The organism is Marinobacter salicampi, assembly GCF_011074795.1.
In the GTDB taxonomy this organism is placed as follows: domain Bacteria; phylum Pseudomonadota; class Gammaproteobacteria; order Pseudomonadales; family Oleiphilaceae; genus Marinobacter; species Marinobacter salicampi.
Map to the genome: position 1 here is coordinate 115,344 of NZ_JAAMPF010000008.1, position 57,671 is coordinate 173,014.

The window sequence follows — 57,671 nt, forward strand, 5'->3', positions numbered from 1 at the left end:
CAGGCGTTGCGAGAAGATCTGCGTGTGGTGGTGATGTCTGCAACGCTTGATACCGCGCCGCTGGCACAGGTTCTTAACGGCGCGCCTGTTCTGAGCAGCACCGGACGAGCCTACCCGGTAGCCGTGCATTACCGCCCGCCGTCGCCACGGGAACGGTTGTCGGACCAGGTCGCCCGTATCGTGATTGAAGCCCTGACGACCGAAACCGGCTCCCTGCTGGTGTTTCTTCCGGGGGTGAAGGAAATTCGCTGGGTGGTTCAGGCATTGGCAAACCGGCTCCCTGCGAACGTGCACCTGGCGCCGTTGTACGGCAACCTGGGGGCTGACGAGCAGGATCGGGCCATTGCCCCTACGCCTGCCGGTGAACGCAAGATCGTGCTGGCAACCGCCATCGCCGAGACCAGTCTTACCATCGAAGGCGTTCGGGTGGTTATCGACAGCGGCCTGCAAAGGCGGGCAGTGTTCGATGCCAACAGCGGCATGACCCGTCTGGTCACCGGCCGCCTGTCCAGGGCTGCAGCCGAACAGCGAAAGGGACGCGCTGGCCGCACCCAGTCCGGCGTCTGTTATCGACTTTGGGGTGAAAGTGAACATTTCGGGCTCGCAGAGCATGCTGCGCCGGAAATACTGGAAGCCGATCTTGCACCCCTGGCACTGGAGCTGGCCCAATGGGGGGCGCGGAGCCCGGATGATCTTGCCTGGCTGGATCCACCGCCCGGGGCCCACTGGCAGCAGGCAGTGGACCTGTTGCAATGGCTGGACATGCTGGATGATACCGGCGCCATTACCGGGCATGGCCAGGCTGCCCAGGCTTTGCCCTGCCACCCACGTCTGGCTCATATGGTGCTCCAGGGACGCAAACTGGGCTGGCCTGTACTGGCAGCCAATCTTGCGGCTTTACTGGAAGAGCGTGATCTCCTGGGAGCTCGGGCTGGCGCTGATATAAGCCTGCGCCTGCAGATCCTGAGGGGAGACATTAACGACGCCGCCGTCGACCCTGGACGCCTCAGGATGGTGCGGGAAAATGCCCGTCGGCTGGTGAGGCCCGGGTCCTGTGACCGACAGCCCGGGTTCAGCGCAACCGACGCCGGCAGGCTTCTCGCTCAAGCCTTCCCGGATCGTATTGCCCGCCGGCGCTCAGGTCAGGGTGCCCGCTTTGTGCTGAGCAACGGCCGCGGAGCCTACCTGCAGGAAGAAGATCCGCTGGCGCAACAGCAATGGCTGACCGCCGCTGACCTTGACGGACAGGCCCGGGAGGCAAGGATATACCTGGCTGCAGCTCTGGATCAGTCAACTTTAACGGAGGATCTCGCCCACCATATCCGCGACGTCACCGAGTCTGTTTGGGACGATCGAAGAGGCCGGGTGGTTGTTCGCCGGCAGCAGCGTCTGGGTGAACTGGTCCTGTCCCAGGCCGAGTTGCCTGACCCACCGCCGGAGCAGATGCAGCAGGGCCTGCTCAATGCGATCCGAACCCGTGGCATGGGCAGCCTGCCCTGGACAGAGGCGTCCCGCCAATGGTGTGCCCGGGTCACGCTGCTGCGTCAATATGAGCCAGAAGGTTGGCCTGATGTCAGCGACAAGGGACTGATGGCGGGCATCGACGACTGGTTCGGCCCTTTTCTGGCGGGTATGACCACCTGGTCCCAGGTCCAGCGCATGGATCTCATGACAGTGCTGCAGAGTATGCTCTCCCACGACCAGCAACAGGCCCTGGCCCGGCATGCTCCGACGGACATGGTGATTCCTACGGGCCAGTCGGTAAGATTGGATTACACCAGTGAATCCGGACCTGTGCTGGCAGCGAAGCTGCAGGCTTTATTCGGCTGGGTTGAAACGCCCCGGCTCGTCCATGGCCGACACCCGGTGGTGTTGCATCTGCTATCTCCGGCCGGTCGTCCCCTGGCAGTCACGTCTGACCTTCAGAACTTCTGGCGCAATGTCTATCCGCAGGTTCGCAAGGACACCCGCGGGCGCTACCCGAAACATCCCTGGCCTGAAGACCCGTTCAGCGCACAGGCCCGGGCAGGGACCAAGAAGCAGGGTTACTGAGTATGGTGCCGGCTCGGCTGCAATAATGCTTGCCAAACATCAAAAGCACTCTAAAATGCCGCTTCCTCTCCTTGCTCAGTTTTTAGCCGTTATGCGCCTGATTTCCTTTGATGTATTCCGTACGCTCGGCTTCCCCGATACCCAGGTGCTCAAGCCCGATCAGTTCCTGCGGCATAAAGAAGCGCTCCAGGGTGCGGATTGGGTTCTGTTTCCCGAATACTGGCAGCTCAATGCGCTGGTCCACGGGCTTAAATGCCGGGTGTTTCCCAGTGTCGCCAGCTACCGTATTGGTCACGACAAGATCGAGATGACTCGCGCTTTCCAGGCTGTCGCGCCCGGCAATACGCCCTGGACGCTTATCGAAGCCAACGGACCACGTCAGCAGCAGGACCTGTGGGATACCATGGTAGCGCCGTTCGTGGCCAAGAATCCCCGGTCCAGTATGGGGGAAGGGGTATGGTTGATCGAAAGCCGGGCCGATTGGGCCAGATATTGTGGCCAGGCGGAGGTTCTGTACGTTCAGGAGTACCTGCCCATCGACCGGGATATCCGCGTCGTCGTCATTGGTGAGCAGGTGGTGACAGCTTACTGGCGCCACCAGGCGGATCAGGGCTTCTACAACAACCTGGCCAAGGGCGGCCGGGTTGATCATGCCGGGGTTCCGCTGGCAGCAAAAAGCCTGGCCTTGCAGGTTGCCCGTGATCTCGGGGTAGACCACGCCGGCTTCGATATTGCCATGGTGGGCGGTAACCCTTACCTGCTTGAGTTCAATCGCCTGTTTGGCAATCAGGGTGTCAACCACTCGGGTGTGCTAAGGGAGACAATGCTGGCCTATCTGGCAAAAACACTGTCACCCGGGGACCCCGATACTCCGGTGGAACCCACGCCCACCTGGCCAGTCGCGGTTTAAGCGCTTTTCTTCTACAGACCGAAGGGTTAAGTTGTCCGCTGGGTTTTCAACAGGAGGAAGAATGACATGGCAGTTCAGAAGCTTTTAGGCGTAGTTCTACTGGTGGTGGGCATTGCGCTGATCTTTTTCGGCTGGCAGTCCACCGAATCGGTGACCGAACAGGTATCCGAAACCCTGACCGGGCGTTTTACCGATGAGACCATGTGGTACCTGATCGGTGGCGTGGCGTCGGCGGTTGCCGGTCTGGTGATGCTGTTCATGAAACGCTAGTTGTCACGGTGCCAGACCCAGCGGGAGGTGTACCACTCCTGGTTTTATGGGTAGATATGCTCATAGTGTGAGACGTGGAAAAACCCTAATGTCGCCGTCGCTTCCGCCCTGGGATTCTGACGCAGTGCGGGTTCCGTTGCCAGCTTATGCCCCGTTGGAGGAAATACCCAAACCCATGACTGATCAAACCGCTATCAAGCTGAGTGATTACTACGACGCCGAAACCTTTGGCCGCATCAAGGCGTTCGCCGACACCAAGGAAACGCCGTTTGTGGTTATCGATACCGCAACCATCAGCCGGCAGTACGACGAGCTGATTGATGGCTTTCCCTATGCCAGCGTTTACTATGCCGTAAAAGCCAACCCGGCGCCGGAAGTCATCACCCTGCTGCGGGACAAAGGGTCGAACTTCGATATTGCGTCAATCTATGAGCTTGAAAAGGTCATGCAGCACGGGGTTTCTCCGGACCGCATCAGTTACGGCAACACCATCAAGAAGAGTCGCGATATCCGTACCTTCTTCGAGAAGGGCGTGCGGATGTTTGCCACTGACTCCGAAGCGGACCTGCGTAACATCGCCAAGGCCGCCCCGGGCTCGAAAATCTATGTCCGCATCCTCACCGAAGGCACCCTGACAGCCGACTGGCCGCTGTCACGGAAATTCGGCTGCCAGACCGATATGGCCATGGACCTGCTGATCCTTGCCCGTGACCTGGGCCTGGTGCCCTACGGTGTGTCCTTTCACGTGGGTTCCCAGCAGCGTGAAATCGGCGCCTGGGACGCGGCCCTGGGCAAGGTCAAGATCATTTTCGAGCGCCTGAAGGAAGAAGACGGCATCGAGCTCAAGATGATCAACATGGGTGGCGGCTTTCCGGCCAACTACATTAATCGGACTAACGAGCTGAAGACCTACGCGGAAGAAATCGAGCGGTTTATCCGCGAGGACTTCGGTGATGATTTTCCCGAGATCATCATTGAGCCCGGCCGCTCGCTGATTTCCAATGCCGGCGTTCTGGTCAGTGAGGTGGTTCTGATTTCCCGCAAATCCCGTACCGCCCTGCACCGCTGGGTGTTTACTGACGTGGGCAAGTTTTCCGGACTGATCGAGACCCTGGACGAATCCATCAAGTTCCCGATTCACACCGAGAAGCAGGGTGAGCATGAAGACGTGGTGATTGCGGGGCCCACCTGTGACAGCGCCGATATCATGTACGAGCACTACAAATACGGCCTGCCCCTGAACCTCGCCATCGGCGACCGGCTTTACTGGCTGTCTACCGGCGCCTATACCACAACCTACAGTGCGGTGGAGTTCAACGGGTTTCCGCCCTTGAAAGACTACTACCTCTAATTCAGTCGCATGTGATTCCGGGGCCGGCGCAGGCCAGCTCCGGACGACTTTGGCCAATGCTTAAAGCTCCCCTTGCCCCTTCAGCTCATTGCTTCAGCCGGCGCTTTGCCCCGCCTGAGGTTCAGCGTCCAGGCTACCGGTAGCACCAGCAGCCCATAGGCCAGAATAACCCCCAGGGCGAAGCGCGTATCCCCGGTGGCATCGGCGACAAATCCGCCTGTCATGGGCACCACAAAAGAAAGGGTATAGCCTACCGTGAAGTTGCCGGCCGACAGACGCCCGGTATCACTGCTGTGGCTGAGCAACGGCGGCAGGGCCACCAGCAGGATCAGCTGAATGCCAGCGGTAAAACTCATCGCCACCGCAAAAAGGATACTGACCCAGCCTTCGGTCATGATAACGCCCGTCAGGAAGACCAGGCTAGCGGCAATCAGGATCACGAGCAGGGATTTGCGGCCGACCCACCGCCTGGCCATCAGCAGCATCAGCAGCGACGCCGCCACCTGCGCGAGATTAAACCAGAACAAGGCATTGTCCAGATTGGCCAGCTCGTCCCTTTGTGCCAGGAGACTGCCCAGATAGGCGTTGACGCCAAAAAATAGTGACCCGGAACAACCCAGGAGCAGACCCAGCCTCAGGGTCAGGGGGTTGCGCCAGTCGGGCAGCCAGGCGGGCCGCTTGACCGGGCGGTTGCGCTCGCGGACCGGCAGGTACAGAAGCCCGACCACCACAAGCGCAGGCAAGGACCAGGCGAGCAGGGTCAGGCGCCAATTGCCGTCGAACATGGGCATGATGACAGGCAAGGTGAGACCGGCACCGATGAATTCCCCCATCAGCATGCCGTTCATGTAGACCGCAGAGCCCAGGGCCAGGTGATGGGGCTGGAGCCAGCGCGGCAACAGGGCAGGCAGGGCGGGCTGCATCATCGCCACACCCAGGCCCATGACGGCACTGGTGGCCAACAGGGTCAGAATGTCAGGTGACAGGCCCCGGGCGGCAGAGCCGAGGGCGGCGATCAGAAGCGCCATGGCCAGGGTATTGCGAGGTCCGAATCGGGAGATGGCCAGGGAGCCGGGCATGGCGCCAATAGCCAGCATAAGCACCGGCACCGCCGTCAGAGCGCCGACAAGCGCCTGAGTGAGGGCCATTTCGTCAGCAATAAACGGCGCCAGGGCCGGCGCTGCCAAAATGGGAATACGCAGGTAAAGGCCACTCAGCCAGAGCAAGCCTGCAATCAGCAACAGGCTTGCTCTGGTAGGCGCGTGGCTTTGATCAGGGTGGTGCTGCAAAACAGGCTTTAATTCAAAGCCTGATTACTCGTCTTCAACAACCAGATTGTAGGCGCCGTCCGCATCGTGGGTTTCACGGCCGGTAACCGGGGGGTTGAAGGCACAGATAAGGCGCATGTCTTCGGTGCCGCCGTGAAGCTGGTGACGGTCGTTCTTGTCCAGTGCGTAGAGCGTACCGTCGGTTATCTGGTGGGTCTCGCCGGTTTCAAGGTCGGTGATCGAGCCGTTGCCTGCGACGCAATAGACGGCTTCCAGATGGTTCTTGTACCAGAACTGGTGTTCAGACCCGGCAGGAATGATGGTTTCATGAAATGAGAAGCCCATGCCGTCCTTCTTCAGCAGCAGGCGGCGGCTGGCCCATGGTGATTCTGTGCCTCTGACTTCCCGCTCGGTGCCGATAATGTCCTCAACTCTGACTATTTTCATGCTAATCCCTTCCTGAAATATCCAGTGACAAGATCCACAGTATACACACCGATGCTAGTGGGAATTCAACTGCCATTCGTCGTAAGCATCGAAAGCCGCTTCGATAGCATGGGCCAGACGCTGCCGCGAGGCGGTGTCGAGTCCGCGTTTTTTCCGGCACAGATCAAAGGCCCGCTGGATTTCCCGACGGCTGGCGCGGTCGAGCCGGGTGAGCCAGTGGGACTCGGTTGGCTCAAGGTCGAGCGGGTCGCGCCCGGCATGGTTACGCTGGCTGATACGCCACCAGTGATCCACTGCCCGGCCCAGTACCACATAACCGAATTGGCTGTCCTGGACCGGGCCAAAACTGGCGGTCTGCAAGCCCTGGTGCCAGTCACCCAGCTTGAGGGCTGACAGTGTCAGCCTGTCGCCATAGTAAAAACTGCCGGCAGCGCCAATCAGACCTCCGATCAGGGCACCGGCACCCAGGGAGTGGCCCAGGGTGAGGGCATCAATACTGACGCCGCCGACGGCCCCGGCTCCGAACCCTGCAGTAGTAAGGTACGATCTGCTCACGCCCCACGCCTGCCGGCTGTCTTCACTGAACAGGTCATGTTCGTTGTGCCAGGTCAACTCGGCTTCCTGGCGAGTGATGCGGGTGTGCTGATACAGGTGCTCGACCGCAAGCCGCAGGGTCTGTTCCCGTTGGCGCTGATACTGGTACCAGAGCTGGCGAAGTTCTTCGGCCAGTGTCTCGGTGGACAGGCTCGCGGCCTGATTGGCTGTCAGAGTTCGGGTTTCCCGCCGTGAGAGCATGTCTTCCAGGGCCTGGGCGGTCAGTCTGGCAGCGTCTTTGCGACGCTGTGCGCGTTGCTGGGACAGGTGAAGAGTCGCCCTTTCAAGAGGCTGCTCCCAACCGGGCTCAAGCTGGCCAAATGCCTTCAGCAGGCTGAGGTGCTGGTCAAAAGGCGCCCGCACCGCGTCGAACCGTCTTACGACCTGGAAGAACTGCCCCAAAGCAGCCACCCACGCCGCGCTGTGATCATCGCTGCCAATGCTGTTCACCAGGGCAAGGTTGGGTTTTCCGGTCCACCTGAGAATGGTCATCTCGGCTTCGTTTTCTGCACTGTAGGGGACTGAGCCGTCCACAACATAGATAATACCCGCGCCTTCGATAAGCGGGGTGAGAAGCTCGCACTCATCATGGAAGCGCGGGTCATCCCGGTGCTGTTGGACGAAGGCGGCCACTGTTTCGGCGCGGTCTGAGGCGGATATGCTGTGGGCTTCGAGCCAGGCCAGTACCCTGCGGGGACGCTGAAAGCCGGGTGTATCCACCAGGGTGTAAAGCACCTCACCGTCGACTGTGAGCGGGTAGGCCTGCCGGCTTCGGGTGGTGCCCGGCTCAAGCGCGATTGCAATGGCATCGTTTTGCGACAGGGTGGCCACGACACTGGACTTACCCTTGTTGGGGTGCCCAACAACCGCAAATACCGGCGTGCGGTTGACGCCAGTCATGAATAAATCTCCGGCCCGCCGGAAACCGCGAATCTAGCGCCATCGATACCAGAGGCGTTCAGACTGCGAAAGGGGTGACAGATGCGCAGGCGCAGGTCAGGACGTCGCTCAGCGAAGCGTAGCCACTGTCCCAGCTGGTGATCCGGGGGCGGCTCCGCCAGACTGTTATGCAGCGGTACAATGGCGATCAAGCTGTCGTTCGGCCAGCATTCGCGGGCTTCTTCCAGGAAATCCGATAATTCCCCGGTGGGCGGTTCCCAGGAACGCGTGGCCAGCAGAACATTACGACGGTCACCGTCAAGATAGCCCCGGACCTCTTCAAGGACCCGTTGGTCCTCCTGCAGTGAGTTGGCCCCGCCGGCGTTGACTGTCAGGCTATTTTTGCCATCCAGAAGGTCGGCTTCGTCAGGAACCGTTGCCCCCGCCCATCGCACCAGTACCCGGCTTGAAGGCACCTCGGCAACCGCCAGTCCGGTTGACAGATCAGGTTGATCAGCACTGTCGGCAGGCCCCGTTCCGGTCTCCAGTGCTGGCGTTTCCATCCGGTACTGCAGCGCTATGCGGCCAGGGTGGCTGGCAAGCAGACGTCGCACCCGCAGCCGCAGGTGGCTGACGGTAAGCAGCAGCAGCAGCACCCGCGGAAAAACGATGTACACCAGCCAGCTCATGGCTACAAACGGCCACCAGTCACCCCAGCGGGTGGGTGCCAAGGTTGCTGCAGATTCGTCGAGTCGGTAAAAACGGGACTCGCTGACCAGCTCGGGTGAGGGCACGGCCGCAGGCCAGAGTTGTTGCCAGGGTGAAGCCACAGCAGCTACCAGAGAGTGAAATGATCCCGGCGCGGTGTCCAGGGTAGTGCTCCAGCCGAACGCAAGGTCCTGGACCACAATCAGGAACAGCAGGGTGACGAGCCCGAAGAGCCCGAATACGAGTCCGCCCAGATGTGCCGCCCGGGCTGCAAGCTGTGGCTGCAACTGCTCCAGAATCGTGGAGCCGGACTCGTCTGCGGGTCCCTGGCCCAGGCGCCGCTGCAGTGTCTTTACGAGGCCAGACCAGGGACGCCAGCCGAGAAATGACTGTGCGGTCGTGAATATCGCAAGCAACAACTGAAGAAAAATAAACGCCAAAATGACCGTAACGTTGATCTGCTGGCTGCCGTCATAATAGAGCAGCCCCAGCATGGCAAGCATGCCCAGCATTGCTCCCAGTCCTGCAAAGACGAGGGCTATCCGGCGCCAGGGTTTGAGGCGGGGGTCCCGATCTGGTACTTCCCGACCGCGGCTGTGACTGAGCCGGGCCAGGTAATCCAGCCAGTGTTCCGCGTCTGGGTTCTGTTTATCCGCTTCACAGGCCAGCGCAAACCGGCGGTCACGCCTGTGTAGAAATGTCGCCGGCTGGGCCCGGTCGCGACGGACCTGGTCGTCAAAATCCAGCAACAGCGTCAAGGGTGCTTTGGCCATGAAAGGTCCTGAACATAAGTGATACCGCGAGTGTAACCTGATCCATCCCCGGGTCGCCAAACCCTGGCGGCAGAAGTGGTAACATGGCTGCACGAGCCCCAGCCAACAGCAGACAGTATTTATGCCCTATCACCTGATGAATCTGAGACACGTACCTGACGATGAAGCCGATGAGATCCGTGCTCTGTTTGAAGCCCATGAGGTTCGCTATTACGAGACACCGCCAAGCCGCTGGGGCATCAGCATGGGTGGTTTCTGGGTGCACGACAGGGCAGAGGCAGCCAGGGCCCGTGAGTTGTTGAAAGCTTATCAGGGTGAGCGCTTCGGCCGTCAGCGGGAGGAGTACGAAAAAGCCCGCGCCTCCGGCCAGGTGCCCGGGTTCTGGCTCAGGCTCCGGCGCAAGCCGCTGAGTGTCGTGTTTGTATTGCTGGCGGCGGTCTTCATTCTGGTGCTGAGTCTGGCCCCGTTTCTGGGTCTTTGACCTGGTCCCTGTCCGGCCCGGACGTACTGTGGCGCAGCAGAAACGAGGCGGCTTCGTCGAGCACTGTCCCTGCGGTCAGAAAACTGGTGATATGACCTCGCAAGCGCATGATATACAGTTGGTTTTCAATGTCATTTGCGGCGAGTTTGGCACGGAAAGCGGTGGCCTGCTCCAGCGGCACCAGCGAATCCATGGCGCCGTGAAACAGAAAGAACGGCGGCGTTTCAGGACCCACATGAGTAATCGGTGAGGCGTTCCGGTAGGCGTCAGGCTTTTCGGCCAGCGTACCGCCCAGCAACTGCTTCAACAGCTTGCCGGTACCGAAGGCGGGCAGGTCGGCCGGCAACCCCCCGGCTACCACGGCTTTCGGCCGCAGCCGGGCTCCGCCGTAGGGCTCATCCAGCTCATGTCCGCTGCCGGCAAGAGCCGCCATGAGACTGATCAGATGGGCACCGGAGGAGAATCCGAAGGCCGAAATAGCTTCCGGGTCCAGCGCCAGGTCTGCGGCATGGTCGTGAAGCCATGTCATGGCGACCTGCACATCATAAAGCTGAGCTGGAAAGGTGGCTTCCGGGGCAAAGCGGTGGTCAATGTTCATCACCATGAAACCCCGGCCCGCAAGCTCTTCGGCTATCCAGTCCATGTCCTCGCGGGAGCGGCGCTCCCATCCGCCGCCGTGGACCATGAGCACAGCGGGTGCGGGATCCTCGCGCCGGGGCCGGTACAGATCTGCCTGCAGGGCCTGAGGCCAGTCCGGGGGCGTGAAGACTAGGTTGTGCTCAACGTCGTAGTCTGTCGTGGGCGTAGACAGCGTACTGTCCGGTTGGTTTATATGGGTGGCGCAGCCGGAAACCAGCAGGCTGGTAAGGGCGCAGAACAGCGTAAGTCCGGGGTATTTCCGCAATGGACGCACCAACAGTCGTGCCAGCGTAGCGATGGCTTTGTTCACAGGCTGTTCTCTTATCTTGATTGGGCTTGGCTAACCAGTGGCTCTGGATACGTCTGGGCTGAACGGTTGGATTCTCCTGCGCCCGTCCTGATCTGTACTCAATCCGTTCGGTCCTGGCTGAGTTCGCAGAAGCTAGCGTTGGTCAGGTCCCGAAGCGCGCCCGGGCTGAGCTCTATTTCCAGGCCGCGGCGCCCGGCGCTGACGAAAATGGTCGAATGGCCCCGGGCCGAGCTATCAATCCAGGTTCTCAGGGGTTTTTTCTGGCCCAGAGGGCTGACACCGCCCAGCACATAGCCGGTGCTCCTGGCCACCAGCTGAGGCTGTGCCATAGAAGCCTTCTTGGCACCGGCGGCGCGGGCAATGAGTTTCATGCTCAACATCCGGGACACAGGCAGTACCACGACCACCAGTTCCCTGCTATCCAGCTCAAGCACCAGGGTCTTGAAAACCCGGTCTGGAGGCAGGCCAAGTTTTTCGGCCGCTTCCTGACCATAAGCTTCTGATTTCGGGTCATGTGTGTATTCGTGGACCTGAAACCGGATCCCGGCTTTTCTGGCGATATTGATTCCGGGCGTCATCTGGGTATTGCCTACCTCTCACAAGTTTAATAAGCCGGCAGTTAACTGCTAATCCCGGGTCAGGCACAGTACGGCCCGGTCTCTGAAGCCAGAGTATAAAGCACTCTAACCCAGTCTGAGCGGTATCGGTTCGTTTCGACCTGTGCGAAACTGCTGTGGTCATATTTTGTACGTATAAGGAGTATCCATGGAGCTGGAGTCTGTACTCGCCTATCTGGAGGCCCATCCCCTCTTGGGATTGGCGGCCGGCCTGGTATTGGCAGCGCTGGTCGCCATCGTCGCCATTACCGCAATCAAACGTAGCCTTGAAGCCGAACAGGACGTGCTGAAAAGACGCCTGGATACGCTTTGGCATGAAATGGACGATGTCCGGATGCAGCGCCCGACCGATGGGGGCGAGTCCGAAATTGACGCTCCACCGGCAAAACAGGCCTCGCGTAGTCGTGGTGCGCCCAGTTCGAATGCGGCCATTTCCGTTGAACGTTTTAATCACGAAAAAGCCGTGTACGAAGGGATCTGGGCCGTTACCTGGGCTCTTCATGACCGCGTCGGCGTGTTTTTGCGGGCGGTGGAGGCTGGTGAGAATGCCAGTGACAGTCGTCTTTCCGCCCGCAATGCCGCGCTGGAGGCCCGGGCCAAAACCAATGCCCTGAGGCCGTTCTATGATGAACAGCTAGATGATCTGCTGAGCCGCCTTATTGATGCCGAAATCAAGGCGCATCTGGCAGCCTGTCAGTACCTGGACTATCGACAGAGCGAGCCGGGAACCAGCATCGACTCCTATCGCGAGACCTTCCGTCTGCAGCACGACGGCGAAGCACGGGAGGTAGTGAGCCAGCTGGTAGCCACCATAAGGCGCCGGCTCCAGCCTCTTCAGTAGGTGGTGCTCGCGAGAGTCCAGATTAGCGCTAGAATAAAATAAGACCCATAACCAGGCGTACTCAGTCTATGGCTCAGCCCTTTGCCGATAATAACAAGACCGGCCTTACCCGCGACCTGATTGAAGCCATGTTCCCGATGTTCGAGCAGGCCAGTGCCGGCGCCATTGCAGTGGACAGTGAGTGCCGGATTACCTGGATCAATGCCAGCTATGCAGCACTGCTTGGCGTGGACAATCCGGAAGCCGTCATCGGACAGCCGGTCAGACCCGTTATCCCACACACACGCATGCCGGAAGTGGTGGCCAGCGGCCGTCCTCTCTTACTGGACATCATGGAATATGGCGATCAGCAACTGGTGGTCACCCGGCTGCCTTTTTTTGATGAAAGTGGCGCTGTTATCGGCGCTGTCGCCTTTGTTCTTTATGATGATCTTCAGCCTCTTACTCCCCTGGTCAGCAAATACCGCCGCCTTCACCAGGACCTGCTGGCTGCCCGCAAAGCGCTCGCCCGCCACGCCCGGGGGACCCGTTACAGCCTGGGTGATTTTGTCGGCGCCAGCACCGCCGCCCTGGAAGTGAAACGCAGGGCCAGGCTGGCGGCGGGCAGGGATATGCCGGTGCTGATACTGGGCGAGACAGGCACCGGTAAGGAGGTGCTGGCCCAGTCCATCCACGCGGTTTCAGGGCGGGCAGGCAAGCCCTTTGTAGGGGTGAATCTGGCAGCGGTGCCGGAAAACCTTCTGGAGGCGGAATTCTTCGGCGTGGTCCCCGGCGCCTTTACCGGCGCTGATAAGCGGGCCCGCGAGGGCAAGTTCAAACTCGCCAATGGCGGTACTCTATTTCTCGATGAGGTGGGGGATATGCCGCTGGCACTTCAGGCCAAACTGTTACGAGCATTGCAGGAGGGCGAAATAGAGGCCCTGGGCTCGAACCGGGTGGAGTCGGTCGATGTCAGGGTGATCGCGGCTACCAGCCGGAATCTAGAGGCCATGATGGCCGAGGGCAGCTTCCGCTCTGATCTTTACTATCGTCTGAACGTGCTGGAGATCCCGATACCGCCGCTCAGGGATCGCCTTGCCGACATGGGCATCCTTTGTGAGGCTCTGCTCGAGGACATCTGCCAAGGGCTTGGGGTCAGGGGCGAGATCACTGATGAAGGGCTCGAAGCCCTCAGTGCCCACGACTGGCCAGGCAATATTCGCGAGTTGCGCAATGTGTTGGAGCGCGCCCTTACCATGGATGAGGACAGTGGCACCCTGGACGCCGACGCGATTTTCAAGGTGCTGCCGAAACAGGCTGCCTCAAGGTCAGGCAAAGCGGGCCTCCACGGTGGTGCTGCCAAGCCGCTGTCGGAAGTGGTAGCTGAGGCTGAGGCAGAGGCAATCCGGAATGCTTTGCTGGTGAGTCGGGGCAATCGGTCGCAGGCTGCGCGTCTGCTGGGGATTTCCCGTTCGGCTCTGTACGAGAAACTGGCCAGGGTGTCCTGAAATCAGGACGCATGTCCGAAAAGCCGGACGTTTCAGGTCGAGATTTCCGCGAGACTGTAATCTTTTCCGGACACCTAGCTAGCAGTGTTTAGAAAGGAGCAAGCTAGGTCATTGATTTAAAACAGGTTCCTGTTTACGGCATGGAACCTGCTGTCGTAGAAGCTGAAAGTCGTACAAAAACAACAAGGATCAATCTATGTCTCTGAAATTTCCATTATCAAAACTGACCCATGGCCTGGCTGTAGCTGCTCTGATCGGGGGCACTGCCGTGTCCACCAACGTGGCAGCAGAAAAAGTCCGCTGGCAAGTGCCACTGGCCTTCCCTTCTCACCTGATCGGCCTGACCACACCGGTCAAGCATCTGACGGAAAACCTCAAGGCCATTTCCGGCGGTGATGTAGAGCTGCGCTATTACGAACCGGGCGAGCTGATTCCCGCTTTCGAAATAATGGACGCGGTGAGCACCGGCAAGTACCCGGCCGGCTACACCTGGGTCGGCTATGACCAGGGCACCATTCCAGCGCTTCCGCTTTACTCGGGTGCTCCTTTCAACATGGAGCCACCGGCTTACCTGGCCTGGTACTACGAGGGTGAGGGCAAGGAGCTGCTGGAAGAAATCTACGACAAGCGCAACATCCATCCCATGCTGTGCAGCATCATCGGTCCGGAAGGTGCTGGCTGGTTCGCTAAACCGATCGAAGGCCTGGATGATTTCGACGGCCTCCGGATTCGCTTCGCAGGCATCGGCGGCAAGGTTCTGGAAGAGCTGGGTGCGTCTGTAACCATGCTGCCTGCGGGCGAGCTCTATCAGGCCCTTGAGCGTGGCACCATTGATGCAACGGAGTTTTCACAGCCAGCCATCGACAAGATGCTGGGCCTCGACCAGATCATCAAGAACTACATCATGCCGGGCTGGCACCAGACCCTGACCACATCACACCTGCTGGTCAACAAGGACGTCTGGAACAAGCTTGAGCCCCAGAGTCGTGCGTTGATCGAGATGGGCTGTGAATCCGCGACCCTGAAAGGCTTCGCCCAGAGTGAGTACGCCCAGCCGACTGCCCTGCGGGAGTATGAAGAGGAAGGTGTAAACGCCCAGACCCTGCCAGAGCCGGTCCTGCGTGAACTCGAAGATGCCACCAACAAGGTGCTCGATGACATTGCATCCGAAGATGAAATGTTCAAGCGCGTGCTGACCAGTCAGCGCGACTTCATGAAGCACCACTCGATCTGGCACAGCAAGGGTTACCTGCCACGGGATTTCTACGAGTACGACTGATCAGCGACTGATCGTTGTATTGAATCCCGTTGGAAAAACCGTCGGGGCACCTGTTCAGGGTGCCCCGATGTCAGTCTAAACAGGTAAGCCCGAGGTTTGTGTGACCGGTCAAAACGATACACCCGAAGCTGCGGTGCCGCACGGTGCCCAAGCGAATGAAGATCTTCCCACCAATCGCCTGTCCCTGTGGCTTGACCGTATTATCGTTGCCATTGGTAAAGCGGCATCCTGGCTATGGCTGGCGGTGCTGGCAGTTGTGCTGGCCAATGTGTTCAGCCGTTTTGTGATGGAAGAAGGCTCCATTGCCCTGGAAGAGCTGTCCTGGCACCTGTTCGGCGCTGCCATGATGCTGACCCTGGCGTTTGCCGTGGTACGGGACGACCATGTGCGGGTTGACGTTATTCACGAAAAGTTCTCTGCGCGGACCCGGGCCATCATTGATCTGGTGGGTATCCTGCTGCTGGCCTTGCCGATCATCTATCTCATGGTCGAATCGCTGGTTTCCTACACGTACACAGCCTATATCTACGACGAACGCTCCCAGGCCCCGAGCGGTCTACCCTACCGGTTTATATTCAAAGGCGTTCTGGCCCTGGCCCTGGGGCTTGTGATGGTCGCTCTGTTTTCCAGGGCGCTGCGCTGCTGCACCCTGCTCTTCCGATTCCCCCGCCCCTTGCGGCCCACGGATGATCGCGCAGACGACCATTCCAAGTTTTAAGTGAGAGATTGACGCTATGGGTCTGGAAGAAATTCTTGTAATAGCCATGTTCGCCTCCTTTATGGGGCTGTTGCTGCTGGGTTTTCCGGTGGCCTGGTCACTGGCGGGTATTGGTCTGGTCTTTGCGGTTGTCGGATACGTCATGATGGAGTATTTCGATGCCGACCTCTGGTTCACCTGGCAGGGCACCATTGGCGTGCTGGATGCGAGGATCTACGGTGTGGTGGCCAATGAGCTGATGGTCGCCCTGCCGTTGTTTATTTTCATGGGCATCATGCTCGACCGTTCCGGCATTGCGGAAAAACTGATGCACAGTCTGGTCAAGGTCCTGGGCCCCCTGCGCGGGGGTTACGCCATTACCGTGGTCATAGTGGGCATATTGCTGGCGGCTTCCACCGGCATCGTCGGTGCTTCTGTGGTACTGCTGGGGATGCTGTCACTGGGTCCCATGATGCAGGCCAACTACAACAAGTCCCTGGCGGTGGGTACGGCCTGCTCGGTGGGGACCCTGGGCATTCTGGTGCCGCCAAGCATCATGCTGGTGCTGATGTCGGACCGCCTGGGTACCTCGGCCGCATCGGTTGGCAAGCTGTTCATGGGTGCACTGATCCCGGGTATCATGCTGGGTGTCATGTACATTCTGTACATTATCATTGCAGCCTGGATCAAGAAGGACCTGGCACCAGCGCCAAAGAACCGCGAGCCCATGACCTGGCGGGTGTGGGCCGATGTGCTTTTGGCTGTGGTTCCGCCCATGGTGCTGATCATCGCGGTGTTGGGCTCAATATTCTTTGGTATTGCTACCACCACCGAAGCCTCTGCCGTAGGCGCTCTTGGTGCCCTGCTGATGGCTTTGTTGAGCAAACGCCTGGATCTTGCTGTGCTGAAGGATGCCCTCTACCAGACCAGTCGCACCACCGCGTTCATTTTTGGCATTTTCATTGGTGCCACGGTGTTTGCCGCCGTCCTTCGCGGCCTGGGCGGGGATGACGTTATCCGTGAGGCTATCACCGGCTTGCCGTTCGGCCAGACCGGGGTGCTGCTGATCATCCTTTTTGTTACCTTTCTGCTGGGTTTCTTCCTGGACTGGGTGGAAATCACGCTGATCATACTGCCGCTGGTGGCACCGGTAATTTTCGCAATGGGCGTTGAGCCGGTCTGGTTCGCCATCATGTTTGCCATGTGTCTGCAGACGTCTTTCCTTACACCGCCGGTAGGCTTTGCGCTTTTCTATATCAAGGGTGTCTGCCCCCCGGGCATAACCACACGCCATATCTACCTGGGGGTGCTGCCTTTCATCGCGATCCAGTTGCTGGGGCTGGGACTGGTGTTCTGGTTTGAGGAGCTCGCTACCTGGTTGCCCAACGAAGTTTATGGCGGGCCGTGACAGGCAGCCGGATGGCCGGATGGCCGCATGGACAGGAACGACCAATGAAAACAGATAAAGGAGTACAACCACATGCGCCTGAATAATCGGATTGCGTTGATAACCGGGGCTGGACGCGGCATTGGCCGGGCCATCGCTGAACACTATGCCCGTGAAGGTGCCCGGGTAGCCGTTGCTGATCTGGACACGGCCGGAGCGCAGGACGTGGTTGAGGCAATACGGGCCAGCGGCGGAACGGCCATGGCGCTGACCATGGACGTCACCAATGAAAAAGCGGTGGCCGACGGTGTGTCCGCCATCGTCAGGGAGTGGGGCGGCCTCGATATTGCTCTGGCCAATGCCGGTGTGCAGCATATAGACCCGATCCACAAGCTCGCTTACGAAGACTGGTTCCGAGTCATTGACGTGCACCTGAACGGTGCTTTCCTGGTGACCCGGGCGGCGCTCAACCAGATGTACAAAAATGGCGGTGGCACCATGCTGTTTATGGGTTCGGTCCACTCCATGGAGGCGTCCCCGCTGAAAGCGCCCTACGTGTCGGCCAAGCACGGTATTCTCGGGCTCTGCCGTGCGGTAGCGAAGGAAGGCGCGGAGTACGGGGTCCGCAGCAACATCATCTGCCCGGGATTCGTGCGCACGCCGCTGGTTGAAAAGCAGATTCCGGAGCAGGCCCGTGAGCTGGGCATTTCCGAGGAGGCCGTGATTCGGGACGTTATGTTGCGGCATACTGTGGATGGAGAATTCACCACCCTGGAGGACGTTTCGGAACTGGCTGTCCACCTGGCCGCGTTCCCCTCGGCCGCCCTTACCGGACAGTCCATCGTTGTCAGCCACGGCTGGCACATGCAATAGCGGCCACAGGCTAAAGGAGCACTTGATGAGCACTGAAGAACAGGCGCCGATCGTCTGGCGGCCCAGCGCCGAGACCCTCGAACAGAGTCACATGGGTCGGTATGCGCGTTGGCTTGAAGCCGGCGGCCATGGCCACTTTGCCGACTACCACGCCCTGCATCACTGGTCGATTACCGAACTGGAGACCTTCTGGCAGACGGTATGGGATTATTGCGGCCTGAAATGTGAGAAGCCTGCGGAACAGGTGCTGGGCCGGCGCTCCATGCCAGGTGCCGAGTGGTTCCCGGGCATGAGAATGAATTTTGCCGGCAACCTGCTGGCCTCTGCTGAAGGCGACGGCGCTGACCGTGAAGCCGTGGTGGCCTACTGTGAAACCCGTCCGGTACTGCGTCGCACCTTCGCGCAGCTGCGCGACGACGTCGGAGCCCTCGAGGGCTTCCTGAGCAATCAGGGTGTGGCAGTGGGCGATCGGGTTGCGGGTGTGGTTACCAACGGTTATGAAGCCCTGGTGGGCATGCTCGCAGCGACCAGCCTGGGCGCCATCTGGAGTTCGGCATCACCGGATTTCGGCATAGGCGCGATCCTCGACCGGTTCAGCCAGATCGAACCCACGGCGCTTGTGGCGGTGAACGGCTATGGCTACGGCGGCAAGGTGTTTGACCGTCGCGAAGACTTCAACGGTCTGATTGATGGCTTGCCGAGTCTGCGTTGTGTGGTCAGCGTGCAACAGCTTCCCGATACCCCCCATCTGGCCGGCAAGCTGGTCACGCCATGGCAGAATTCAATCGCCGACAACGCGGGCCAGGCACCCTCGTTCGCACCGCTGCCCCCGGATCACCCGGTGTACATTCTGTATTCTTCGGGTACCACAGGTAAGCCCAAGTGCATTGTCCATGGCGCTGCCGGTCTGCTGGTCAATCACGCTAAAGAGCTCATGCTCCACGGCGATGTCGGCCCAGGCGACCGCTTCCTGTATTTCACCACCTGTGGCTGGATGATGTGGAACTGGCAGGCCTCGGCGCTGCTCACCGGTGCCACGGTTGTGACTGTGGATGGCTCACCGGGCTACCCGGACCTGAGCAGTCTCTGGAAAACGGTTGCAGACGAAAAGGTGACCCATTTCGGCACCAGTGCCCGGTTCCTGGCCGGTTGTCGCAAGGCTGAACTGGTGCCGAAAAAGGATTTTGACCTTGCGCCCTTGCGGGTACTGTTCTCCACCGGCTCCCCCCTGCTGCCCGAGGACTATGACTGGGTCTACGACCAGGCCTGTTCCGACGTGTTGTTGGGTTCCATTGCCGGTGGTACCGATATCTGCGGCTGCTTTGTGGGCTGCACACCCCTGCTGCCCGTGCGCAGGGGCGAAATCCAGTGCCGACTGTTGGGAGTGGATGCTGCTGCCTACGACGAAGAAGGCCATGCCCTTGATGGCGGTCGGGGAGAGCTTGTATGCCGGCAGCCTTTGCCGTCCATGCCGGTCAGTTTCTGGAACGACCCGGACGGGGAACGCTACCATGCGGCTTATTTCGAAACCTTTCCCGGTGTCTGGGCCCATGGTGATTTCATCCGCTTCACTGAACACGGCGGCGCGGTTATCTACGGCCGGTCAGACGCCACCCTGAACCCCGGCGGTGTCCGCATAGGCACTGCCGAGATCTACCGTCAGGTGGAAACAGAGGCTGATGTTCGTGACAGCCTTGTAGTGGGCCGGCAGATCGATGGTGACGTTGAAGTTGTGCTACTCGTAGTGCCCACCCGGGGCGATGCTCTGGCGGATGAACTGGTCACCAGGCTGAAGCGGCGTATCCGGGAAGGGGCCAGCCCCCGGCACGTGCCCCGCCATATTGTGGCGGTGCCCGATATTCCCTATACCCGCAGCGGCAAGAAGGTGGAGCTTGCGGTCGCACGACTGATCAATGGCGCTGCCCGCAGCGACAACCGGGACGCCCTGGCGAATCCGGAAGCCCTGGACGCCATCCGCGATCGGCTGGCGGCCAGCAATCTGTTGCCAAAGTAACATTGGGTCAGTTGCGGAGCGGCTCCCATCCGGAGCCGCCTGCTTTTCGGGGCCTTAAGTACCGGATGTTCCGCTGTTCGCGGTCTCTCCAGCGGGTTTTATGACGCTGCAAAAACGCTATCCTTAGACTAAAATCGTACTCAGAAGCCCCCAAAAACTGGTATCTTTGTAAGCTTCCAATAAGTTCGTATTCAGTCATTGCTTCACTCTGGGGTTCAAAAGACGCCGGACTCAGCCCTGACCGTCCTGAACTAACACAATTGCCTGAGGACGAAAATGACCAAATCGAAAGCCAAGATCATCTATACCCTGACCGATGAAGCGCCTGCTCTGGCGACCCGGTCCCTACTCCCGATTCTACAGACCTTCATTGCCCCGGCGGGCATTGAGGTCGAGACCAGCGATATTTCCCTGGCCTCCCGTATTCTTGCTACCTTCCCTGACGACCTGAAGGAAGAACAGCGGGTGCCGGACTCGCTGGCAGAGCTGGGAAAGCTGACCCAGTATCCCGAAACGAACATTATCAAGCTGCCGAACATAAGTGCGTCCATTCCCCAGTTGCGTGCCGCCATCCGCGAACTGCAGGGGCAGGGCTACGCAGTACCTGACTATGTTGAAAACCCCGCCAGCGACGAAGAAAAAGACATCAAGGCCCGCTATGCCAAAGTACTCGGCAGTGCCGTGAACCCGGTTTTGCGGGAAGGTAACTCCGATCGCCGGGCACCGCCGGCGGTGAAGGCCTTTGCCCGCAAATACCCCCACAGCATGGGTGAGTGGAGCCCGGCCTCCAGGACCCACGTAGCGCACATGCGCAAGGGCGATTTCTACTCCAGCGAGCAGTCCCTGACCCTGGACAAGGCCTGTACGGTTCACATTGATTTTACCGATACCAGCGGCAAGACCACGGTGCTCAAGCCCGAACTGAAGCTGCAGGAAGGCGAAGTGCTGGACGGCATGTTCATGAGCTGCAAGGCCCTGCGTGAGTTTTTCGAGCACGAGATGGAAGATGCCAAGGAAACCGGCGTCATGTTCTCGCTGCATGTGAAAGCGACCATGATGAAGATTTCCCATCCCATCGTTTTCGGCCATGCGGTGACCATCTTCTACAAGGATCTGTTCGAGAAGTACGGCGAGCTGTTCAAGGAGCTTGGGGTCAACCCGAACAACGGTCTGAGCAGTGTTACCGAACGCATCAAGAGCCTGCCGGAGTCCAAGCAGGAAATGATCATGGAAGACCTCCACGCCTGTTACGCCAAGCGCCCGGAGCTGGCCATGGTGGACTCGGTTAAGGGCATCACCAACCTCCACGTGCCCAGTGACGTCATTGTTGACGCCTCCATGCCGGCCATGATCCGCAGTTCCGGCAAGATGTGGGGCCCCGATGGCAAGCTCAAGGACACCAAGGCGGTCATGCCTGAGAGTACCTACGCCACCATCTATCAGGAAGTGATCAATTTCTGTAAAACCCACGGCGCCTTCGACCCCACCACTATGGGTACAGTAGCCAATGTGGGCCTGATGGCGCAAAAAGCGGAAGAGTACGGCTCCCACGACAAGACCTTCGAAATTCCCTCTGATGGCACGGTTACGGTTGTGGATGAAGACGGCCGCGTGCTCATCGAGCATAAGGTAGAAAAAGGCGATATCTGGCGTGCCTGCCAGACCAAGGACCAGCCAATTAGGGACTGGGTCAACCTGGCGGTGAGGCGCGCCCGCTCTTCCGGTATGCCTGCGGTGTTCTGGCTTGATGACGAGCGTGCCCATGACGCCGAGCTGATCAAGAAGGTCGAGATGTATCTGCACGAGCAGGATACCAGCGACGTCAACATCCAGATCAAGTCACCGGTTCGGGCCATTCGCTGGACCATGGAGCGCCTGATCCGGGGTCTGGACACCATATCGGTCACCGGTAACGTGCTCCGTGACTACCTCACCGACCTGTTCCCCATTCTGGAGCTGGGCACCAGCGCCAAGATGCTGTCCATCGTGCCGCTGATGGCGGGTGGTGGCCTGTTTGAGACCGGGGCCGGCGGCTCTGCTCCGAAGCATGTCCAGCAGCTGCTGGAAGAGAACCACCTGCGCTGGGATTCCCTGGGCGAATTCCTGGCGATAGCAGTGTCCCTGGAGGATCTGGGCGAGAAAAACGACAACCCCAAGGCTGCGATTCTGGGTACGACTCTGGACCGCGCCACTGGGCGCCTGCTGGAAGAAAACAAGTCGCCTTCCCGCAAGACCGGTGAGCTGGATAACCGTGGCAGCCATTTATGGCTGGCCATGTACTGGGCCCAGGAACTGGCCGACCAGACCGAAGACAAGGATCTGCAGGCCTATTTCAAACCGCTGTCCGAGTTCCTCAACAAGAACCGGGACAAGATTCTGGAAGAGATGAGTGTCATCCAGGGTCATCCGGCTGACATCGGAGGCTACTACCATCCGGACAAGGAAAAGGTCGAGGCAGTAATGCAGCCCAGCGAAACCCTGAACAAGGCCCTGGCGGAAGCGCGCGCCAAAGCCTGATGTTGAGTGACTGTTGGGGCTTTTGAAGCCCTGCCCCAGGGCCCGGCTCAAGGATACTTGGCCGGGCCTTTTTCTGTTTTGAGGACGAGCACATGGTCTATGCAACGGCAGCAGCCCTGGCTGTGGCTTTGATTCTGTTCACCTGGCTTGGGATGCGGGCGCGGGTCACAGATGCCGGGCTCGACGACTACGTAACTGCACGCAATAGCCAGGGCGCGCAGGCGTTGGGTCTGTCATTCCTGGCATCGGGTATGGGCGCCTGGATTCTTTTTGCACCACCGGAAGTCGGGGCCCTGGTGGGCCCGCTGGCCCTGGCCGGCTACGCCATCGGTGCAGCCCTGCCGTTTGTCGTGTTCGCTTTCTGCGGCCCGGCAATACGACGCTATCTTCCGGCCGGGCGGAGTATCGGCGAGTTTGCCCAGGCCTGTTATGGCACGGTCATGCGGCGCTGGGTCGCGCTTATTTCGGTGCTGTACATGGTCTGTTTTCTTATTGCAGAACTGACAGCCATCGGTGCCATCACCGGGCTTTTGTCCGGCCTTGACGGCAGTGTCGCGATTCTGGGGGTGGCCATCGCAACTCTGGTCTACACCGCCTGGGGAGGCTTGCGGGCCAGTCTGGTCACGGATCGCTGGCAGGCTCTGCTTCTGATTGCTTTGCTGGCGGTGGTGGGCATCGTCGGGATTCAGCAACTGCCAGCCATGTCCCAAACTGCAGCCTTGCCCGATATACCCACCGGAAGTGCACTGGCAGTTGCCTTGACCCTGGTGATCGCAGTGACCGCAGCTAACCTTTTCCACCAGGGTTACTGGCAACGGGTGTGGTCTGCCCGGGATGGCGCGGAACTGGGCCGGGGCGCCCTGCTTGGCGGGCTGATTACGGTTCTGGTCGTGGTCGTGGTCGGTGGCCTTGGCATTGTCGCTGCCATGAGCGGAACCGACCTGGGCTCGCCTCCCATCCCCTTCTTTGCCCTGCTTGCCGGGGCGCCGGCGTGGCTGTCATTGCTGGCACTGGTTCTGGCCCTGACCCTGGTGGCCTCGTCGGTCGATACTTTGCAAAACGCACTGGCATCCCTCGCGGTGACGGAAAAATCGGGCATGTCGCTCACCGCTGCGCGCTGGTTTATCGTTATCCTGATGATACCGGCAGTCCTCATTGCGCTGCAGGGCTATTCGGTGCTGCGGCTCTTCCTGATAGCGGACCTTCTGTGCGCGACGGCAGTGGTGCCCGTTTTACTGGGCCTGTGGTCCGCCATGACCACCCGGGCGGCGATCGCCGGCGCAGTTGCCGGTATACTGGGAGCGATCGCTCCAGGCTGGCTGGCGGGCGGTAGTGTGGCAGCGGGTGTCATGGCGGCCAGCTTCCCCGGCGGCATCCCTACGCTGGCGCCCTTCGCCGGAGCTCTCGTCGCCTCGACGTTAGTGAGTGTGATGGTAGCCATGCTCAGCCGGGGCCGGACCTGGCCGCCCAGCGCCTGACTGCTCGACGTTTTGCCGTTCCCTGACTATTGTTTGGATTAGGAATAGTCTAACCAGGGCTCACCACCTGGCCTCAATTCGGATGGCTTCGCGGTGACCCGAACCAGATGTGGGCCCCACGCATGGCTAAAGACCGAAACCGACGCCTTCCCTTGTTCAGGTCGATTCTGGGGGTGCTGGTCTATGTCCTCGTCGGTGGCGCCTGGATTACGTTTTCGGACGATGCTCTGGTGCTCTATTTTGATGATCCGGAGGAGTTGACCCAGGCCCAGACCTACAAAGGCTGGGGTTTCGTCCTGGTGACCAGCTTGGCCTTGTTTCTTGTCCTGTATCGCCAACTGAAATGGGATCGCCGCGGGACCGAGCAAAAAGAGAACCAGCGCACCCGCATCCATGATCTAAGCCAGTTCCGCGACGGGGTGATCGACAATGCGACGGTCTGGATAAGCGTTGTTGACACCAGTTCCAGGATTCTGCTTTGGAACAAGGCGGCCGAGAGAATCAGCGGGTACAGCCGTGATCAGGTTCTGGGGCGGGATGATTTCTGGTACTGGCTTTATCCGGATCCATTGTATCGGGATGAGGTCCAGACGCTTATGGATGAAGTGCTCACTGAGGGCCGGGAAATAACCTCCCACGAAGCCTGGATCACCACAGCCAGCGGCGAAACCCGCAGAATAGACTGGAGCTCGCGCCGGTTTTACAACGATGACGGGAAGCTTGAAGGCATCATCGCCATAGGCGCGGATGTAACCGAGCGCCGCCTGGCCGAGCAGGGCTTGCGAAAGCGCGAGCGGCAGTTGGCCACCCTGATGGACAACCTGCCGGGCATGGCTTACCGGTGTCTTTATGACGAATTCTGGACCATGAAGTTCGTTTCCAGTGGCTGCCGGGCGCTGACGGGCTACCAGCCCCAGGAAATAATTGATAACCGGGAAGTGGCTTTCAGTGAGCTGGTGGATCCGGAGGCGACCGAGAGCATGTTACGTTCGGTTGAGGAGGCCATCGGCGCCGCTGAGCCCTTTTCCCTGGAATACCAGCTCACCCGCAAGGACGGCAGCAGGATCTGGGTCTGGGAGCGTGGGCGAGGTGTGGAGGACGAAGGCCGGTTCGTGCTGGAAGGCATCATTCTGGACATCAATGATCGCAAACTGCTGGAGCAGGAACTGGCAGAAATGGCAACCCGGGACATGCTGACCGGGCTCTACAACAGGCGCGAGATCAGCCGCTTGCTGGAGGAGGAAGTCAATCGGGCGGAGCGTTATCACCGCTCGCTCGCCATGCTCTGGATTGATCTGGACCATTTCAAGTCAGTCAATGATGTCTATGGCCACGGGGTCGGCGACGAAATCCTTGTGGCCCTAAGCCAGAGGCTGGCCCGTTCTGTTCGTAGCGTGGACCTGATCGGTCGTTACGGCGGAGAAGAGTTTGTGGTTCTGTTGCCGGAGATGAGCGAAAGCGAGGCCTGGGACACTGCTGAGCGCTTGCGCCTGTTGGTGGCCCGGCAGCCCCTTGAAGCGTCCGGCGATATCAGGCTGACGCTCAGCATCAGTATTGGCGTGGCGGTGTTTCCAGCGGATGGCCGTACCGTACGGACGCTGACGGAGGCAGCGGACAAGGCCATGTACAGGGCCAAGGACGCCGGTCGGAATCAGGTCTGCCTGGCCTCGCGCCAGCTGGCGGGTGAGAGCCCATAGAACTGCTCCAGGCACTGGTATAGGTCTGGTTCCTGATGCCGAAGGTCAGCGGGTGCCAGAAAGAAGGCTTCGGTTGCCACCGCAAAAAACTCAGCCGGATCGGTAGCGCCGTAGGGATCAATGACTGACTCCCCGTGTCTGGCACTGTCCTGGAGTCTATGCCAGGCGTCGGAAAATACCCGCTGCCAGCGCGTGGCCATGGCTCCGGAGCTGAGAGGCGGTGCGCCGTCAGCGTCGCCGTCCAGCTGATCCAGCTGATGGGCAAACTCATGTAGCAGAACGTTGGTCCGGCTGCTGGCATCTGCCGCCTCTGCCAGCAGCTGGTCCCAGCCAAGAATCACCCGACCCTCTTCCCAGGACTCGCCCAGACGGTCCTGTTCGGAATGGCCGTGCACAAGGCCGTCGTTCCACATCATCGGAGCGCGATAGGCCCCCGGGTAGACCAGGATTGCCCGCAGACTCTGGTAGTAATCCATGGACAGACCACTGATCAGCAGCCCCGCGTGGGCGCAGATAAGTACGCGCATTGGCTCGGTCACCTCGAGGCCGGCGCAGCCATAGAAGTTGACTTCATCCATGAGTAACAGAGTATTCTGGCGGACTCGTGCCTGAACGCCGGGAGGCAACCGGTGATAGAGCGCCATGTCCCGTTCCAGGATCTGGTGCCAGTGTTCTGGGAAGGACTGGGCAGTAAGGCGCTGGCGCCGAAGGCGGCGGTGTATGAAAAGACTGTAGAAGGCCACTGAAACGATAACCAGCAGGACAATCCCATAACCGAGCATAGACACTCCTGTTGGAAAACCGTAAAAACGCCCAACGCACCGCCTGCCGGTGTGGCCATGGGCGCATTGAGAGCACTGACGTCTGAGCTGCTGACCGAAGGCCAATGTACCACGGCGCTGGCACGGGCATTATAAGACCTTGCTTAAACGACAATAACCAGACAGGTACCCTGAATGAACAGACTTGCTCGCCGGGCCTTACACAGCAGTGTTGTGCCCCGGGACCTTGCGACAGTTACCTGCCGGGACCCGGCGGGAGAAAACCCGGCAGCCGTTGGGGTGAGTGAAGCCTCAGTCGACGCCATCTGGAAAAGCGTTGAAAGTCTTTACCGGACCGGGACCCATCCGGGTATGCAGCTTTCGGTGCGCCACAAAGGTGAGCAGATACTGCACCGGGCAATCGGCCATGCTACCGGCAATGGCCCGCACGATGCGGCCAGCACACCCAAGGTGTTGATGACCACGGACACGCCCATCTGTTATTTTTCCGCTTCCAAGGCGGTCACGGCATTGCTGGTGCATATCCTTGCGGAGCAGGGACGGGTCAACCTGCTGGACCCGGTCTGCCATTATTGTCCGGAGTTCGCCCAGAATGGTAAGCGCACCATTACCATTCATCAGATTCTGTCCCACAGGGGAGGCATTCCTGCCATTCCCAAAGGTACGCCCATTGACGTGCTCTGGCAGTCGGATGAGGTCTGGCGCCTGTTGTGTGAGGCCGAGCCCGTGGAAGTGGACGGTACTCGGGTAGCCTATCATGCCATTACCGGGGGCTACGTGCTGCAACGGGTTCTTGAGCGGGTCACCGGTGAATCCATCGAAACCTTCCTTGATCGCCACATACGTCAGCCCATGGGAATGCGTTGGTTCACCTACGGCATTGGCAGCGACCAGGTTTCCGAACTTGCCACCAACTATGCCACCGGCCCGACCCCCATGTTCCCGGTGTCCTGGATCATCAACCGGGCCCTTGGGGGTGATATCCACACAGTGGAGAAGGTCATTAATGATCCCCGTTTCCAGGAAGCGGTGATCCCGGCAGGCAACCTCTGCGGTACGGCGGAGGAGATGGGGCGTTTCTACCAGATGATGCTTAATGGCGGGGTCTGGGCAGGCAAGCAAATATGCGATCCGCTAACCGTGAAACGTGCCGTCCAGCAGTTCGGCTCCCTACAGATTGACCGAACCATGATGATACCCATGCGGTTCAGTGCCGGCTTGATGCTTGGCGGCAATCCAGTGGGTCTGTGGGGGCAGCACAGTCGCTATGCTTTTGGCCACGTGGGACTGATCAACAAGTTCTGCTGGGCCGATGCTGCGCGGGACATTTCGGTGAGCCTGCTCAACACCGGCCTGCCCATTGTGGGTCACCAGCTGCCAGCGCTGGCAAAGTTTGTCTATACCGTATGTCGTGAGTTTCCCTTGCTGCCGGAGAGCCAGCGGCCCCTGGCCATGGCCTGATCAGACGGTCGCCAGTTGCTCTTCAAGAATACCGATGACCGAGGACAGTATGTCCCGGAAGTCGGTCAGGGTCTGAGTGCGCTGGATGACCTCCTCCCGTAGATCGTCCAGCCGCTCCAGTTTGGGAATGACCCGGCGGATGCCTTCAGTAATGACTTCATAGGGGTAATGGTGGTCCATGACACTGAGCTTGTTGAGTTCGGCCACCTCCTGGCTAAAGATGCTGATAATGTCATAAATCATGTCCTTGTGGCCGATGTTTCCAGCTTCCCAGTAGGCATCGTCCAGCAGTTCCAGGAGCGAGAGATATTCCCTGAGAGTATCGGCGACAGAGGTAGAGTTCATATCCTGGGGCTCCGAAGGCGCTATAGGCCAGCATGGGGTTTGGGAAAAGCATCGGCCTTTGGTGGCGATAGCCTTCACAAACTATAGCAGGGACAGCTCAGGGCGGCCGTCCAGTTGAGCTTTTTTATACTATGAATATGTCTTCACATAATTGCGCTTTGTCAGACAGTCATGCAGAATAACGTGAAATAAACACAGCAGGCATGTCATTTCGGTGATCAGGATAATCCCGCGCGTGCTGTATAAAAACTCAATGGATGAGAGCTGTTATGGAACCGTTCAAGTCGATCGTCCCTCCCGATCCAAACCCTGATCCAGATGTTGTGCCACGGCCTGTCCACCTGGGCCATCACGACAGTGTGAGATCCCATGTCTTTCTTCGTCTCAGTAACGAAGTCAGCCGCCTGGAACGTCGTATCGACTCCCTCCGGGGAACTGAAGCCCCTCACGTTGGCATCATTATCGCAACCTACCAGCGCATGATCGACCGTAAGAAAGGTTTTATGGAGCGGTGGGGGCTGGCGGACACTAACCCTTACTGACGCTCGGTTATAAGCCGGGTGTGATAATCCAGAGTCTGCTCGCCTTCCTCCAGATTTCCACAGAACGCCTCATTATTCATCGTATCGTCCGGGTCTTCGGTGGCGTCGTTCGGAATGCGGGCCGGTTCGTCCCGGGAGGTATATAGGGTCAGGCGCCGGGTTTCGTAGTCGAGTTCTGCCCTTATGCAGTCCGGTGCTTGGCCATTCACTTCAAAAGCATCGGTCTCACTGATGAACAGGGTATCGGTTTTGGCGTTGATGAAATCCTGTGATAGCGACATCCGGCCAACGCTGCGCGCGGTGAATGAGGCTTCGACCAGCTCTGGCGCGTTATAACCGGTGGTGCCGAATGTCGCTGAGCCGAATTGGGTCCCCACCAGCAGACTCTGGAGTTCAGGTTGCTCGGCATCTTCATCATCACGGGGGGGCCTTGCAACATACTGGATCGTCCGGATCACCTTGTTTGAGCTGGTCTCACCCTCCGGCGCATAGACCCAGCCCAGGGTCGGATACTGCCATACCCTGTCTGCCTCGGCGGCTCCGGCGGACGTTGCCTGCTGGTCCACGAACCGGATCCTGGCCCCGTTGGAGCGGCTGTTAAAGGTGCCGGCGAGGGCCTGGTCAATACGCTCACTGATGTAATCGCGACCCTCCTGGAAGTTAGCCACTTCGCCGGAAGCGATTACCTGGCCCATCAGATCAAGGGGGTTGCGTACTTCGGCATAGGCCTCGCCACCTTCGGTGGGCGTGACGTCCATGTAGATATCGATATGTTCCCGTAGGGCTGAGGCCCAGGCAGCCGCGTCGTTGTGATCCGGGTCGTCCGGCGCAATGCCGCGATAGAAGTCCCAGAACAGGGTTTCGCTGATTTGCTCGTCTTTGTCTATGGTGAAACTTGAGAATACGAGCTCTACGTCACTGGCAGGATTGATGGAATTGCTGCCGGAATCATCCGGACCACAACCCACCAGGGCCAGGGCGGTCAGGGGGAAAAAGGCCAGAATGTGACGGTGTTTCATTTCAGGGGCCCCCAGGGTGCGATAATGACGACAACCCCTGACCTTAAACAAAAACCCGGGTGCATTCCCGCGTGGAGATCACATTTTGCAGCAACAGGTAGTGCGGAGCCTGCTGGGGATGATCGTCCTGATGCTTTTTGTCGCCTCCGGCAGCTCTTCGGCGCAGTCCGCAACCGAGGATCGATGCCAGGATCAGGAGGTGGTGGTGCATGACTCCTATGGCGTGTATGACCTCGCATCCTGCATCTGGTACCTGGAAGACCCCGAGCAAGCCCTGACCCTTGAAGACATCCGGTCGGGCGAGGCCGATGAATTTACCCGCCATTTCGGCGGTATGTTGAACTTCGGCTATACGGATTCGGCATATTGGGCCCGGTTTGATCTGGAAGTGGCGCCCACCAACGACACAACCAACTGGATCCTCGAGCTTGCCCTGCCACTGGTCGATGAAATCAGGCTCCATGTGATCAAGGATGGCGAAGTCGTGGAACAGCGTCAGGCCGGCTATGAAGATTCCTGGTCGGAACGTGATCTTGCACTTCCCAACCCGACCTTCAAGCTGAACCTGGAACCGGGCACCGACGCGCGGATCTACCTGCGTGTGAATACCCTCAACACCTTCCGTCTGCCCCTCAAGCTCTGGCATCCGGACCGCTATATTGAAAAGGTGTCGGTTGAAGAAGTCATACGCGGCATCCTGCTTGGCAGCGTGCTCGCCATTCTGGCCTACAACCTGTTCGTGGCGGTGTCGGTCCGCGAACGCAGCAACGTTTACTACGTGCTCTACCTGGTGTCTGCTACGGTTTTTATTTTTACCGAGCAGGTCCACGGTATTCAGCTGCTGGATGAAAGACCCGCGTTTCTGCACAAGCAGTACCTGCACTATCAGATCATGATGACCTGGTTCTGGGGCCTACTGATGGCCCGGTCTCTGCTCGAAACCCGTGAGCGGGCCACTGACCTGGACCAGATCATCCGGATGTGCCTGGCTGCCGTGGTAGTCACCTTTGTGCTTAGTCTTTTCATGCCTTACCATATCGCCATGGAGTGGATCGTTATCGGCTCCATCGTGCTCTGCCTGAGCATGATTGTGGTGAGCTACCTGGCCTGGCGCTACTACAATCCCGCCGCCAAGGCCTATTTTTTCGCCTGGACAGCAGCCCTGACCGGGTTTGTCATTTATGCCTTTACGGTCATTGGCTACCTGCCCCTGAATACCTTCACGGCCTACTCACCCCAGGTTGGCCTCTCTGCCCAGATTATCCTGTTTTCCTTTGCTCTCGCTGACCGGATCAAACAGGTGCAGGGCGAATCCCTGAGTTGGAGTCAGCGCGCTCTCGCCAACCTCAAGCGATACCAGTCTCTGTTTGATAATGCCGTGGAAGGGGTCTTCCAGATGTCGTTGGAGCGCAAGTTCATTACCGCCAACCCGGCCATGGCAGAGCTCCTGGGCTACAGCAGCAGCAAGGAATTATTGCAGCAGAACCTGGATGTGCTGGACACTTGCTTCGCGGATGAGCGCATGCGTCGCTGGGTGGTGGAGCAGCTTGAAGACAAGGGTACGCTAAAAGGCATAGAGGCCCGATATTTCAGCCGTCGGGGCGATGAGCGCTGGGCTACTATCTCGCTGCATACAGTCTACAGCACGGAGGGTGAGCCGCTGCACCTGGAAGGCACCTGCATCGACGCCACCGAGCGTCACCAGCGCCAGAAGATCGAGAAAGAGCGTGAACACGAACGGATGGAGAAGGACCTGGCCCGTAACTCTGCCGAAGCAAAGAGCCAGTTTCTGGCCAACATGAGCCACGAAATCCGAACACCACTGGCGGCTATTATCGGTTATGGCGAGACATTGCTCGACCGTGACCTGAGTCCCGAGGAGAAGCGCAGCAGTGCTGAGACCGTGGTGCGCAGTGGTCGACATTTGCTGGACCTGGTAAATGACATATTGGACCATTCAAAAATTGACGCCAACAAACTGGACGTGGATGTGCTGGCGGTCAACCTGCCTGAGCTGCTGGATGAGGTACGTGCCTTTTTCCTGCCCAGGGCACGGGAGAAGAGCCTTGAGTTCAGCATCGGTTGCGAATTTCCCCTACCTGAAACCATCCGCACAGACCCGACACGGTTTCGTCAGATTTTGATCAATCTCTGCGGTAATGCACTCAAGTTCACGGAAAAAGGCTCCATTTCGCTGATGATCCGGTGCGACCGCCAGGCTGAAAAGCTGGTGGCACGGGTGGTGGACACCGGTATAGGCATGAAGCCGGAGCAGCTAGCCCGGTTGTTTGATCCCTTTGCCCAGGGCAGCGCGGCCATAGCTAGACAATACGGTGGTACCGGCCTGGGGCTGAGCATCTCGCGGCGGCTTGCACAGCTTCTGGGTGGCGATATTGTCGTCCACAGTACCTACGGCGAGGGCAGCGAGTTCGAGGTCACCATTGATACCGGTAGCCTGGATAACGTACATTTTCTGCGCGACGCCTCCGAGCTCAGCCAGCGCCGGCGCCAGCTACCGATGGTGATGGCGCCAAGGCTGGCAGGCCGGATTCTCTGTGCCGAAGATAACGAGGTCAACCGACGGCTGGTTTCCTTGCTGGTATCTCGCACCGGCGCCGACATGGTCCATGTCAGTAACGGTGCCGAGGCCCTGGAAGCCATTATGCGGGATGAGTTCGACCTGATCCTCATGGACATCCAGATGCCTGTCATGAATGGCCGGGACGCCACGGCCGCGATCCGGGAAGCGGGCATCAATACGCCTATCATCGCGCTGACCGCCAATGTTATGGCAGAAGATATCGACGACTACCGCGTGGCAGGTTGCACCGAGCACCTGGCCAAGCCAATCGACAAGCAGCGCTTTTACGAGATCATGGCGCGCTATCTCAGCGCGGCGCCAGACAGCGAACCGCAAGCACTGGCGCAATATTCCGGCAAGGTACTGGTGGCTGAAGATAACGACGACAATCGTCATTTGGTGGAGCGGATGCTTGCCCGCCTGGGGCTTGAGGTGAGAAGCGTGATTTCAGGCGACGAAGCCGTGCGGGTGGCGCTTGCCCAGACTGTCCACCTGGTGCTCATGGACCGCCACATGCCGGGCATGGACGGTGTTGAAGCCACCCGCCTGCTGCGCCAGGCTGGTTTTCAGCGGCCTATCATCGCCTTTACCGCAGGTGATCAGCGGGAAATCGACGCCCTGACCGAGGCAGGCTGCGACGGCGTATTGATCAAGCCCATCGACCATGGCCACCTGACGGCTCTGCTGGATCGCACGCTCAGCACAACCCGGGAACTGTCTACGGACCAGGCTGAGGAAGAAGGTATGCGTCATCTGGTGATCCAGTTCCTGGCAGGTCTTGCCGAGCGCCAGGAAACAATGCTGCGGGCTTTTCAACAGCGGGACCCTGGCGCCCTTCTGACCGAAGCCCACCAGATCAAAGGAACCGCCGGTGCCATGGGGTACCCCCGAATGACGGAGCAGGCCGGTCGTGTGGAGCAGTGCATGAAATTGGCCGAACCGGCCTGGGACCAGATTGGCCGGGAGCTGGACCAACTCGGCAAGCTTATTGATCAGGCACTGGCGCCCACCCTGGGCCATTCCAACGAATAACACAGGAACCGTACCATGAGTGAAACCGCAACCCGTCGTGAATCCCATTCCCTCAGCACCATGTATGGTACCTATGCGGACGTACTGTTCGTGTTATTTCCGTTCCTGGTGATCTTTATGCAGAGACTCTGGGATGGCCAGCTGCAAGACGTTCTGCTGCGTCCGGACCTGAGTATTGCCGCCGCCATCCTGGCAGGGCTGGCCATAGGGAAGTTTGTGCTGGGTCTGGTCAGCGATCGTGATCTGGGGCGATTCAAGGAGCGCATCGTTTTCTTTATTGCGCTTACCCTGTTTGTGGTTCTCGGTCCCGCAATCATCCTCATTTTGAGTATTGTCGGAGAAAAAGCGGTGCCCGGTTTTGTGGCTTTTGTGCAGCCCATATTGCTCATTGTGGCCATTTCCCTCTACACGACCGCCATCAGCATCAGTAATATGTTGATTCAAAACGGGGACGAGCCTCCCTTCACAAGCGGTCATCCCGCGGAGCCACGAACGGAAGACGTGTCTCCCCAACATGCGCCGCTGGTCATTCCCCGACGCTCCCAGAGCGAAGGCAACTGACCGGAGACCCAGTTTTTTTGCCTGATGGCCAGGTATTGATACAGGAGTAAGATCATGGAAAGTCTCAAGGTGCTTGTAGTGGAAGATGAGCCCATCATGCGGGAGTTGCTTCGGGATATGCTGCATCAGGCGGGGGCAAGCCAGGTGGCGGAGTGTGAGAATGTGGCCGGGGCAAGAGCGGAATACGCGGCAGAGCGCTTCCATATAGTGATGCTGGATCTGGGGCTCCCCGATGGCAATGGCCATGAGCTTATGGCGGAATTCAAGCAGGCCAATCCCCAACAACATGTGGTCTTGGTAACTGCAGACGACTCCATCGAAAGCATACAGAGGGCGATCAGCGCCGGCGCCAATGGCTATGTGGTAAAGCCCTATTCGCTGGAAAAGATCCATGACGTGATCAATAACTACATCATGGTGCATGGCTCAGAAGTGGGAATGATACGGGGCCTGAACCGGCAGCACTGAGGCTGCCGGTATTTCGATGCTGCTTGCATGCCTGTCCATCAACAGCAACCGTCAATCGGGCGCCGGGCCGGTCAGGCGACCTGCCGAGCGATCCAAGAGTCGTAGCGGGTGGCGAGCGCGCGTACATATCGTGCTTCGGCGCCATCGAGGCTTACCAGCACGCCCTTGAAAATCCAGCCGCGCTCGTACAGGCCCAGGACCCTGGGTTCATCATCCAGATTTACCCGCTGGTTGAGCTTCTTCAGGATGGCGTCGAGTAGCGGCAGTTTGTCAGGGCGCCGGATAGGGCCCGCAGGCTGATTCGCCGACTGGTTTGCCGCACGTGTTCTTGGGGGCTTTCTCATCATCTTCTCCTCATCATGTTGCGGCTTAAAAAAACAAAAACCCCGGGCTCTGGAGCGCCGGGGTCTGTCGCGGAGAAGCGGGCCCGGTCGCTCTGAGGCTCCCGGGCATGACCGAAAGCCGTTAGCTGTTCATTGCCAGAACGCACATCGTCTGTGGCTTGGCACAGAAAACCGCTTCAGGGCTGACAGGTTGATGTAAAGACATCTGCATTAATCTCACTTTCGGCTTAAACCTCATGTTTCAGACTTGTCCGTGTACTCTCGGCACTCGGTACTTACGGCACTCTCGGTACTTATTCTGCATTCCGATGGTTCTGCATTCCGCTGGGTATTCGACCGTGATACCGCGAGTCTTATCTTTGGACAGTGTATCGCCTGTGGTGGGCTTTTCAAGTGCCTTCCGACGGGTCCTATCCTCCTATCCTTAGGGATAACACCTATTCGGCAACTGCGTACAGACCTTGATCATGAGAAGCTGGATACTTTGATCCGTCACGTGTTTTACGTTGTGCAATCCCCGATGAGCTGCCCGTGCAGACATCGTGTGGATCTCTCCTTATTGGGTGTCACCATTTTTGGTGACACCTTTTTTTTGCCCATTTCCGTGGCCCTGGCTGACCATGGGAGTTAGTTTGTCGCAGTGGCAGGGTTAATCCGGGGCTCTGAAGTCATCTATTTGACTGACCTGATGCCAGGTCTTCTGGAGTATGAGGGCATCGTTGGCGGCTCGGTGAACGGGCAGGCCAAGCTCTGAAATAACCTGCTGGCGGATGGCCGCCCATTGTTGCACCTGGGGTGTGCTGAGCAGAAGCGAGACCGATTCAAGCTGGAATAGCGGCGCTATGCTGGCGGCGCGGAACAGCCTGTGCATCCAGAAGGAGTCGAATGTCCAGGCATCGCAAAATACCTGACCTTCAAGCAATTCATTCAGGGCGTGCGCAACGGCTCTGACTTCAAGGCCTTCCTGTTCAAGGGTCGTCCTGGCAATACCGTGTATCTGCTCGGCGCTTGAGGACCAGTCCTGCCAGCGCACGTGCGGCTTTATCAGCCAGCTGTGCAGGGTACCGCAAGGTAGACAGACGCCAACCTCGATAGGGTAACTTGCAATGAGATCAAGGCTGGAAGCCTCGAAATCCAGAAATGCCGGCGGAGTTATCAGCGCTGTCATACCCTTCAGGTTTTCTGCGGTTATAAACATAAAGTGTAACTGTCTCACGAAGTGGACGCGAACCTATCCTCTATCGGCACTGTTACAATATGACCATTGAACCAGGAGAGACGTATGCCAGAAACCATCGTGGTCATCTATTCAGGGGGAATGGACTCCTTTACCTTACTGCACCGGGCCCGTGCCCAAGGTTTGGCCATCCACGCACTGTCGTTCGACTACGGCCAGCGCCACCGGCGAGAGCTTGACTGTGCCCGGTCCGTTTGTGGCGAGCTGGATATTCCGCACCAGGTGCTGGACATACGGTCGCTCAGTTCCGTCATGGCCGGTTCAGCACTGACCGGCAACACGCCGGTCCCGGAAGGGCATTACGCCGAAGACAGCATGAAAAGTACGGTGGTGCCCAACCGGAACATGATCCTTTTGTCGCTGGCGACAGGCTACGCCGTAACAGTAGACGCCGCCGCGGTATGGTATGGGGCCCACGGAGGCGATCACGCGATCTATCCGGATTGCCGACCGGAATTCGTAAAAAGGATGGACGCTGTCTGCAGGGTTGCCAATTACCAGCCGGTACGAATTGAGGCGCCCTATATCAATTCAGACAAGACCGCGATCCTGGCAGAAGGACTGGCCATGGGGCTGGATTACAGCCAGACCTGGACCTGCTACAACGGCCGGGAACGGGCCTGTGGCCGCTGTGGCTCCTGCCAGGAAAGACTCGGAGCCTTTGCCAATCACGGTCGCCCGGATCCGTTGCCCTATGAGGAGACGGACTGATGTACCGTGTGAAGGAAGCCTTCTATACCTTGCAGGGAGAAGGTGCCCAGGCTGGACGCGCCGCGGTCTTTTGCCGCTTCAGCAAGTGCAATCTGTGGAATGGACGGGAAGCTGACCGGGCCCGGGCCGTGTGTAATTTCTGCGATACGGATTTCGTCGGCACCGACGGCCAGAATGGTGGCCAGTTCGCCACAGCGGCGGAATTGGCCGATCATATTGCCAGTCTCTGGCCTCAGGCGCCGGGACGGCCTTACGTGGTCTGTACCGGTGGCGAGCCACTGTTGCAACTGGACGAAACCCTGGTCTGCGCCTTCCATGAGCGCGGGTTCGAAGTCGGTGTTGAAACCAATGGCACTTTACCCGCTCCGACTGGCATAGACTGGTTGTGTGTGAGCCCCAAGGCCGCAGCGCCGGTGGTGATCAATGAATGCGACGAGCTCAAGCTGGTGTATCCCCAGCCCCTGGCGCCTCCGGAAGCCTTCGAACACATGAAAGCACGGCACTTCTTCCTGTCCCCCATGGCCTCGCCTGCCGTGCCGGAAGCGGGGGAAGACTCGCTCAAACGCAGCAATACCCGCCGGGCTACGGATTACTGTCTGGCCCATCCGCGCTGGCGGCTAACCATCCAGATGCACAAGATACTTGGCATAGACTGACCTTTATGTCGCGGGGCCGGACGGCTAGAACCGGCCCTCCAGGGCAGCGGGGCGGGAGGCCCCGGCCTGGAGAACCCCGGGCTGCGACAGGCCAGTGCCTGAGGCTTCAGTGCGGTACTGACTGGGACTAATGCCGGTCCAGCGCTTGAAGGCCCGGGTAAAATTGGCGGCATCTGCGTAACCCAGGGAATCAGCGATCTGGCTCAGATTCATCCTGGTGCCCTGCAGGAGTTCGCCAGCGCGTTCCAGCCGGACCTTGTCCACCAGATGCTGGAAGCTTTTGTTCTCCTCCTGCAAGCGGCGCTTAAGAGTGCGTTCTGAAACGAACAGAGTATTGGCTACCCGGGCCAGCTTTGGTGGGAAAGGATGGCTGGTTTCAATGACCCGTCTTACTCTGACACTAAAGCCGGCATCTTCGGTGAGCTTGCGCAGGGCTTCCTCACACTGGGCCCGTGACGTTGCGGCGAGCTGTTCATTGCTGAAACGCAGGGGAGCGGAAAGACTGTCCAGGGGGATGACAATGGCGTCGTCTGCTTCATTGTAGAGCACCGGAACCGGTACCCGGTGGCGAAAGCGACCGAAGTAGGCGGGCTCGGGACCCCGGCGACGGACGCAGGCGCCCGGAATGGGTGTACCCACCAGTTGTGTCCCCATCACAATGCAGCCGAACAGTGTGGCGTCCAGAGCAAAGCTGTGGAGTGGCCCCAGCTCGGTTCCACCGACCATCTGGAAGACCGCCTGGTTGCCTTCGCGCCCCTGGATAATGTTCAGGTTGGGTGACCTCAGAGTGAGGAAACGGCTCATCAGATCCAGAGCTTCCCCCAGTGTTTTGCTGCTCATTACCGCAGTACCCAGCGCTCCGTGCAATGGCAACTTGAGTTCACTGGCCAGCATCATGCCCAAGCCTGGTTCGCCACTTTCGATAATCGCCCGGGTCATGAATTCGCTGGCCTGGGACTGGCTTACCCGAAGTTCCGTTGAGCGCAGACGGGCAGGGTCCAGCCCAACCCGCAGCAGCAGGGCTTGCTCATCCACACCGCCGGTGCGCAGCAACTCGGCTAACAGATGCAGGTAGATGGATGGCAACCCCAGATCCTGGGATGCGTTGGCTCGCATGGTCTTGGTCCCCGTTAAGTCTGTTGTTATTTTGGTGCGCTGGAGAGCTGCAAAGTGTGACAGCGTTCAAGCTATAACGATTATGACGCGATTGCCTTCCCCACCCCATGACCCCGCTGACGGGTCAATAGGTTGGAAAGGCCAATTGAGGGCTTTCAGTGGGCGTTAATGAAGCTGGCCAGGGCTCGGGCCGAGCGCCGGGGAACCTCGAGCATGGGCACGTGCCCAACGCCCTCGAATATCTGAAGCTCCGCATGGGGTACGTTGGCGCGATAGTAGTCGACGCAGCGGGTCGGGGTGATGACATCTCGGTCTCCCCACTGCACCTGAAGCGGAATACGGGTTTTCTCAAGATGGCGCACCGGCGCATAGGGGTCCGCCATCATGTCAGCGAAAATCCGCTGATGGGCGGAGGCCCGATTCATCAGGTCGAGGCCAAGTATGCCCGTCATTGCCAGACCCATGAGCGAGGGCTTGCCATTGCCCACGTTATTGAACATCTGGTAGACGCCGGCCCAGTCTTGCGGCACCAGCAGGGACGGCTCGGTTTTTGGCGCGATCGCCAGATCAAGGTCCGGCTTAATCGGTATGCCGGCACTGTTCAGAACAGTCAGCGTGCGAGCCTGGGGCTCGAGGATGTGAGCGAGTACAGTGGCAATGGCGGCCCCCATGGAGCTTCCGACCAGATGTACATCTTGCCATCCTTTGGCCTGGAGCCAGCCTTTGAGCCGTTCAGCCTGGGTCTCAAAGCGGTAGTCCCGGTCTGGGCGGTATTCGCTCTCACCAAAGCCGGGCAGATCTACCACTACCAGGTGCCAGTTTTTGGGCAGCAACGGCAACCATGAGCTCCAGTTTTCCTTCATCGCGGCAAAGCCGTGGATCAGTATGACAGTGGGTCTGTCCGCCCCGGGCTTGCCTCGTTCGAGCCAAACCAGGCGGTGCCCATCCACTGTGGACTGGCGGCGCTTCATACGCTGCAACCATCGGTGGCCGGTCCTGACCAAAGGCCAGGGGTTGGGCACAAGCGCCCGAAGCCTGGGGTTTTGGGGTAACGAGGCGGGTCTTGACAGGTTGCTAGGCATGGGTGTCTCTCGGTTCTGTTAGGAGGGCAGAGTCAGGGCATCTCCATTCAGTTTAGCGGGATCGCACTCGGAGGCGTTGGCTATATTGACCGTGACAGTGGGCGCTAGGGTAAGAGTATCGCTGGGCTATTGCAGATCCAAATCCACAAAAACCGGGTCGTGGTCCGACGAACGCCAGGGGCCAGGCTTGTCTTCAGTCGCTGCAAAGGGCCCCTGGTAACCCAGACTCGGGGGTTCGTCAGCGTTGATAGTCCAGACCTGGGCTGCTTTCGCTCTGGCTTTGAGTCTGTCGTCCGCCAATATGTAGTCAAGCGTTCCGGCCCGGCCCTTGTAGCGAAAGCTGCGGGTCTTATAGCCGTGATAGTGTCGGACCAGATCAGTAAAACCGGCCTCCGCCAGAATCTCCATGGGCCGTTCCCGGGCGTAACTGTTGAAATCGCCGGTAAGCAGCATCCCGGCCAGATGCTCCGGCGACCCAAGGCTGTCCAGCCAGGCAGTCAACTCGGTCGCAGCTTCAGCCCGAGCCTTGGCGAAACAGCCCTGGCCGTCATTTTGGTCCAGGTTGTCGCCCCGGGCATGTCGGCAGCCCTTGGATTTCAGGTGCACAGCGATTACACGAATTCGTGTGTCCCTGTCTTTCAACCTGAAGGTCTGACTGATGGCCGGCCGACCTTTTCCAGACTGTGGCTGAACCCGCGCCTGGCCCTCTGGCGCTACAATCCGGCTTTGGTAGAGTATGCCAACCCGGATGGCGTCGGTGCCAGGGGCCTGCTGTGTTGACGCGTAGTGCCAGCCGTCGCCCAGGGCCTCGGTTAACGTAGCGAGAGCACTGTCTGTGCCATAACCGTCGTTTTCTACCTCCATAACGGTCAGCACGTCAGGCGCCAGGCCCCGCACCGTGGCGACCAGCTGGTCAGTCTGTGCCCGAAGCCGGCCCTCACTGTCAGCGCCACGACTGGCCAGGAAGCCTTCGCCCTCACCGTTGCCGTTGAAGTAGTTGCCCAGGTTCAGCGTCACTACCCGGAAATTGCTTCCTGGTGCTTTTTCCGGTGGCTGGGGCCGTGGATTCTCAGAAGTAAATTCGGGGGTAGTCGTGGGCTGAAGGCGCCAGGCACCGAAGCGAAAGTCCAGTACCCCGTTCAGGCCGGCGACTGTGTCGCCAGCACGGAGGGTATGGTGGTAACTGAGGCCTGGTGGAGGATAGGCGACCGGTCGCGGGTCGCGACGGCTGTGGCCATCATCCAGCACCAGGCGTTGTTGCAGCTGGATATTGAAAAGCCGTGCTGCAACCGGGCCAGGAGGCATCAACTGAGTCGGGACCCATTGCATGGTTTCGGCCAACGTCAGCTCGCCATAGCGGGCCAGATGGTAGGTATCGATGACCGTCAAGGGCTTCGTGAAGATCACTCGCATGTTTTCAAGGTACTCCGGAACTACACCATTGGGCCAGGGGGCGGGAATTGTAACCGCTTCTGGTAATGGGGCCGGGCCACAATCCGAAATGTGGGTAACTTGGGTAAGTTCGGTGAGCCCGTGGAACTCCCGGACCTCTCCGGAAACCCGCACTCTGTGACTGGTCTTGCCGATGTCGGAATCAGTGAATACGAACAGGGCTTCAGATGTGGTCGGGTCGGTATCGGCAAGAGCATCCGCCTGCTGAATATAAACACCACGCCAGCCGCCGGAGTGGCGGGCATCGTGGGTGACTATACCTTCGACCGTAACCTTTTCGCCCGCCATGGGCGAGCGGTCACCGCTGCCCTGGACAAGGGCGATGGCTGTCGCCGGAACGCCACACTCGGCCGCCAGCAAGGGCGGGCCGAACGCGGACAACAGCACCAGTAAAGCAGAACTGACAGGCGGATACTTCAAGACGGCCCCGGAATATCAGCAGGTCTCGGCTACTTTTTCACGGTTCTTCTTGCGGGAGGCGAACCAGGGCGCCAGGGCTTCCGGGTTGGCGACTTCCACTTGCTGGATCAGGGGGTCCGGGTCCTTTGTATTGGGGCGGATGCCAACCATGGATAGTACATAGCGGACCAGCGCTGCACGAGTATCCAGCCTAAGCCTCTGGTTGGTCATGTTGTAGTCATTGGCAATAATCGCCTGCTGCTCGGCAGAAAGCCGGCGGTCAGGACGCAACTCAATGGTCACCTTGCGATTCCAGTCCTCGTCCTGATGAACGGTATGGCGGCTACGTTCAGGCAGAATCTGTGGTGTGCCACGGAAGCGGCTAAGCACGAAGTCCCGGTACTGATTGTGCTGTTCACACCAGCCCCTCACATGCCAGCGCTGGTCACTGTAGACCAGGGTATGGGGTTCAATGGTGCGGCGCACGCCGCGGGGCTCACTGAGGGAAAAATACTCAGCCTGTACGCGTCGCCCCTGGCGAGTGGCGGCAACCACGGCCCGCACCACAGCCGGCTCGGCCAGGCGCTTGGGAATCGTTATCACGGTGCTGTTTGGAAGGCCTATGTCCAGAGATTCGAAGGTCTGGCTCAGGGCGTCGTTCCGAGCCAGCAGGTCAAGGTATTCATCGGAGTGGCCCTGGGTCACTACCGGCCGGAAGTTTGAAGATGGTACATAGCCCTTGAGATGACGGTCATACTCCAGGTTGTCAGGCGCGACTTCACGCAGATAGGTATTGATGTCCTTGGACGCCTGTTGCCGCCCAATGCCGAACCCATGGCAGATATGATTGGTGGTCAGCCTGCCTTCCCACAGAGCGATGATTTCAATCAGACGGTAGCGTAATAATAAGTCCCAGCGGATGGGCCATTCCGTTTTCTTCATAACGATGGGCTCTTTGTTATGGCTGACTAAAAACTGACCAATCCCTGATCAGTCTTCTCATATTATCAGCTTTGGAACCGGTGAGTGTGTTACAGGGCATTAATGTAAAAGATTGTAAAATAACTTATTTAGCCCATGCTGTGAGCGGCTTCTAGCGGGTTGCGGCAAATGCGTAATGGCATTGAAGTCGAGTGACTGGTTTAATGGCTGATTGGCAACAACGCATTAATAAGCCTGCTATTGTTTAGTAAGGTCCTATAATTCAATCTAGCCTTTTGAAACCCTTGCCACCCTGAACATCCGGAGTCAGAGGTGCAGCTTTTGGAGACTGCCGGATGACCCGCATGGTGGCTTCCCTGTCGGCATTGATTTTCAGCATTATTCTGCTGGTGAGCGGTAATGCCTTCCTGATGACCCTCCTGGGTATCCGTCTGAGCATTGAGCAGGTCGACCCGGCGACCATTGGCTGGGTGCTGGTTTGCTATTCCATCGGCTTTGTTGCAGGCACCCTGTTTGTCAATCGGGTGATTGGCCGGGTCGGTCATATCCGCGCGTTCACTGCCTTCGCTGCTCTGGCCGCTGTCGCCGCTCTTCTGCACCCGTTGGCGGTCTCAATGGTATTTTGGGCTGCGCTCCGGGTTGTGTCAGGTTTCAGCATGGCCGGCGTATTTGTGGTCATAGAAAGCTGGTTCAGCAGCCGGGCCACCAACAGCAACCGGGGGGCTCTGTTCGCCATCTACCAGATGGTTTTCTTCCTGTCGGCTGCTGGCGGGCAGTTGGTTGTCAATCTTGGGGATCCGGCCAGTTTCATGCCTTTTACCCTGGCTGCCATTCTGGTCACCCTGGCCATCATTCCGCTTTCCCTTACCCGCATGGAAGCGCCGCCCATTGAAAAGATTGACAGGATGTCTGTCTTTACACTTTGGCGCGAGTCCTCCACTGGCGTTGTGGGTGCCCTCATCTGTGGCGTACTGATTGGCTCGTTCTATGCTCTCGGTCCGGTGTACGCCACCCTGGTGGGCATGGACGTGGCCGCGACCTCGGTGTTCATGGCCAGCGCCATTATTGCCGCCATGCTTCTGGCCTGGCCCCTCGGACGCTTGTGCGACCGTTTTGATCGCCGACGGGTGATGTTCTGGATTGCCCTCGGGGGCGCCGGTGCCGGCATCGGGGCGGCGCTTCTGCAACCGGACCAGTTCTGGCTTCTGTTATTGGCGGTTGGGCTTTTCACCGGTTTGTCCGCGACTGTCTACCCCGTCGCTGTGGCGATTACCAACGACCGCATGGAGCACCACAGAATTGTCGCGGCCAGCGCGACACTGCTGCTGAGCTACGGCATTGGCAGCATTATCGGGCCTGTGGTCATGGCTGAACTGGTGAGCTATACCGGACCCAGGGGTCTTTTCTTGGGCAATGCCGCGTTCTTGCTGTTGCTTGCCGGATCCACCTGGCACCGCATCCGTACCACCTACGACATCCCGGTGGAAGAGCAGGAGCAATTTGTCGGCACCATGCCCCAGGCTTCACCGGTACTGGCTGAAATTGATCCCCGGAACGAGGAATTCCATGCCCCGGATGAGCCTGATGTGTCCGAAGGGTTCAAGAAAGCCGGTTAGTCAATTCATCAAGTCTGGACGGGCGTGTTTCCGGCCCGGTGTTTGCGAACTCTGCCGTGCAGGATGTATCTTTTTTAATAGCAACAATTAGCTTACTAGTAGTAGGTTAGTTCCCGTTATTCGTTGATCGAGGTTTAGAATGGAGCAAGGTGCGGTAAGAGATCAGTTCCCGTTCGCCGTAGCGCGGGTCACCCGTCGCTGGCGCAAGCTGCTTGATGAGCGGCTCAAGGATCTGGGGGTGACCCAGGCCCGTTGGACAACCATGTTCTACCTGCAGCGTGGCGGCGAGGGTCTTACCCAGCGTGAGCTGGCGAGCCTGATGGCGATAGAGAATCCAACTCTGGTAAGGCTACTCGACAGTCTCGAAGAGCAGGGGCTTATCGAGAGGCGCCTGTGCCAGAAGGACCGGCGGGCACGCCGGCTTCATCTGACTTCGTCGGGCGAGGCCTTTATGAACGAGCTGAATGCCCGGGCCGCTGCCCTGCGAGAGGAGATGCTCAAGGGTGTGGCCGAAGAGGACATCGGGATCGCAGTAGGTGTCTTTAACCAAATCATGGTGAATGGCGACCGCCTGAAGTAAACCAACGGTTGTTCACCGCCGGGAGCGCTCTTGTCCAGACATTCCCTTGAGGCCCTGCGAAGCCGGTATGGCTCACGCTGGCGATGGCTGGCTGTGGCCACCGTCATGCTGGGGACCATGGCCACGGTGCTCAGTGCGACCATCGTCAATGTGGCGCTGCCGGACATCATGGCCGAGTTCGGGATCAGACAGGGCCAGGCCCACTGGCTTGCGACCGGCTTCATAGCGGCTATGACCATCACCATGCTGACAACGGGCTGGCTGCTTGACCACTTTGGCTTGCGCAAGACCCTCGCTACCGCCATGGCACTGTTCAGCGTCATTTCGGTCGCTGGTGGCTTCAGCCAGTCCCCCGAGATGCTGATTGTGGCGCGTATCGGCCAGGGCGCCGTAGCCGGACTTATGCAGCCGATGGCCATGTACCTGGTGTTCCGGATTTTCCCCAGGGAACGTCGTGGTCAGGCCATGGGCATCTATGGCATGGGAGTGATCCTGGCACCCGCCCTGGGGCCGGTGCTGGGCGGCGTGCTGGTGGACCAGCTGGACTGGCGCTTTGTAATGTTTGCGCCGGCGCCAGTGACCCTGCTCGGCGTTTTCATGGTCTGGAAGTTCCTGCCGCGTCCTGTCGCGCCTCTGCTCCGCTACCCGTTCGACCTGAGCGGGTTTACCCTCCTTGCCATTACGGTCATCTTTAGCCTGGATGCCCTTAACCGCTTGCAGTTGCCCGACGATAACGGCCTGAGGATCGCTGTCGGCGGCGCCGTCGCGCTTCTCGCGCTGGTGCTGTTTGTCATCCGTGAGCGCCGCGCCAGGCACCCCCTGCTCAAGGTAAGCCTGTTGCGACGCCGCAGCTTCCTGTTCGCAAATATCGGTGCGATCGCCTTGGGGCTGGCGCTGTTTGGCTCAACGTATCTGATTCCCCTGTTTGTCCAGACCGCCCTTGGCTTCACGGCCACCGAGGCAGGGCTGCTGATGTTGCCTGCGGGCATCGCTCTGGGGATCATTTTCCCCCTCGCGGGACGCATGGCGGACACACACAGCCCCCGTCTGCTGATAACCGCCGGTATGGGTCTGTTTGCCAGTTCCGCGGTGCTCTTTGCCCTGTCTGACCTGGCGCTTGGGTTTGCCTGGCTTGCCCTCTGGGCCGTCATTGGTCGGGTGGGCCTCGGGTTCATGCTGCCCGCTCTTTCCACCGGCGCCCTGAATCCCCTTGAGTCCCATGAGTTGGGCCATGGCTCCAGTACCATCAATTTCACTCGCCAGCTGGGAGGTGCCTACGGTATCAACCTGGTGGCTCTGACCCTCGAGTATGGCGATCACGCCAATGGTCTGCCCACCATCGACGCCTTCCATACCGCCTGGTGGCTGGTGGCCGGTTTCGTGCTTCTGGCCGTGTGGCCGGTGTGGCGCATGAGGGATTAATTGCGTTCGGAGGAACCATTATTTAACATGTGCTCCCTCTTCAGGGGAGTAGTCGCCGCAAGCTGACAGATCGGCTTCGGGTAATGGTCAACACACTCGGGACTCAATCCCGTGGTCATTACGTCCTGTGCATAGGCAGGAACTGACAAGACCTGAGGCAGTGCCATTCCCGCGGGCGGAGGATGGGCTGCCTCTCGTCTGGACATCCGCCCCGAGCTCTATTTATGGACGCCTTTCTGACATCGACTTTTGCCGTACTTGTGGCGGAAATCGGCGATAAAACCCAGCTTCTGTCTCTCTTTCTCGTCAGCCGGTTTGCTCACCGGGCCCCCATTGTCATGGGTATACTGGTTGCCACCCTGCTTAACCACGGTTTATCAGCGCTGCTGGGCGCCTGGGTTGCGGACTGGCTGCCTGAGCGCTGGCTGCCATGGCTGGTGGCCGGGAGTTTTATTGCCATCGCCTTGTGGCTCCTGGTGCCTGACAAAGACGACAGTGAGGACTCAGGGTTACTACGGCTAGGCGCCTTTACTGCTACCACGATACTGTTCTTTATTGCTGAAGTGGGCGACAAAACCCAGATTGCCACCGTTGTGCTTGCGGCCCGCTACGAGGAGGCCACCTTTTGGGTGATTGCGGGCTCGACCATTGGTATGCTGGCAGCCAATATCCCGGTAATAATGGCGGGTAAATGGCTTATGGACAGGCTACCATTGAATACCGCAAGACTGGCGGCCAGCGGGCTGTTTCTGGTGCTGGCGGTGGCGACCCTGTGGGCCGCCCTCTCAGGTTCGTAGGTTGTTTGGAAAATTGATTATGTGGTCTATGGGTAAAAACGCTGAATACCGGTTTCCGCTTGTGATGGCCTTCATGCTGGTAACTTTTTCCGGCCAGGCTGAGGAGGCTCCCCAGGCATCTGGTGGCCAGCAGCTTGCTGACAAGGTGCCAACTGCCAAGCAAGTGAACGTACCGCGCGTGCCTACCTGGTCAGTACAGGGCGACCTGGTAGGCGAGTTGTCGGTGATGACCACCAAATATGAAGACACCTTTGCCGGTCTGGGCAACAGCCTCAGCATAGGTTATCTGGAACTGGTTAAAGCCAACCCCGGCGTAGATCCCTGGCTGCCCGGGGAAGGTACCCAGATCACTGTGCCCCGTCGTTACGTACTCCCTGAGTCCAGACGTGAGGGAATTGTTATCAATCTGGCGGAGTACCGGCTCTACTTTTTCAGTAAGGGGACTGTCCAGGTTTACCCAGTAGGTGTTGGTACCGAGGAAAACCCTTCGCCGGTTACCGATGCCAAGGTGACCATGCGGCTTGAATCCCCGGCCTGGTATCCTCCGAAGACGGTTCGGGAAGAATACGACGCTCGCAACGAATATCTGCCCCGGATGATTCCCCCGGGACCAGACAATCCCCTTGGTGCCCACGCCATGGTGCTCAGTGAGCAGGGCTATCTGATCCACGGCACGAACAAGCAGTTTGGCGTAGGCATGCAGGTCAGCCACGGCTGTTTTCGTATGTACAATGAAGATATCGAGCGCTTCATGTACTCCGTTGACAACGGCACGCCTGTCCAGGTGATCAACCAGCCGGTGAAGATTGGTATGAGCGGACGCGAGGTCTGGCTTGAAGTTCACCGGCCACACGAGGACTATAAAGACGAGGTCAAGGAACGCCTGTGGCGTGAAGTCAGCCGGGTGATGGCGGAGTTCCAGCAGCAGGTCCCCGGGGTCGAGTTCCAGCGGCGCGCCATAGAACTCGCGGTCGAGCAGGCCGACGGTTTGCCCCGGATGGTTGGGGAACGTCTGACCCAGGTGGCAAGTGAACCGGCAGAAAATAATCTGCAGCCCGATAAAACCGCGGGTACTGAGCCTGAAGCCGATCTTATGGAACAACCGACCCGGCTAATTTTCTGAACCAGTCACAGCAGGAGCAATGTGGGATGCCCAGTGTGCTGATTACCGGCGCCAGCTCAGGTCTTGGAGAAGGCATGGCGCGCGAGTTTGCTGCCAGGGGTTATCAGCTTGCGTTGTGCGCACGTCGCACTGAACGGTTGGAAACCTTGCGGGATGAGCTGAAAACCAGTTACCCGTCGCTTACCGTCAGCGTGCGTGAGCTGGACGTCAACAATCACCCGCAGGTCTTCGAAGTCTTCGAAGCGTTTCGGGCCGAGTTTGGCAGCCTCGACCGTATAATCGTCAATGCCGGCATTGGCAAGGGTCAGCCGCTGGGCACCGGCAACTTCGAGGCCAACCGACAGACGGCAGAAACCAATTTCGTGGCCGCCCTGGCCCAGATGGAAGCTGCCATGGTGATCTTCCGGGCCCAGAACCGCGGCCATCTGGTGACGGTATCTTCGGTTTCGGCGATACGGGGCATGCCGAGCAACATTACCACCTACGCCGGCACCAAGGCCGGGCTGGCCGCCCTGGCGGAAGGTCTGCGGGTAGAGCTGCGCAAGCGCCGCAGCCCGATCAAGGTGACCACGCTCTATCCGGGCTACATCCGTACTGAAATCAATGCCGGCGTAAAGAACCCGCCTTTTATCGTCGATGCCCAAACCGGCTGTCGGGCCATGGTCAGGGCGATAGAGTCAGAGCGCGCCCGCTGTTATGTTCCTGGCTGGCCATGGACGCCCATCGCTTTTGTCATGAAAATCGTACCGGAGTCCATTCTCGCGCGACTTATCTGATCGCCGCATAGTGCAAGTCAAGCATGGGAGGTGTCGTCAGTGATAACCCAACCCAATCCCCGCATACCGTCTTCTCCATCCTATCGGTTCTGGTGCTGGAGCCTCGTTTTTGCAGTTGGCCTGGCCCTGGCTCTGCTCTCCCTGGGCCGGGCAGTGCTCGCCCAGGATGACACTGCAGGTACGGCCCTGGTCCTTACAGTGGATGGCCCCATCGGTCCGGCAACCAAGGATTACGTGGTGCGGGGCCTGGAGCGGGCCGCCCGGGAGGAGGCTGAGATCGTGATTCTCCGGATCGACACCCCTGGCGGGCTCATGGACTCCACCCGCGACATGATCTCGGCCATCCTCGCCTCCAGTGTCCCGGTTGCTACCTATGTCTCCCCTGAAGGCGCCAGAGCGGCCAGTGCCGGTACCTACATCCTGCTCGGTAGCCATGTTGCCGCTATGGCCCCGGCAACCCATCTGGGGTCTGCCACGCCGGTACAGATGGGCGGAGGTACGCCGGAGCCGTCCGAGCAAAAGCCAGAGGATGATAACTCAGGTTCCGGGGGCGAAGCAGAGCAGGATGAGCAAGCAGCAGAAGAGTCCAAGCGCCGGGGCGCCAGCAACATGGAACGTAAGACCCTGGAGGATGCGGTAAGTTATATCCGGGAGCTTGCCAGCCGCCATGGTCGCAATGCCGACTGGGCTGAAGAGGCGGTCCGCGAAGCCGTGAATCTGGGCGCCGAGGAGGCAGTGCAGCAAAACGTCGCCGACCTGGTGGCTTCCGACATGGCTGACCTGTTAACCAGAATCGATGGCCGCACGGTGATCATGAGGGACGGTGAACGAACCCTCAGTACGGCAAATGTTCAGCTGACACGGGTGGACCCGGACTGGCGTACCGACCTTCTGTCCGTCATAACCCATCCAAACGTCGCCTATTTCCTGATGATCATCGGGTTCTACGGGCTTATCTTCGAGCTGGCCAATCCCGGAAGCCTGGTACCCGGAGTGATTGGTGCCATCTGTCTTGTGCTTGCCCTGTTTGCCTTCCAGGTCCTGTCAGTCAACTATGCGGGTCTCGCGCTGATCCTGCTGGGCCTTGCCTTCATCGTCGGGGAGGCCTTCATGCCCAGCTTCGGTATTCTGGGTATCGGTGGCATGGTCGCTTTCGTGGTGGGTTCGGTGATATTGATGGATGGCAGCCACCGGGATATTTCGTTGCCAACCATCGGCGGCACCGCGGCGGTCGCAGGCGGCTTTATGCTGTGGACCGTGACTCGATTCATGGGGTTACGAAAAAAACCGGCAGCCAGCGGTCTGGACCAGCTCAAGCAGGAGCAGGCCGTTGCCCTGGAGTCGTTTACGCCATCCAGAGAGGGTGAGTTCCAGGGCCATGTCAGGCTGAGCGGGGAACGCTGGCAGGCGATCAGCGCCGAGCCGGTGGAAGAGGGCACTACGCTCGACGTTGTGGCTGTACAGGGTCTGTGTGTAAGGGTCAGTCCGCGCCCCTAGCGTGCGGATAACTCCATCATTGAAACGGAAAACGGAGGTCTGTCATGACTGAACTGATTCCCTACGTAGCACCGGCGGTATTGTTGCTGCTTATCCTGGCCTCGGCCATCAAGATACTGCCGGAGTATGTGCGTGGCGTGGTGTTCTTCCTTGGCCGCTTCCAGGGCGTCAAGGGGCCGGGTCTTATCATTATTATTCCCGGCATCCAGCAGATGACCAAAGTGGACCTGCGGGTCATAACACTGGACGTGCCCAGTCAGGACGTTATTTCCAAGGATAACGTGACAGTGCGGGTGAATGCGGTGCTTTACTACCGGGTACTGGACCCGGAGCGGGCCATCATCAGGGTGGAGGACTTCGGGTCGGCCACCAGCCAGCTTGCCCAGACCACGCTCAGGTCAGTTCTCGGTAAGCATGATCTGGACGAAATGCTATCGGAACGGGACAAGCTCAACGCGGACATCCAGGAAATCATTGATGCCCAGACCGAAGAATGGGGCATAAAGGTTGCCAATGTGGAAATCAAGCATGTTGACCTCAACGAGACGATGATAAGGGCCATCGCCAGGCAGGCAGAGGCAGAACGTGAACGGCGGGCGAAGGTGATCCATGCCGAAGGTGAATTGCAGGCCTCGAAAAAACTGGTCGAGGCTGCTGACGTGATGTCGACCAATTCCGGCGCCATGCAGCTGCGTTATCTACAGACCCTGGCCGATATGAGCTCAAGCAATGCGTCCACGATTGTATTCCCGCTGCCCATTGAGTTAATGGAGAATTTCACACGGTTTACCGGTAAGAAGACCAAGCCGGCACCGGAAGATGAACCGGGTCAATCTCCAGACAGCTGAATTTCAGGCACAAAAAAGGCCGGACGGACCGGCCTTTTCTGCTAGCGGCAGCCTTACTTCTGGCTGGAACGCTCGAGCATACGCTTGGCGCGCTCGTTTGCTTCGTCAGCAGACTTCTGTGCAGCTTTAGCAGCGGACATAGCCTGTTCAGCCGTTTGCTGTGCTTTCTTGGCACGGCTCTGGGCATCGTTAGCATTGCTCATGGCAGTGCTGGCTTTCTCTTCTGCTGAAGTGGCTGCTGCGGAGGCATCATCCTGAGCATTCTGGTCATCCATACTGGCACAGCCAGCGGTCAGTACAGTTGCCAGTGCAAACCCTGCGATCATCAACTTGCGCATTCTTAATCCCCTTTTTTGGTCGTTCTACTTCCTGTGATACTGAAACGAATCTTTCCAGCACCGTGTAACTGGGTCCGGCACGCGTGTGCTGCCAGGATCGTCAATCAGTGTAAAACACTATGAAAGAAAATGTTAACTACTGATACGTAAAACTTCTTAATGAATTACGTAAACGTAAGAATACCAGACCAACCTCTTTTAGCTACATATGATTAAGGCAAGATCTTAATCGGTGTTCCATCACTGACCAATTGCCATATTTCATCCATTTCGGCATTGTCGACCGCAATGCACCCATTGGTCCAGTCGAGACCGATATAGGCAAAGGCGAGGTCGCCGGCTTCATTGGGCAACCCGTGAATCATGATGCTGCCGCCGGGGTCCTGCCCCCAGGCTTCGGCTTGGGAACGGTCCGTATCGTTGGGGTAGGAAATGTGGATGGACTTGTAGAAGTCGCTCTCGGAGTTGCGCCAGTCCAGCGTGTAGCTGCCTTCAGGGGTGCGCTTGTCGCCTTCATACAGCTTGTGTCCTACCGGGTTGTCGCCCAGTGAAACGCGGTAGCTCCGGACCACAATTTCATCGGCCATCAGGTATAGCCGGCGTTCCTGCTTTCGGACCAGGACCTGATTGATCCTGGGTTTCTCAAGCATGGCCAGGGTTTCAAGCTCTGATGCGGGGGCCATACGGGGCATCAGGACGCTGGCAATGATCAGGAAAGACAGGCAAACGAGTGTCGGGCGAAAAATGTTGATCAAGTACATAACTTACCAATGGTTAATCTGATTCCTGGGTAGTTTATAGCACAGGAAGCCTGCCACACGAAGACGAGGCCGGTTACAGAGTATGTTTTTATCAGGCCGTCTTGCTGATGGCTGACTGAAGGCTTTGATCGAGGGCCTGCCTGTCCAGAGTCCGGCCTATGATCTCCATTCGGGACTCCTTAGCTGGCTCAGCGTCAAGCAATGTGACCGCGCCCTCGGACGCATTCAGGGACAGCCACCCGGCGGTTGTATGCATTACCCCCTTAAGTCGCTCGAAGTCAGGCTGGTGAGCCAGTTGGTGCAGAACCAACGCGTCAAATACAGTCTCCGGGTGGACGCGCCAGCCCAGGCTGTAAAAGCCCTCGCCCTTGTTGCTGTAACATTGCCAGGGTTGTTCGGACAGGTCCGGTTTGGGCCGGGTGTCATGGTCGTGACCGTGATTATGGCCGTGGCTGTGGGGAAACCGGGCAGGTCGTTCGCCGAATTTGCCGCCCAGCCAGCTCATGTCGATGTCGCCGCCGGCGCTTTGAAAGAGTCGCTGCTTGGGCGGCTGCCACTGTGCGGCCCAAGAGTCAAAGTGGGCCAGCTGGTCCGCTGTACAGAGATCAGCCTTGCTCGCTACCAGCACATCGGCGACGGCTACCTGATCCTGGAACTGGGGGTTCTCAAGGGTCCGGGGGTCATCCAGGCGTCGCGGGTCCACCAGGCACACAGCGGCCGACAGTTCCAGCAGGTCCGAATAGTATTGTCCGGTTAGGGTCGCGATGATCTGTGATGGGTGGCCTAGCCCGGTGGGCTCGATGAACAGTCGGTCCGGCCGGTTAAAACGGATTAGGCTATTCAGTCCTATCTGCATGGGCAGGCCCGAGACACAGCACATGCAACCGCCGGGCACCTCCTTTACCGCAACACCATCGGCACGAAGCAGCGCACCATCAATACCAACCTCGCCAAACTCGTTGACCAGCACGGCCCAGGTCTCCCCCGCCGGTTTTTGCTTCAGAAGAGTCAGGATCGCAGTCGTCTTGCCGGCGCCAAGAAAGCCCAGCACCAGGTGCGTGGGTATCGGAGGGTAATCATTTGCCATGGTTGTCGTCCATCTTGAGGCCTACTTTGGTGACCTTGTCAGCTTCCGTGGCACGGGCCACAAGGGTGACCGGGCCCAGGACCACCCGGTCGCCGATAACCGGGTGCCCCTTGGTGCGGCGCGCAAAGCAGTCAGTGAGGGAAAGGTCCGGTGGCAATTCATCGAACTCAATGCCATAGACCTGTTCCACATCCCCCAGCAAGGCGTCGCCATTGAGCACGAAGTCCCCGAAAAAAGCGCGTTCTGCCAGATGCTTGGGGGCGTGGCGACCGGTCAGTGACTTGCCCAGCTCGGTGAGCACAGCTGGGGTGGCGAACACTGCCACCACATCCCCGGACGTGACTTTGAAGTCGGGCTTGGGGGGATGACAGTCGCGATTCCGGAACACCCCGGCTATGGCTGTATCTTCCGGCAGTATGAGCTGCCCCAAAGGGCGCGGCTCGTGCCATTGTACGCCGCGCAGGGGAAACAGCATGAGCTCGTGATCACCGGCAGCGGCCACGTCCAGGGGCAGCCTGCGGTAAGGTTCATTGCCTGCCGGAACCTCCAGCTTGAGCCAGCGGGCCATGGGTGCCAGGGACATGCCCTGCACGATCAGCGACACCAGGACGATGAAAAAGGCAAAGTGGAAGATCTGCCGGGCTTCCGGCAGGCCGGCAACCACCGGGAACATCGCGAGCACAATGGGCACCGCACCTCTCAAACCCACCCAACTGATAAAGGCCAGCTCCCGCCGGTTGAATCCGAATGGCCAGAGTGTCGCCACTACCGCCAGAGGACGGGCGATGAATATCAGCACCAGTGCCAGTATCAGGCCACCGCCGACCAGGGGGACCAGCTCGCTCGGGCTGACCAGCAGTCCCAGCATCAGGAACAGGCAGAGCTGGGCCAGCCAGGCCAGGCCATCGTGAACCTGGAGAATCATCGGCATCATCCGGACCGAGCGGTTGCCCACCACAACCCCGGCAAGGTAAATGGCCAGGAAGCCGCTGCCACCCAGCTCGTTGGTGCCGGCGAACACGATCATGCCAGCGGCCACTACCAGCAGCGGATAGAGTGACGGCGTCAGGCGCATCCGGTTAGCCAGTTCGACAATCAGCAAGCCCCCCACGATACCGGTAACGCCACCGATACCGAACTGTTTCACCAACATCCAGACACTGTCGCCGATGGAGCCGGCGCCATCGCTTTGAATCAGCATCAGCAGCATCAGGGTCAGGAAGATCGCCATAGGGTCGTTACTGCCGGACTCGATCTCCAGGGTGGCACTGACCCGCTCGTTCAGGTGCAATCCATGGCCCTGTAGAAGAGAGAAAACGGCGGCGGCATCGGTGGAAGAAATAATGGCGCCAATCAAAAAGGCGGTAAGCAGGCTCAGGTCAAAAAGGAAGTAGGCTGTGGCCCCTGCAATGAACGCGGTAATCAGAACGCCGATGGTCGCCAGCATCATTGCCGGCTTGAGGCCGACCCGGAAGGTCTCGGCGCGTGTGCGCATGCCGCCGTCAAGCAGGATCACAGCCAATGCCAGGTTGGCGATCAGGAAGGCAAGATGGAAGTTGTCAAAGTGGATGCCACCGGCGCCATCTTCACCCATCACCATGCCCACAATAAGAAAAATAAGCAGCACAGGCATGCCCAGCCGGCTCGAAAGCGGACTGAGCATGATGCTCATCACGAGCATCAGGGCGCCTAACAGTATCATCGTGGTGGGCATGAGGGCTCCGGCGTGCCTAAGCCTTCATGATAACAGCTTGATTCGTTTGAGCTACGCGTGGTTTTGGACTGGCAGCAAAAAAATCAGGTACAGACTTGTGGCCATCTGCGGCCGGGCCTATAGTGAGCACGTCCGGCATGCGGGTGTAGCTCAATGGCAGAGCAGAAGCTTCCCAAGCTTACGACGAGGGTTCGATTCCCTTCACCCGCTCCACCTTCGCTTGTCCCACTAAACCGGCACCCTTCCCCTGACGTTCACCTTGCTCAGCCCCCTGCCTCTGGGTATCCCGTAACAATCTTGCCCGTTCCGGCGGCCCGGCGATGAGCTGCAGCCGTTGTCCCGCCGTCAGCTCGGGACTGCGCAGGTCCCTGATCATGGCGTTCCATTCGTGAAAACTCAGCACCAGCGGATTGTGGGTGTCGATCTGATCGGGAATGCCATAGCGGGGTGTTGTCTGCTCTGCCACGAAGGTGCCAAACAGGCGGTCCCAGATGATCAGGATGCCGCCGTAGTTACGGTCGATGTATTGCTGGTTGCGGCCGTGGTGGGCGCGATGATGGGAAGGCGTGTTGAGTACCCATTCCAGTCGCCCGAGCTTGCCCACCAACTGGGTATGGATGAAAAACTGGTAGGCGAGGCTAATGGCCACCGCAAAAATCACCGATTCGGGAGGAAAACCGATGAGAACCACAGGCAGCCAGAATAACCACATGCCGGTCAGTGGATAGGTCACGCTTTGGCGGAAGGCCGTGGACAGGTTCAGTTTTCGGGAGGAATGATGGACCACGTGGGAGCACCAGAGCAGGCGAATGCGATGGTGGGCCCGGTGGAACCAGTAGTAGAAGAAATCCTGCACCACAAAGAGCAGCGCAACGGTCCAGGCGTTAAAGGGAATATCGAACAGCCTGATGTCGAAAAACGCATTGTAGACAATGATGGTAAACAGCGCCGCCAGCACATCACTGGCCTGGTAGAGCCCGGCCAGGGTCATATTGCTGAGAGTGTCGGCCCAAGTATAACGGGCCGACTCGGAGGCGCAGCCTTGACGGTGCAGATGCCAGAACTCCGCTGCCATGGCGAGTATGAAGACCGGTGCCAGGGCCAGGGTGATCAGGTGGGGGTCGAAGCCCAGCAGATCGGTCAGTGGGGTCGGTGACGGACTTGTAGCAAGGGCCGGGTTCATACGGACTCCGCAAGACATTTCAATCCAGTATGCCAGCCCTCACCGGCACGCTGCCTGGCCGATGCCGACCAATCCGGTGGCCGATTGCGTCAATGCAGCTTCAGGCGCGGGTGCATGGCCCGGCTGATGCGGTCCATCACCCAGATAACCCCTGTTCTGATGACCCCATGCAACGCCACCTGGTGCATGCGATAAAGGGACAGGTAGAACAGCCGCGCCACCTTGCCTTCAATCATCATGCTGCGGCCCGACAGGTTACCCATGAGGTTGCCTACCGTGGTGTAACGACTGAAGTTGATCAGTGAGCCATAATCCCTGTAACTGAACTCGACCTCAGGCTTGCCTTCGAGACGGTTGGCCAGGGTATGGTAAAGGGTGTTGGCCTGCTGGTGTGCGGCCTGGGCCCGGGGAGGCACCGGCCGGTCGGTGCCGGGCTGGGGACAGGCTGCACAATCACCAAAGGCAAAAATGTCAGGGTCAACGGTGGTCTGCAACGTCTGCCTGACCATCAGCTGGTGAGTGCGGTTGGTCTCGAGGCCATCGAGCTCCGAGAGAAATGCCGGGGCCTTGATGCCGGCGGCCCAGATGGTCATCTCCGAATCCAGGCGGCTGTCGTCCCTTAATATAATACCGTCATGAAGAACCTCTTTGACCGGCTGACCGGTAACCACCTCCACCTTGAGTTTCTGTAGCTCCCGGGTGGCAGCTCCGGACAATCGCTCCGGCAGGGCCGGAAGAATACGGTCGGCGGCCTCAACCAGGCTGATACTTATGTCTGTCGGCTTGAGATTGGTCATGCCATAAACCGGCAGCTCCCGTGACGCCAGCCGAAGCTCTGCAGCCAGTTCCACGCCGGTGGCACCAGCACCGATGATGGTGATGTGCAGTTTGCCGTTGCCATTTTCCCGGGCCATGTGGTTCTTGCGCAGGAACGCGTTCAGCATCAGGTTATGAAAACGCCGGGCCTGGGACAGACTGTCGAGGAACAGGCAGTGTTCCTGGGCGCCCGGGGTTCCGAAATCGTTGGCGGTACTGCCGACGGCAATCACCAGGGTGTCGTAGGGCACCCTCCGCTCGGGCACCACTTCATCGTCACCGTCCCGTATCGGCGCCAGGACCACTTCCTTGCTGGTCCGATCCACCGTGGTCATGCGGCCCAGCTGGAATTCATAGTGATGGCTGCGGGCGTGGGCCCGAAAGTTTATCTCATTGGAATTGGCATCCAGCGAGCCTGCCGCCACTTCGTGAAACAGGGGTTTCCAGACATGGGTCAGGACAGCGTCCACCAGGGTGATGTGGGCCTTGTTCCGCTTGCCCAGTTTTTTCCCGAGCCTGGTGGCAAGTTCCAGTCCGCCAGCGCCGCCGCCGACAACCACAATTCGGTGTTGATGGGTCATGTTACATCCTTGCAAGTAAAGACAGCCATGACCTCCGGTCTGAACCGGAAGTCATGGCTTTCGTCACTTACTGTGGCCGATAGCGGCCCACCCTAAGCCGGGGCCGGCGGAGGCGCTCTGATCTGGAAAAGCTGTTAACGGGGCGGGCCGACTGCTCACCTGGTGCTGTTATCCTATCCTGATGGCCGGGGCAGAACAATTGTACCGCTGCGGCAAACCCCTGCCCTAAACAT

51 protein-coding genes and 1 tRNA gene (1 of these 52 only partly in view) are annotated in these 57,671 nt (G+C 59.0%); 31 read left to right on the top strand and 21 right to left on the bottom strand.

Translation table 11 applies throughout. The features are described 5' to 3' along the window. From hrpB to G7W63_RS03225, 4 genes are all read left to right on the top strand, one after another. On the top strand, positions 1 to 2,052 hold the 3' portion of the coding sequence (gene hrpB / locus G7W63_RS03210; protein ID WP_166253052.1) for an ATP-dependent helicase HrpB. 438 nt of this gene lie to the left of the window's left edge; the window shows 2,052 of its 2,490 coding nt (coding positions 439-2,490); its start codon lies beyond the left edge, outside the window; the stop codon is at positions 2,050 to 2,052. A gap of 91 nt (positions 2,053 to 2,143) precedes the next feature. Further along, entirely contained in the window at positions 2,144 to 2,962 is an 819-nt protein-coding gene (locus G7W63_RS03215; protein WP_166253283.1) for an ATP-grasp domain-containing protein, read from the top strand. 66 nt (positions 2,963 to 3,028) lie between these two features. Then, positions 3,029 to 3,232, top strand: a complete 204-nt coding sequence (locus tag G7W63_RS03220; protein ID WP_166253055.1) for a DUF3185 family protein — start codon at positions 3,029 to 3,031, stop codon at positions 3,230 to 3,232. 175 nt (positions 3,233 to 3,407) lie between these two features. Then, positions 3,408 to 4,583, top strand: coding sequence for a type III PLP-dependent enzyme (locus G7W63_RS03225; protein ID WP_166253058.1), 1,176 nt, complete (start codon positions 3,408 to 3,410; stop codon positions 4,581 to 4,583). An 80-nt stretch (positions 4,584 to 4,663) separates the two neighbouring features. Here G7W63_RS03225 and G7W63_RS03230 read toward each other — a convergent pair whose 3' ends face one another. From G7W63_RS03230 to G7W63_RS03245, 4 genes are all read right to left on the bottom strand, one after another. Then, on the bottom strand, positions 4,664 to 5,824 hold the full coding sequence (locus tag G7W63_RS03230) for an MFS transporter (RefSeq protein WP_242634290.1): 1,161 nt from the start codon (positions 5,822 to 5,824) through the stop codon (positions 4,664 to 4,666). A gap of 72 nt (positions 5,825 to 5,896) precedes the next feature. Further along, a complete protein-coding gene (locus G7W63_RS03235) occupies positions 5,897 to 6,298 on the bottom strand; it encodes an ectoine synthase (protein ID WP_166253061.1) in 402 nt (133 codons plus the stop codon). 54 nt (positions 6,299 to 6,352) lie between these two features. Beyond that, positions 6,353 to 7,792, bottom strand: a complete 1,440-nt coding sequence (locus G7W63_RS03240; RefSeq protein ID WP_166253064.1) for a GTPase/DUF3482 domain-containing protein — start codon at positions 7,790 to 7,792, stop codon at positions 6,353 to 6,355. Next, positions 7,789 to 9,252, bottom strand: a complete 1,464-nt coding sequence (locus tag G7W63_RS03245) for a DUF2868 domain-containing protein (protein ID WP_166253067.1) — start codon at positions 9,250 to 9,252, stop codon at positions 7,789 to 7,791. The genes G7W63_RS03240 and G7W63_RS03245 overlap by 4 nt, the downstream gene beginning before the upstream one ends. A 121-nt stretch (positions 9,253 to 9,373) precedes the next feature. Between G7W63_RS03245 and G7W63_RS03250 the strand changes: the two genes are divergently transcribed. Then, positions 9,374 to 9,733: a DUF6164 family protein gene (locus tag G7W63_RS03250; RefSeq protein WP_166253070.1), complete on the top strand. Its 360-nt coding sequence runs from the start codon at positions 9,374 to 9,376 to the stop codon at positions 9,731 to 9,733. Here the strand turns inward: G7W63_RS03250 and G7W63_RS03255 are convergent. Together G7W63_RS03255 and ybaK are read right to left on the bottom strand one after the other, a co-directional pair. Beyond that, on the bottom strand, positions 9,693 to 10,682 hold the full coding sequence (locus tag G7W63_RS03255; RefSeq protein WP_242634291.1) for an alpha/beta hydrolase: 990 nt from the start codon (positions 10,680 to 10,682) through the stop codon (positions 9,693 to 9,695). The two genes, G7W63_RS03250 and G7W63_RS03255, sit on opposite strands and share 41 nt — an antisense overlap. A gap of 98 nt (positions 10,683 to 10,780) precedes the next feature. Further along, positions 10,781 to 11,260, bottom strand: a complete 480-nt coding sequence (gene ybaK / locus G7W63_RS03260; protein WP_166253073.1) for a Cys-tRNA(Pro) deacylase — start codon at positions 11,258 to 11,260, stop codon at positions 10,781 to 10,783. Positions 11,261 to 11,447: 187 nt separating this feature from the next. Between ybaK and G7W63_RS03265 the strand changes: the two genes are divergently transcribed. The 10 genes from G7W63_RS03265 to G7W63_RS03310 all read left to right on the top strand — a co-directional run bounded on the left by G7W63_RS03265 (position 11,448) and on the right by G7W63_RS03310 (position 25,569). After that, positions 11,448 to 12,140: a hypothetical protein gene (locus G7W63_RS03265; protein WP_166253076.1), complete on the top strand. Its 693-nt coding sequence runs from the start codon at positions 11,448 to 11,450 to the stop codon at positions 12,138 to 12,140. 68 nt (positions 12,141 to 12,208) lie between these two features. Beyond that, on the top strand, positions 12,209 to 13,627 hold the full coding sequence (locus G7W63_RS03270; RefSeq protein ID WP_166253079.1) for a sigma-54 interaction domain-containing protein: 1,419 nt from the start codon (positions 12,209 to 12,211) through the stop codon (positions 13,625 to 13,627). 196 nt (positions 13,628 to 13,823) lie between these two features. Further along, a complete protein-coding gene (locus tag G7W63_RS03275) occupies positions 13,824 to 14,906 on the top strand; it encodes a TRAP transporter substrate-binding protein (protein ID WP_166253081.1) in 1,083 nt (360 codons plus the stop codon). 100 nt (positions 14,907 to 15,006) lie between these two features. After that, positions 15,007 to 15,624, top strand: coding sequence for a TRAP transporter small permease subunit (locus G7W63_RS03280; protein ID WP_242634292.1), 618 nt, complete (start codon positions 15,007 to 15,009; stop codon positions 15,622 to 15,624). Positions 15,625 to 15,640: 16 nt separating this feature from the next. Further along, positions 15,641 to 17,011: a TRAP transporter large permease gene (locus G7W63_RS03285; RefSeq protein WP_166253084.1), complete on the top strand. Its 1,371-nt coding sequence runs from the start codon at positions 15,641 to 15,643 to the stop codon at positions 17,009 to 17,011. Positions 17,012 to 17,083: 72 nt separating this feature from the next. Next, positions 17,084 to 17,863 (top strand): 3-hydroxybutyrate dehydrogenase, encoded by a 780-nt coding sequence (locus G7W63_RS03290; RefSeq protein WP_166253087.1) that lies wholly within the window; start codon positions 17,084 to 17,086, stop codon positions 17,861 to 17,863. A gap of 25 nt (positions 17,864 to 17,888) precedes the next feature. After that, on the top strand, positions 17,889 to 19,877 hold the full coding sequence (locus tag G7W63_RS03295) for an acetoacetate--CoA ligase (RefSeq protein ID WP_166253090.1): 1,989 nt from the start codon (positions 17,889 to 17,891) through the stop codon (positions 19,875 to 19,877). Positions 19,878 to 20,153: 276 nt separating this feature from the next. Then, positions 20,154 to 22,394, top strand: a complete 2,241-nt coding sequence (locus tag G7W63_RS03300; RefSeq protein WP_166253093.1) for an NADP-dependent isocitrate dehydrogenase — start codon at positions 20,154 to 20,156, stop codon at positions 22,392 to 22,394. 92 nt (positions 22,395 to 22,486) lie between these two features. Then, positions 22,487 to 23,872, top strand: coding sequence for a sodium:solute symporter family transporter (locus G7W63_RS03305; protein WP_166253096.1), 1,386 nt, complete (start codon positions 22,487 to 22,489; stop codon positions 23,870 to 23,872). Between the two features lie 122 nt (positions 23,873 to 23,994). Then, entirely contained in the window at positions 23,995 to 25,569 is a 1,575-nt protein-coding gene (locus G7W63_RS03310; protein WP_166253098.1) for a sensor domain-containing diguanylate cyclase, read from the top strand. Here G7W63_RS03310 and G7W63_RS03315 read toward each other — a convergent pair. Next, positions 25,524 to 26,351, bottom strand: coding sequence for a M90 family metallopeptidase (locus tag G7W63_RS03315; RefSeq protein WP_166253101.1), 828 nt, complete (start codon positions 26,349 to 26,351; stop codon positions 25,524 to 25,526). The genes G7W63_RS03310 and G7W63_RS03315 overlap by 46 nt on opposite strands. Positions 26,352 to 26,525: 174 nt before the next feature. Between G7W63_RS03315 and G7W63_RS03320 the strand changes: the two genes are divergently transcribed. Next, the gene (locus G7W63_RS03320) at positions 26,526 to 27,812 is read left to right on the top strand and encodes a serine hydrolase domain-containing protein (protein ID WP_166253104.1); all 1,287 of its coding nucleotides are present in this window, start codon (positions 26,526 to 26,528) and stop codon (positions 27,810 to 27,812) included. Here the strand turns inward: G7W63_RS03320 and G7W63_RS03325 are convergent, their stop codons facing one another. Next, positions 27,813 to 28,157 (bottom strand): hypothetical protein, encoded by a 345-nt coding sequence (locus tag G7W63_RS03325; RefSeq protein ID WP_166253107.1) that lies wholly within the window; start codon positions 28,155 to 28,157, stop codon positions 27,813 to 27,815. A gap of 269 nt (positions 28,158 to 28,426) precedes the next feature. Between G7W63_RS03325 and G7W63_RS03330 the strand changes: the two genes are divergently transcribed. Further along, positions 28,427 to 28,699, top strand: coding sequence for a hypothetical protein (locus G7W63_RS03330; protein WP_166253110.1), 273 nt, complete (start codon positions 28,427 to 28,429; stop codon positions 28,697 to 28,699). Here the strand turns inward: G7W63_RS03330 and G7W63_RS03335 are convergent. Further along, positions 28,693 to 29,718: a hypothetical protein gene (locus tag G7W63_RS03335; RefSeq protein ID WP_166253113.1), complete on the bottom strand. Its 1,026-nt coding sequence runs from the start codon at positions 29,716 to 29,718 to the stop codon at positions 28,693 to 28,695. The genes G7W63_RS03330 and G7W63_RS03335 overlap by 7 nt on opposite strands. Before the next feature lie 118 nt (positions 29,719 to 29,836). On the opposite strand from G7W63_RS03335, the gene G7W63_RS03340 reads away from it, so the two are divergent. Genes G7W63_RS03340 through G7W63_RS03350 form a run of 3 tightly spaced genes read left to right on the top strand, consistent with a single transcriptional unit; the run spans position 29,837 to position 34,360 of the window. After that, complete coding sequence (locus G7W63_RS03340; protein ID WP_166253294.1) at positions 29,837 to 33,331, top strand: response regulator; 3,495 nt, start codon at positions 29,837 to 29,839, stop codon at positions 33,329 to 33,331. Positions 33,332 to 33,346: 15 nt separating this feature from the next. After that, positions 33,347 to 33,892: a hypothetical protein gene (locus G7W63_RS03345; RefSeq protein WP_166253116.1), complete on the top strand. Its 546-nt coding sequence runs from the start codon at positions 33,347 to 33,349 to the stop codon at positions 33,890 to 33,892. Between the two features lie 54 nt (positions 33,893 to 33,946). Continuing rightward, positions 33,947 to 34,360 (top strand): response regulator, encoded by a 414-nt coding sequence (locus G7W63_RS03350; protein WP_166253119.1) that lies wholly within the window; start codon positions 33,947 to 33,949, stop codon positions 34,358 to 34,360. 71 nt (positions 34,361 to 34,431) lie between these two features. Here G7W63_RS03350 and G7W63_RS03355 read toward each other — a convergent pair whose 3' ends face one another. Beyond that, positions 34,432 to 34,704, bottom strand: coding sequence for a hypothetical protein (locus G7W63_RS03355; protein ID WP_166253122.1), 273 nt, complete (start codon positions 34,702 to 34,704; stop codon positions 34,432 to 34,434). 649 nt (positions 34,705 to 35,353) lie between these two features. Further along, positions 35,354 to 35,902, bottom strand: a complete 549-nt coding sequence (locus tag G7W63_RS03360) for a 3'-5' exonuclease family protein (RefSeq protein WP_242634293.1) — start codon at positions 35,900 to 35,902, stop codon at positions 35,354 to 35,356. An 84-nt stretch (positions 35,903 to 35,986) separates the two neighbouring features. Between G7W63_RS03360 and queC the strand changes: the two genes are divergently transcribed. Both queC and queE read left to right on the top strand, forming a co-directional pair. Then, complete coding sequence (gene queC, locus G7W63_RS03365) at positions 35,987 to 36,652, top strand: 7-cyano-7-deazaguanine synthase QueC (RefSeq protein WP_166253125.1); 666 nt, start codon at positions 35,987 to 35,989, stop codon at positions 36,650 to 36,652. Then, positions 36,652 to 37,308, top strand: a complete 657-nt coding sequence (gene queE, locus G7W63_RS03370; RefSeq protein WP_166253128.1) for a 7-carboxy-7-deazaguanine synthase — start codon at positions 36,652 to 36,654, stop codon at positions 37,306 to 37,308. The genes queC and queE overlap by 1 nt, the downstream gene beginning before the upstream one ends. Positions 37,309 to 37,332: 24 nt before the next feature. Here queE and G7W63_RS03375 read toward each other — a convergent pair whose 3' ends face one another. From G7W63_RS03375 to G7W63_RS03390, 4 genes are all read right to left on the bottom strand, one after another. Then, positions 37,333 to 38,424 carry an AraC family transcriptional regulator gene (locus G7W63_RS03375; protein WP_166253130.1) on the bottom strand — a complete coding sequence of 364 codons (1,092 nt, stop codon included), beginning with the start codon at positions 38,422 to 38,424 and terminating at the stop codon, positions 37,333 to 37,335. 155 nt (positions 38,425 to 38,579) lie between these two features. Further along, the gene (locus tag G7W63_RS03380; protein WP_166253133.1) at positions 38,580 to 39,506 is read right to left on the bottom strand and encodes an alpha/beta fold hydrolase; all 927 of its coding nucleotides are present in this window, start codon (positions 39,504 to 39,506) and stop codon (positions 38,580 to 38,582) included. 126 nt (positions 39,507 to 39,632) lie between these two features. Further along, entirely contained in the window at positions 39,633 to 41,378 is a 1,746-nt protein-coding gene (locus G7W63_RS03385; RefSeq protein ID WP_242634294.1) for an ExeM/NucH family extracellular endonuclease, read from the bottom strand. A 15-nt stretch (positions 41,379 to 41,393) separates the two neighbouring features. Next, a complete protein-coding gene (locus G7W63_RS03390; RefSeq protein WP_166253136.1) occupies positions 41,394 to 42,299 on the bottom strand; it encodes a helix-turn-helix transcriptional regulator in 906 nt (301 codons plus the stop codon). A gap of 335 nt (positions 42,300 to 42,634) precedes the next feature. On the opposite strand from G7W63_RS03390, the gene G7W63_RS03395 reads away from it, so the two are divergent. The 8 genes from G7W63_RS03395 (at position 42,635) to G7W63_RS03430 (ending at position 50,958) form a co-directional block, all read left to right on the top strand. Further along, the gene (locus G7W63_RS03395) at positions 42,635 to 43,915 is read left to right on the top strand and encodes an MFS transporter (protein ID WP_166253139.1); all 1,281 of its coding nucleotides are present in this window, start codon (positions 42,635 to 42,637) and stop codon (positions 43,913 to 43,915) included. A 139-nt stretch (positions 43,916 to 44,054) separates the two neighbouring features. Continuing rightward, positions 44,055 to 44,495, top strand: coding sequence for a MarR family transcriptional regulator (locus G7W63_RS03400; protein ID WP_166253142.1), 441 nt, complete (start codon positions 44,055 to 44,057; stop codon positions 44,493 to 44,495). Positions 44,496 to 44,525: 30 nt separating this feature from the next. Then, positions 44,526 to 45,917, top strand: a complete 1,392-nt coding sequence (locus G7W63_RS03405) for an MDR family MFS transporter (protein ID WP_166253145.1) — start codon at positions 44,526 to 44,528, stop codon at positions 45,915 to 45,917. Positions 45,918 to 46,141: 224 nt separating this feature from the next. Continuing rightward, complete coding sequence (locus tag G7W63_RS03410; protein ID WP_166253147.1) at positions 46,142 to 46,714, top strand: TMEM165/GDT1 family protein; 573 nt, start codon at positions 46,142 to 46,144, stop codon at positions 46,712 to 46,714. Positions 46,715 to 46,733: 19 nt separating this feature from the next. Then, a complete protein-coding gene (locus tag G7W63_RS03415; RefSeq protein ID WP_242634295.1) occupies positions 46,734 to 47,837 on the top strand; it encodes a L,D-transpeptidase family protein in 1,104 nt (367 codons plus the stop codon). A 26-nt stretch (positions 47,838 to 47,863) separates the two neighbouring features. After that, positions 47,864 to 48,613 (top strand): SDR family oxidoreductase, encoded by a 750-nt coding sequence (locus G7W63_RS03420; RefSeq protein ID WP_166253150.1) that lies wholly within the window; start codon positions 47,864 to 47,866, stop codon positions 48,611 to 48,613. A gap of 39 nt (positions 48,614 to 48,652) precedes the next feature. Further along, the gene (locus G7W63_RS03425; protein ID WP_423202272.1) at positions 48,653 to 50,110 is read left to right on the top strand and encodes an NfeD family protein; all 1,458 of its coding nucleotides are present in this window, start codon (positions 48,653 to 48,655) and stop codon (positions 50,108 to 50,110) included. 44 nt (positions 50,111 to 50,154) lie between these two features. Continuing rightward, positions 50,155 to 50,958, top strand: a complete 804-nt coding sequence (locus G7W63_RS03430; protein WP_207308871.1) for a slipin family protein — start codon at positions 50,155 to 50,157, stop codon at positions 50,956 to 50,958. Positions 50,959 to 51,011: 53 nt separating this feature from the next. Here the strand turns inward: G7W63_RS03430 and G7W63_RS03435 are convergent, their stop codons facing one another. The 4 genes from G7W63_RS03435 to G7W63_RS03450 all read right to left on the bottom strand — a co-directional run bounded on the left by G7W63_RS03435 (position 51,012) and on the right by G7W63_RS03450 (position 54,858). Then, positions 51,012 to 51,296: an Lpp/OprI family alanine-zipper lipoprotein gene (locus tag G7W63_RS03435; protein WP_166253153.1), complete on the bottom strand. Its 285-nt coding sequence runs from the start codon at positions 51,294 to 51,296 to the stop codon at positions 51,012 to 51,014. A gap of 212 nt (positions 51,297 to 51,508) precedes the next feature. Beyond that, entirely contained in the window at positions 51,509 to 51,979 is a 471-nt protein-coding gene (locus tag G7W63_RS03440) for a L,D-transpeptidase family protein (protein WP_423202273.1), read from the bottom strand. Between the two features lie 169 nt (positions 51,980 to 52,148). After that, complete coding sequence (locus tag G7W63_RS03445; RefSeq protein ID WP_166253159.1) at positions 52,149 to 53,144, bottom strand: CobW family GTP-binding protein; 996 nt, start codon at positions 53,142 to 53,144, stop codon at positions 52,149 to 52,151. After that, entirely contained in the window at positions 53,134 to 54,858 is a 1,725-nt protein-coding gene (locus G7W63_RS03450; protein WP_166253162.1) for a potassium/proton antiporter, read from the bottom strand. The genes G7W63_RS03445 and G7W63_RS03450 overlap by 11 nt, the downstream gene beginning before the upstream one ends. Positions 54,859 to 54,997: 139 nt before the next feature. Between G7W63_RS03450 and G7W63_RS03455 the strand changes: the two genes are divergently transcribed. Next, positions 54,998 to 55,071 (top strand) — tRNA-Gly (locus G7W63_RS03455). Here the strand turns inward: G7W63_RS03455 and G7W63_RS03460 are convergent. Then, a complete protein-coding gene (locus G7W63_RS03460; RefSeq protein WP_166253165.1) occupies positions 55,037 to 56,041 on the bottom strand; it encodes a sterol desaturase family protein in 1,005 nt (334 codons plus the stop codon). The genes G7W63_RS03455 and G7W63_RS03460 overlap by 35 nt on opposite strands. An 89-nt stretch (positions 56,042 to 56,130) precedes the next feature. Continuing rightward, positions 56,131 to 57,438 (bottom strand): NAD(P)/FAD-dependent oxidoreductase, encoded by a 1,308-nt coding sequence (locus tag G7W63_RS03465; RefSeq protein WP_166253168.1) that lies wholly within the window; start codon positions 57,436 to 57,438, stop codon positions 56,131 to 56,133. Positions 57,439 to 57,671 lie beyond the last annotated feature (233 nt).

Coding starts and splice junctions, on each gene's coding strand:
- G7W63_RS03215 (WP_166253283.1), top strand. CDS start 2,144: ATGCGCCTGATTTCCTTTGATGTATTCCGTACGCTCGGCTTCCCCGAT.
- G7W63_RS03220 (WP_166253055.1), top strand. CDS start 3,029: ATGGCAGTTCAGAAGCTTTTAGGCGTAGTTCTACTGGTGGTGGGCATT.
- G7W63_RS03225 (WP_166253058.1), top strand. CDS start 3,408: ATGACTGATCAAACCGCTATCAAGCTGAGTGATTACTACGACGCCGAA.
- G7W63_RS03235 (WP_166253061.1), bottom strand. CDS start 6,298: ATGAAAATAGTCAGAGTTGAGGACATTATCGGCACCGAGCGGGAAGTC.
- G7W63_RS03240 (WP_166253064.1), bottom strand. CDS start 7,792: ATGACTGGCGTCAACCGCACGCCGGTATTTGCGGTTGTTGGGCACCCC.
- G7W63_RS03245 (WP_166253067.1), bottom strand. CDS start 9,252: ATGGCCAAAGCACCCTTGACGCTGTTGCTGGATTTTGACGACCAGGTC.
- G7W63_RS03250 (WP_166253070.1), top strand. CDS start 9,374: ATGCCCTATCACCTGATGAATCTGAGACACGTACCTGACGATGAAGCC.
- ybaK (WP_166253073.1), bottom strand. CDS start 11,260: ATGACGCCCGGAATCAATATCGCCAGAAAAGCCGGGATCCGGTTTCAG.
- G7W63_RS03265 (WP_166253076.1), top strand. CDS start 11,448: ATGGAGCTGGAGTCTGTACTCGCCTATCTGGAGGCCCATCCCCTCTTG.
- G7W63_RS03270 (WP_166253079.1), top strand. CDS start 12,209: ATGGCTCAGCCCTTTGCCGATAATAACAAGACCGGCCTTACCCGCGAC.
- G7W63_RS03275 (WP_166253081.1), top strand. CDS start 13,824: ATGTCTCTGAAATTTCCATTATCAAAACTGACCCATGGCCTGGCTGTA.
- G7W63_RS03285 (WP_166253084.1), top strand. CDS start 15,641: ATGGGTCTGGAAGAAATTCTTGTAATAGCCATGTTCGCCTCCTTTATG.
- G7W63_RS03290 (WP_166253087.1), top strand. CDS start 17,084: ATGCGCCTGAATAATCGGATTGCGTTGATAACCGGGGCTGGACGCGGC.
- G7W63_RS03295 (WP_166253090.1), top strand. CDS start 17,889: ATGAGCACTGAAGAACAGGCGCCGATCGTCTGGCGGCCCAGCGCCGAG.
- G7W63_RS03300 (WP_166253093.1), top strand. CDS start 20,154: ATGACCAAATCGAAAGCCAAGATCATCTATACCCTGACCGATGAAGCG.
- G7W63_RS03305 (WP_166253096.1), top strand. CDS start 22,487: ATGGTCTATGCAACGGCAGCAGCCCTGGCTGTGGCTTTGATTCTGTTC.
- G7W63_RS03310 (WP_166253098.1), top strand. CDS start 23,995: ATGGCTAAAGACCGAAACCGACGCCTTCCCTTGTTCAGGTCGATTCTG.
- G7W63_RS03315 (WP_166253101.1), bottom strand. CDS start 26,351: ATGCTCGGTTATGGGATTGTCCTGCTGGTTATCGTTTCAGTGGCCTTC.
- G7W63_RS03320 (WP_166253104.1), top strand. CDS start 26,526: ATGAACAGACTTGCTCGCCGGGCCTTACACAGCAGTGTTGTGCCCCGG.
- G7W63_RS03325 (WP_166253107.1), bottom strand. CDS start 28,157: ATGAACTCTACCTCTGTCGCCGATACTCTCAGGGAATATCTCTCGCTC.
- G7W63_RS03330 (WP_166253110.1), top strand. CDS start 28,427: ATGGAACCGTTCAAGTCGATCGTCCCTCCCGATCCAAACCCTGATCCA.
- G7W63_RS03335 (WP_166253113.1), bottom strand. CDS start 29,718: ATGAAACACCGTCACATTCTGGCCTTTTTCCCCCTGACCGCCCTGGCC.
- G7W63_RS03340 (WP_166253294.1), top strand. CDS start 29,837: ATGATCGTCCTGATGCTTTTTGTCGCCTCCGGCAGCTCTTCGGCGCAG.
- G7W63_RS03345 (WP_166253116.1), top strand. CDS start 33,347: ATGAGTGAAACCGCAACCCGTCGTGAATCCCATTCCCTCAGCACCATG.
- G7W63_RS03350 (WP_166253119.1), top strand. CDS start 33,947: ATGGAAAGTCTCAAGGTGCTTGTAGTGGAAGATGAGCCCATCATGCGG.
- G7W63_RS03355 (WP_166253122.1), bottom strand. CDS start 34,704: ATGAGAAAGCCCCCAAGAACACGTGCGGCAAACCAGTCGGCGAATCAG.
- G7W63_RS03360 (WP_242634293.1), bottom strand. CDS start 35,902: ATGTTTATAACCGCAGAAAACCTGAAGGGTATGACAGCGCTGATAACT.
- queC (WP_166253125.1), top strand. CDS start 35,987: ATGCCAGAAACCATCGTGGTCATCTATTCAGGGGGAATGGACTCCTTT.
- queE (WP_166253128.1), top strand. CDS start 36,652: ATGTACCGTGTGAAGGAAGCCTTCTATACCTTGCAGGGAGAAGGTGCC.
- G7W63_RS03375 (WP_166253130.1), bottom strand. CDS start 38,424: ATGCGAGCCAACGCATCCCAGGATCTGGGGTTGCCATCCATCTACCTG.
- G7W63_RS03380 (WP_166253133.1), bottom strand. CDS start 39,506: ATGCCTAGCAACCTGTCAAGACCCGCCTCGTTACCCCAAAACCCCAGG.
- G7W63_RS03390 (WP_166253136.1), bottom strand. CDS start 42,299: ATGAAGAAAACGGAATGGCCCATCCGCTGGGACTTATTATTACGCTAC.
- G7W63_RS03395 (WP_166253139.1), top strand. CDS start 42,635: ATGACCCGCATGGTGGCTTCCCTGTCGGCATTGATTTTCAGCATTATT.
- G7W63_RS03400 (WP_166253142.1), top strand. CDS start 44,055: ATGGAGCAAGGTGCGGTAAGAGATCAGTTCCCGTTCGCCGTAGCGCGG.
- G7W63_RS03410 (WP_166253147.1), top strand. CDS start 46,142: ATGGACGCCTTTCTGACATCGACTTTTGCCGTACTTGTGGCGGAAATC.
- G7W63_RS03415 (WP_242634295.1), top strand. CDS start 46,734: ATGTGGTCTATGGGTAAAAACGCTGAATACCGGTTTCCGCTTGTGATG.
- G7W63_RS03420 (WP_166253150.1), top strand. CDS start 47,864: ATGCCCAGTGTGCTGATTACCGGCGCCAGCTCAGGTCTTGGAGAAGGC.
- G7W63_RS03430 (WP_207308871.1), top strand. CDS start 50,155: ATGACTGAACTGATTCCCTACGTAGCACCGGCGGTATTGTTGCTGCTT.
- G7W63_RS03435 (WP_166253153.1), bottom strand. CDS start 51,296: ATGCGCAAGTTGATGATCGCAGGGTTTGCACTGGCAACTGTACTGACC.
- G7W63_RS03440 (WP_423202273.1), bottom strand. CDS start 51,979: ATGGCCCCCGCATCAGAGCTTGAAACCCTGGCCATGCTTGAGAAACCC.
- G7W63_RS03445 (WP_166253159.1), bottom strand. CDS start 53,144: ATGGCAAATGATTACCCTCCGATACCCACGCACCTGGTGCTGGGCTTT.
- G7W63_RS03450 (WP_166253162.1), bottom strand. CDS start 54,858: ATGCCCACCACGATGATACTGTTAGGCGCCCTGATGCTCGTGATGAGC.
- G7W63_RS03460 (WP_166253165.1), bottom strand. CDS start 56,041: ATGAACCCGGCCCTTGCTACAAGTCCGTCACCGACCCCACTGACCGAT.
- G7W63_RS03465 (WP_166253168.1), bottom strand. CDS start 57,438: ATGACCCATCAACACCGAATTGTGGTTGTCGGCGGCGGCGCTGGCGGA.